Origin of the sequence: Pseudomonas sp. 9.2(2024), assembly GCF_039695385.1 — a bacterium.
Taxonomy (GTDB): domain Bacteria; phylum Pseudomonadota; class Gammaproteobacteria; order Pseudomonadales; family Pseudomonadaceae; genus Aquipseudomonas; species Aquipseudomonas paraglycinae.
Genome location: NZ_CP155585.1, coordinates 2,630,404 through 2,684,894, shown reverse-complemented (window position 1 = coordinate 2,684,894; position 54,491 = coordinate 2,630,404). Strand labels below are relative to the sequence as shown.

The window sequence follows — 54,491 nt, the reverse complement described above, 5'->3', positions numbered from 1 at the left end:
TCTTTGGCTCGGTTCTGGCGGTAATCCTGCTTGCGGTCATCATCCACGGCTTCGTAAAACTCGTCGTGTTGACGGCCGCGCACTTCGGCGGCGGTGGCGCCGGCAGCGGCTCCCACTGCGGCGCCCTTCAACCGACCGCCGGCCTGGGGTGTCGACGTGGTTGAAGTGGACGCGATGGAATGGCAGTCGTTGATGTCGATCTGGGTTTGTTGAGAGGTCTGGCCCTTGAGCGGGACGACAGATTCAGCGCTGGCCTGTGTGGCGCACAGGCACGCTGCGATGAAAAGTGAATGGCGGAACATGATGACCTCCGACGCGGCGGGGTTGCCTGTGGGGCGGGGTAATCTGGGAGTGTAGTTCACGGGGGTTCACAACTCCGGGCGAACGCATCAATGGTTCACACCCCGCTTGTTGGGTACCATCCCGGCACGCCAATATCTTTGTGTCCCCCATCCCGATGAATCTACTCAGCCGAATCATGGCTTTCGTGAAACCCGCGAGCCGAAAGCTTTTTGCCAGTTACAGCGAGCAAGCACTCAAGACCCGATTCGCCTCACCGTTACCAAGCGCCAGCCTGCCGAAACTATCGGCGGTGGTATCTGTAGCAGCGTCCGGGATCAATGCTTATTACATCTCCCTTCTGATGGTCGCCGATGACCTTTGCAAGTTTCAGCGACTGGTGGAATCACATTTCCAAAAGATCGACGAGCGCAGATTCAAAGACCTGACCGTTTTTGAATACGAAGATGTCACGAAACAGGAGCTGTTGATTTACTTCCCCTCCACCACCGAGTTCAACGCGCTGAACATTCGTATCTTGACCAACAGCGTCGAGTTTCTGAGTAGCCTTGGAAATCAGACCTTTTGCGTGCCTCCGCCCTGGATTGCCTTCGACGGTTACCCCGCGTCGTGGTGGGGCGGCAATATGCAGGGCACGCAGGGTTTCTATAACGACAACTACTTTCTTCCGTATTTCATCCGACTCGGTGACGTTGAGAAACAAGCGTACTTTGCAAGATTTCAAGCCCCTACCGAGTGGATTGAACAGTTAGCGCTGATGTATGCCGACGGATGTTGAACCCTGAAGGTGGCTATCGAAGTCCCGGTCAGACGCCCTCCCGCACCCGCCGAACCTGTACCAGCAACGCCGGTGCAAAGTGCAACACCACCATTCGCGCCAGATGGTGAGTGAGGATAAACACCACATTCAGCCCGCCGGCGAACGCGACAATCGCGATGGTTTCGATTGCCCCCGGCATGTAGGCGAGCCACAGCGACAACGCATCGCTGCCCAGCAACCGTGCCGCTGCCAATGCAAAAATCGCCGCGACCAAAATCATCAAACCCACCGACACCAATGCCGTGCGACCATGACGTCCCAGTTCCGCGAGGCCCAATCCCTGGAATCGCGAGCCGATCCGTACTCCGAGAATCAGCGCCGCCAGATTCAAACTCCAGTCCGGCATGTGAAAGCCCTGCAGCCATCCTGATTTCACGAACACAGCGGTGATGATGATTGCTGTCAGCATGAACGGCGCCGGCACGCCAACGGCCAGCAGCAAACGCCCGACCACGACGCTCAAACCGATCACCGACAGCACGGTCAGCGCCATGCCCGTGGACAGGGGATCAACTTCGGTCACGGCAACCGGCGCCATTCCGGGAATCAGCAAACTCACCAGCACCGTGATCAGCAGCAGGCGCATCAAGTGCACGATGATCACCTTGCTCGACGCCTGATGCGATTCCAGCAAATCGAACACCGCCGCCAGCGCCCCCGGATACACCGCCAGCAAGGCATCCGTGCGATTCCACCCCGCACCGCGCGACAGCCACCACGCGGCCAGCGCCACTTGCACTGCCAGGCACAACAGCAACACGCCGAGGCTCGGCAACATCGTCGAGACGGTCGCACTGTCCCACGCTTCAAACATCAACCCGGTAGCGATGCCCAGCGTGACCTGAATGTAGCCCAGGCCATAAGGCGTTGCCGGCACGATGCCGAATCTGGTGACTACAAGCGCGGTGACAAGGATCGAGCCCAACAGCAAACCGTGGGGCACGCCTTCGAATTGCAACAGTGCGCCGAAGCCGGCAGCAATCGCCAAACACAGAATGGATTTCATGGTCGCCTTCCTGGCTATTCAAGGTGCTTTTCAGTTAGGTCAGGCGCGCAGCCGTCCAATCGCCCGCCGATATTTTTCGATCCGCTCCAGATCCTCCCAGCTCGGCGAGGCAATCCGCGACAGGTCGCTGTTTTCTTCCAGATCCGCCAGTTTCACCACCCGCCCGATCGGGTTCTGCGCCGCCCGCTCGACGAAGTCTTCGTAGGATTCGCCGGGCACTTTGGTCACCGATTCGATGGCGGACAAAACGGATTCGCTGAAGCCTTCCTTGCGCAAATCCTCCAGGCTGATGCCGCAGTCCTCGACCACATCGTGCAGCACCGCAACGATGCGCTCTTCCAGGCTGTTCATGCGCAGCATGACTTTAAGCGGATGCAAAATGTACGGCGCGCCGCCCTTGTCCAACTGCCCCGCGTGGGCCGTGGCGGCAATCGCGATGGCGCGTTCCAGTGTCTGAGTCATAGGGTTTCCTCGGGTCAGACGCCGTACCGGCCGCCAATATAGAAGTGGCGCTTGAACCAGCGCCCGATCGCCTGCAATCGCCCGGCTGGCTGCGCCGGCTCGGCGTAGCGCTGGAGAATCAGCGAGACCAGATCAGCCTGACTCTTCCTCGGATGAGCATCCAGCAACTCGACCACCCAGGCGCATCCGGCCTTCTTCAGATGCTCACGCCATTCGCCGGGCCAGCCATCCAGCTCATCCAGCGCCAACCACCGCGCACCACCCTGCTCGACATGCCCGCCGCCAATCGATTGCTCGAAGCAGAACGGGGTTGCCGGGCGGGACAGGTCGATGCTGAAGATGTAGATGTCCTGGGTTTTGTGCTGCGGCGTGGGGGCGTTGTTGCGGCTGCCGATTTGAATCATGTGCACTGTTCCAATCCTTGGGTGCTAGGTGTGTCCGATTGTTTCTCACTCTGTGCGCCCGGCGCAAATCAAAATCCTGATGGAACCTCCCGAGCCCGCCCAATCTCGAAACCATAAGCGCCCCGCTCACGATCAAACACGGGGCCATGGGAGAGTTCCGCGATGAACATCCGACTGTTGCTCCTGATCGCCACCTTCAGCTTCATCCCCTCCTGCGTCATGGCCGAGGGCTGCGACGTCAAGACCCGCTCCTCCAGCCCCTCGGTGCCCGCCGTCGAGACGCACAGCTGCTACGAATACGAAGGCATGCCGGTCAACGCCGTCGACTGGTCATGCAGCAACGAAAGCAAGGACATGCTCAACAGCAGCAAAACCAAGGTCGAACACTGCGCCGACCACTATCAGGCCTCGTGTATCGCCACCCTCACTCAGGAATCACTGGCCAACCCGCACTCCACCAGCAAGGACAAAAACGCCAAGGCCCTGAACATTCCGGACAGCGCGCAAGTGACCACCTATTACTACGACGTGGAGCATCTGGCGCAGGCGCGGATTGATTGCGAGAACGGGGGTGGGCATTGGAAGGCGAAATAACGGCGTTCAAGCGCGCATGAAAAAGGGACACCGATGGGTGTCCCTTTTGGTTCTAGATGGCGGGTGGATTCAGCGTTTCATGGCCTCACACTGACTGCGCAGATCATGATCGCCAATTGACGAACAACTACTGCCCTTCTTCGCTTCACAAAACGCCCGCTGGTCATGATCACCAATGCTTGAACATGAACTGCCCTTCTCCGCTTCACAGGCCGCGCGCAGGTCGTGATCGCCAATGGAGGAACAACTGCTGCCCTTTTTGGCTTCGCAATAAGCGCGTTGGTCATGATCGCCAATGCTTGAGCACGAACTGCCTTTCTCAGCTTCGCAGGCCGAACGCAAATCGTGGTCGCCGATGGAAGAACAGCTGCTGCCTTCCTCCCTGGCCTGGCAATAACTGCGTTTGTCGTGATCACTGATGCTGGAGCAACTGGCGGAAACGTAACCGCTGAACAGCAACAACATCGCAAGAATCAGTTTCATCTCACACTTCCTTGGGCTTGCCGGAAAACAGCCGGCACTGGGTGACGCAATCAAAACCAGATCAGCGCTTCATGGCCTCACACCGCGTACGCAAATCATGATTGTCGATATTCCCGCAACTGCTGCCGCCCGTGGTGGCATTGCAGTAGGCACGCTGGTCGTGGTCATCGATGTTGCCGCAGGAACTGCCACCCTGCTCCGCGTTGCACCGCGCACGCAGGTCATGATCATCGATGTTGCCGCAACTGCTGCCGCTCTTTTTGGCATTGCAATAGGCGCGCTGGTCATGGTCGTCAATGTTGCCGCAGGAACTGCCGCCCTGCTCCGCGTTACACGCCGCCCGCAGGTCGTGATTATCGATGTTGCCGCAACTGCTGCCGCTCTCCCTTGCATTGCAATAGGCACGCTGATCGTGGTCATCAATGTTTCCGCAACTGGCAAAGCTGTAGCCGCTGAACATCAACAACATTGCGAGTAATAGTCTCATCACACACTTCCATGGTTGACCAGGAACCAGCCTGGCACTGCTTGAGCCGATGAATGAGCGTCGCGACACGCCATCAAATTGACATCGGTTTTGAGGAAAGTTCCGGGGCGGGGATGTGTGATGAATTTTTTGATCTGAAAACGCCGTAGGAAATCACTTCGCGTCGTGAGGGAGCTGGTTCTTATGGGGCTGCGAAGTGGGCCGAAACATGGCAAGTCATTTTTCCCTGACACGCTGCAGCCATTGATTTACGCCGATTGCGCCGCCAACCGGGAGCAAAATCGCTGGCCACACGTGGTGATTTCACGTCCTACAGTCTGATTGCGACGGTGGGAATCGGTACCTAGAGTGGGTCTGTCGCTGAAGGAATTTGGCGATAGGGTTTCGCAGCCCTTAAGATTGACACCTGTTCCGTCTGGCACGGCCGACTCCCGGCTGCGCAAATTTTACGGCGGTTGTGCGTGGGAGACTTTCGGGTCTGCCGGGTCTTGGTGTTAATCCTCCGGTCTGCGAACCCGCGCATAGCTGCCACCCATTTTGTTTCGCAGCAGAACGGTGGCAATTCTTCTCAACAAAGGATTAACACCATGACGACACAGAAACTGATGCGCCACTGCGCGAACATGTCCCACCCCGCTACCGATCGACCCGTCCTGCTCATCGACGCTGACGCCCCACTGCGGGACCTCCATGCTTGTGCCAGTGAGCGCCTTAACGCCGTTCTCAAATACCTGGATCTGATGGCCTGCATCCGCCTCCCCGACCATGCAGAACACGACATCTACACTGTGACCACCATTGCCAGGATCATGGTGCAAGACGTGAGTGATATATTTCGAGTTATAGAGCAACGAGGATTCGATGTTCCTGGCTAGAAAATTTGAAGGTGACAGGTTCACATAATTAAATCTGTCATCTTTTCTTTGTCACCTTTTCTTTCGTTTTCCTTGGTTAGAGCACTGGAAGATGGCGGGCTTACACAAGAAAATCTGTCACCTTCTTAATTCCCAAAAAAAAAGCAATTCTAGCTTAAATCTCTATAACTATTACTCCGCTACACCCTGTTGCCGCTTCCATTCTTTCCGGGTACAGAGCAGTTAAAACCAAGAGCTGAAAAAATGGTGTCATTTTATAACTCCAACTGACATTAAGGGAAGAATACTTCATCAACAGCAACTGCATACCCCTCGATGGAGTCATCGGACTCAGCCGAAGATCACGATATTTTTTATATATCACTGGAGCCAAGACAAACATTGCAACAAGTCTACAGACCAGCAAAAAACCTCTAACAAACTTCCCCCCGCTTCGACTACGCCACGAAACAACAAAAGAGTACGTTCCCTTGACTGCCTCTACTCCTATTGGCGGAATAGCATCTTGGGCCAAAAGCCAAGATTCCATGACCAACACGAATCCAGAGTGTTCTTTTATAAGTTTATTAATGGAATTTCGCGCATAAACGTATGCCATTGACACCGGCTCAATCTTGCCATTTAGATGCAGGTGATATTCTCGAGGGGTACTGATGGTCAGCGATGTGAATTTACCAAGCGGAATGTGGAAACGCTGAGCTTTTGTCGCAAAATAAAGCAAAAATCCAAGCATCATTCCAGTGAGGCACATTTTCCACCCATAGAGAAAGTACACTGTTGTACATTCTTCAAAGGGGCCGAATCTCAATGATAAAAGGTAATCCAGTGCCAATATCATCCAACCACAGATAGCCATTCCAACAGATACGCAAACAGCGAACCAAATGCATCGACGAGCGGCCAAATTCACCAGAGACACAAAAAACCCATTACTTACAAGACGATTTAGATCACGTCCCAGCGCCTTCAGAACTACTATAGCGCCTAAATAAATTACGTAAGCCACTGTCGTCAAACCACCTACAACTAGAAAGACGGATTTAACTTCCGTCAATGTTGAGTACTGCTCACAAGAAAACATCTACTGCACCACCGCAATCGATAGAAAATAATAAAAAACTATAGTGTCGCACGGGCCAGGCAGGCGGAGAAGTATTCATTCTGGAAACCGGCAACACGTTGTTTCAGCTCTTCGGCATTCTGCCACATAAATAAATCTGTCACCTTTTCATGGAACATGACATCAACACAGTCACCATCATCGCCAGAACTATAATTCAGGACGTGAGTGACGCGTTTCGAGTTATAGAGCAACGGAAACTTGGTGTTTTTGGCTAGGAAAATTGAAGGTGACGGACTTGCACAAATAAATCTGCCACTTTTAAGCTACTTTTTATTTTACATTTTTGAGAAATCCAAGTGCAGTTATAACACCGGACATCATCGCCAAAATTGTACTACCATAGATCACAAAAATGATGATCACGACTTCAGCAACCAAAAGCCGATGATTACCAGCAGTATATTTAAAGGACGCCCATGCCAACTTACCACCCTTGAGCCCACCCTCTTTCAGCATGCTCTTATGCTCTTCAATGTCAGAGCGACTGGCCAATGCCTTGTCATATAAAAGAGATCCATTGGCAGCGAATGCAAGAATCCACATAATTGCGAACAGCACTAGCACAAAGACCCCAATGCCATACCACGCACAAGACTCAGGAGGTTGCCTCATCATTTTTTCGCCAATAATCATGATGGCGGCGAATAGAAGAATCTGCGGAGTTAAATTCCTCAAAAACTCTAGATATGTAGCACGACCTTCCTTTTTAAAAAACCACATCTGCAACATCCTTATCTGTTGAGACCAAAAAGCTTGGCTCGCTACGATCTATACAATCGAATTACCGAGCGCAATGAATCATCGAAAAAACAAATTTTTTAAATATTTTGCGACTAATTTTGTTCAATCATCAAGAAACTTACGACCAACTTTATAAGCCCCCCAGCCAACCAACCCTAACACCGCAGCTCCGGCAACAGCGCATCCGACAATAGGCAAGACGGCAGCGCCAGCAGCACTTCCCGCAATCGCCGTTACCCCACCAACCATCCCAGTTCCACCCACCGCCAAGCTACCACCACCCGCTGCAGCCAACGTTGCAGTAGTTGCTGCAGCCGATCCAGCAGTCGCAAGAGCAGCCGCTGCGGCCGTTTCAGCTGCGGCTACTCCGATAGCGGTTACACCGTAGGCTGCACCGAGGCCTGCTCCTGTTGCAGCGCTAACGCCTGCGGCAACGGCTCCACCTAAATTATCGTCTTTTTTTTCTGCCATGAGCCACCTCCATTTTTTGGATCCATATGATGGCACATAAACATCACTTTAAGCATTCAAAAACGAGAGAGGGAACAGAATTTCAGTCGTAAAAAAACCGCATCTCTGCGGTTTTCAGTTTGCGGTTCATGCGAGGAAAACGGCGTTTTTCTCAAAAATTCGCCGGCGTATTCGCACTAATAATCTCAGCCTCATCCGCCCCGATATTCCGGAACTTATGCGGCAGCGTCGTCGGAAAATAATACCCATCCCCCGCACTCAACACGCTCACCTGCCCATCCACCGTCAACTCGACCGTGCCACGGGTCACCAACCCGCATTCCTCACCTTCCGCGTGAACAATCGGCTCTTCCCCCGAACTCGCGCCCGGGGCGTATTGCTCGCGCAGCAAGCGCATCTGGCGGCTTGGGACCGAGGCGCCGATCAGCAGCAGGCGCAAGCCGTGGCGGCCGAGGTCGGGTTGTTCGTTGGCGCGGAAGACGTATTGGTGTTCGCGGGGGGGCTGGTCGAAGGTGAAGAAGTCGGCCAGGGACATCGGGATGCCTTCGAGCAGCTTTTTCAGTGAGCTGACGGAAGGACTGACACGATTCTGTTCGATCAGGGAGATGGTGGCATTGGTCACGCCGCTACGCCGGGCCAGCTCGCGCTGGGAGAGTTTGTAGCTTTCGCGTACTAGTTTGAGTCGAGAACCCGTATCCATGACAGCCTTATGTGAGAACGACTTAAGGGTAATGGGGGTGGGTGGCGGGTGCCGCGCAGGTCGCGCGGATCACGTTGCTCCCGTGTCCCGGAACCGTGAAAGGCGGCTATTAAATCACGTTTGCTGGTGTTGCTCAGCAGGTTCGATGGACGGCACATGAAAAAGCCGGCGACGCCCTTTTTGGGGGCGCCGCCGGCGAGGTTAATCAGATGCCGAAACGGTCGCGCAGCGAGTAGTACACGGCGCCGAGGGCGGTCAGGGGCGCGGAGAAGGTGCGGCCGCCGAGCATCGGCATGTGTGGCAGGGAGGCGAAGGCGTCGAAGCGTTCGGCGTCGCCACGGATCATTTCCGAGATCAGTTTGCCGGCCAGGTGCGAGCAGGTGACGCCGTGGCCGCTGTAGCCCTGCATGTAGTAGGCGTTTTTCTCGATGCGGCCGAATTGCGGCATGCGTGACATGGTCAGCAGGAAGTTGCCGGTCCAGCGGTAATCGATTTTCACGTCCTTGAGCTGCGGGAAGGTCTTGAGGATCTTCGGGCGGATCAGGGTTTCGATGTCGTCCGGTTCACGGGCGCCGTAGACCACGCCGCCGCCGTAGAGCAGACGGTTGTCGGCGGTGAGGCGGTAGTAGTCGAGCAGGTAGTTGCAGTCTTCGACGCAGTAGTTGTTGGTGATCAGGCTGCGGGCCTGTTTTTCGGTCAACGGTTCGGTGACGCAGATCTGCGAGCCGCACGGCATGCTCTTGGCGGTCACGCGGTTGTCGAGGCCTTGCGGCAGGTAGGCGTTGCCGGCGATCAGCAGGTACTTGGCGCGGACCTGGCCTTTGGCAGTGCGTACGACGTTGGGCTCGCCGTATTTGATTTCGACGGCAGCGGACTGCTCGTAGATCTTGCCGCCCAGACGCACGATGGCCGCGGCTTCGCCGAGGGCCAGGTTCAGCGGGTGGATGTGACCGCCCTGCATATCCAGCAGACCGCCGACGTAGGCGTCGGAGCCGACTTCGCGGCGGATGTCCGCAGCGTCGAGCATCTTCAGGTTTTTATTGCCGTAACGTTCCCAGCTACGTTTTTGTTCGGCCAGGCCGTTCAGTTGTTTCTTGTTCATCGCTGCGAAAATGCCGCCCGGGCGGTAGTCGCATTTGATGTCGTATTCCTTGATGCGCGAACGGATGATGTCGGCGCCTTCGAAAATCATGCTGCCGAGGATTTCGGCAGTCTTGTCGCCGTAGCGCTCTTCGATCACGTCGACGTCACGGCTGTAGGAGTTGACCAGTTGGCCACCGTTGCGACCGCTGGCGCCGTAGCCGACTTTCGCCGCTTCCAGCACCGTCACCTTGTAGCCGGCTTCGCTCAGGAACAGCGCCGAGGACAGGCCGGTGTAGCCGGCGCCGATGATGCAGACATCGCACTCCACCGACTCTTCGAGGATCGGGAAATCGATCACTTCGTTGCGGGTGGCGGCGTAGTAGCTGTTCACGTGTTGTTGTTTCATTTTTTTATTCTCCGAGGGTCACCGGTTGCAGGCGACCACCGCTGTAAAAGAGTCAGAGCTTGATCCAGGTCGCTTTCAGCTCGGTGTACTTGTCGAACGCGTGCAGCGATTTGTCGCGACCGTTGCCCGACTGTTTGAAGCCACCGAACGGCGCGGTCATGTCGCCGCCGTCGTACTGGTTGACCCACACGCTGCCGGCGCGCAGGCCACGGGCGAAGGTGTGGGCCTTGCTCAGGTTGCTGGTCCAGACCCCGGCGGCCAGGCCGAAGATGCTGTCGTTGGCGATGTGCAGCGCTTCCTCGACGGTGTCGAAGGTGATCAGCGACAGCACCGGGCCGAAGATTTCTTCCTTGGCGATGGTCATGGCGTTGGTCACGCCGTCAAAAATCGTCGGCTCGATGTAGGTGCCGCCGGTTTCTTCGAGGGTGCGCTGACCGCCGGCGATCAGCTCGGCACCCTGCTCCCGGCCGATGCTGATGTAGCGCAGCACGTTGTCCAGTTGACGCTGATCGACCACGGCGCCGACGGTGGTCGCCGGATCGAGGGCGTGGCCCGGTTTCCACGCTTGCAGCGCTTCCACCAGCAGCGGGATGAATTGCTCGCGGATTGAACGCTCCACCAGCAGGCGCGAGCCGGCGGTGCAGACTTCGCCCTGGTTGAACGCAATGGCGCCGGCCGCCGCTTGTGCTGCCGCGCGCAAGTCCGGTGCGTCGGCAAACACCACGTTCGGGCTCTTGCCCCCAGCTTCGAGCCAGACGCGTTTCATGTTGCTTTGGCCGGCATAAATCATCAGTTGCTTGGCAATCGCCGTGGAGCCGGTGAAGGCCAGCACGTCGACGTCCATGTGCAGCGCCAGCGCCTTGCCGACGGTGTGACCGAAGCCTGGCAAGACGTTGAACACGCCTTTCGGAATGCCCGCGTCCAGCGCCAGTTGCGCGATGCGGATCGCGGTCAGCGGCGATTTTTCCGAAGGCTTGAGGATGAACGAGTTACCTGCCGCCAGCGCCGGGGCGAATTTCCAGCTGGCCATGATCAGCGGGAAGTTCCACGGCACGATGGCTGCGACTACGCCCGCTGGCTCGCGAGTGACCAGACCCAGTTGATCGTGTGGGGTGGCGGCGACTTCGTCGTAGATCTTGTCGATCGCCTCGGCGCTCCAGCGGATCGCGTTGGCGGTCGCCGGGATGTCGATGCTCATCGAGTCGCTGATCGGTTTGCCCATGTCGAGGGTTTCGAGCAGCGCCAGTTCTTCCTGGTGTTGCAGGATCAGATCGGCGAAGCGAATCAGGATGCGCTTGCGCTCGGTCGGGGGCTTGTTGGCCCACACGCCGGAGTTGAAGGATTGGCGCGCGGCCTCGACGGCGAGGTTGGCGTCGGCTTCATCGGTGCTGGCGACGGAGGCCAGGAAACGGCCGTCGACGGGGCTCAGGCATTCGAAGGTCTCGCCGCTGATGGCCGGGCGGTATTCGCCGTTGATGAAGGCACGGGATTCGAGGGTCAGGGACTGGAAGCGTTGTTCCCAGTCGTTGCGGGTCGTTGTCATGGTGGTGGCTCGACGCGGGGGAATTTGGGGGTGTCTGGTGTGTGTGTTCGACTTGAGATGGCTGCCCTCACCCTAGCCCTCTCCCGGGGGGAGAGGGGACCGACCGGGGGATGCTGGAGAGCTCCGCCGACCTGAAAAATCTCTACCGAATCCATAATCGACTGGATCGGTCAGGTCGCTGAATATCTCAAGACAACTCGGTCAGTCCCCTCTCCCTCCGGGAGAGGGTTAGGGTGAGGGGCTTTTGAGGACCTCACACCGTATGCAGATACCAGTTGTACTCAAGGTCAGAGATCGAGTTCTCGAACTCGGCCAGCTCGCTTTCCTTGCACGCGACAAATACGTCGATGTACATCGGATCGATGTAGCGGGCCATGACTTCGCTGTCGTCCAGCTCACGCAGGGCGTCGCGCAGGTTGTTCGGCAGGCTCTGTTCGTTCTGCTCGTAGCTGTTGCCTTCGACCGGGGCGCCCGGTTCGATTTCGTTGGTCAGGCCGTGGTGGATACCGGCCAGCACGGAAGCCATCAGCAGGTACGGGTTGGCGTCGGCACCGGCTACGCGATGCTCGATGCGCACGGCATCCGGCGAACCGGTCGGCACACGGACGGCCACGGTGCGGTTGTCGATGCCCCAGCTCGGCGAGTTCGGCACGTAGAACTGTGCGCCGAAGCGGCGGTACGAGTTGACGTTCGGGCACAGGAAAGCCATTTGCGCAGGCAGGGTCTCCAGCACACCGCCGATCGCGTGGCGTAGCGCGGCGTTCTGCTCGGGATCCTCGCTGGCGAAGATGTTGTTGCCTTCTTTGTCCAGGATCGAAATGTGCACGTGCAGACCGTTGCCCGCCTGGCCCGGATATGGCTTGGCCATGAAGGTGGTGTCCATCTCGTGGTCGTAGGCGATGTTCTTCACCAGACGCTTGAGCAGGACGGCGTAGTCGCACGCCTTGATCGGGTCGGAGACGTGGTGCAGGTTGACTTCGAACTGCGCAGGGGCGCTTTCCTTGACGATGGCGTCGGCAGGAATGCCCTGCTCTTTCGCGCCTTCGAGGATGTCTTGCAGGCAGTCGACGTACTCGTCGAGGTCGTCGATCAGATAAACCTGAGTCGACACCGGACGCTTGCCGGAGACTGGCGAGCGCGGCGATTGCGGACGGCCGTTCACGTTGTCCTGGTCGATCAGGTAGAACTCGAGTTCGAACGCGGCGCAGATGGTCAGGCCCAGTGCGTCGAACTTGCGCACCACGTTGGCCAGTACTTCACGCGGGTCGGCGAAGAACGGCTCGCCTTCCAGCTCGTGCATGGTCATCAGCAGTTGCGCCGTCGGACGCTTCTGCCAAGGCTCGATGCTCAGGGTGCCGGGGATCGGGTAGCAGATACGGTCGGCGTCGCCGATGTCCAGGCCCAGACCGGTGCTTTCCACCGTGGAGCCGTTGATGTCGAGGGCAAAGAGCGAGGCCGGCAGGTTGATGCCTTTCTCGTAAACCTTGTGAAGACTGGTGCGCTCGATGCGCTTGCCGCGCACCACACCGTTCATGTCTGCAATCAGAAGGTCGACGTACAAAACCTCAGGATGTTTCTTAAGGAATGCGTTTGCTTCGTTGAGTTGAACGGCACGCAGAGGGACCGACATGATGCACCTATTTAGCTGTTAATTATTATGTTCACTGCTGTTTCGCCGAGCCAGTCAACCCGAACGGCAAAGTGAAGTCAATAGCGAACACAGGGCCGCTCAGCGTTTATTTTTTGGGCTTTTTTTAACACTCTCGTGCCAAAGCAGGCGCCAGAGCCCCGTTCTTGATGAAGATTTGATGAACGGCGTTTAGAATTTTTTACATGGGAGTTGTTAATTAAAATCAACGAGGCTAAGCTCCGGAAAAGCTCGTTCAAGTGTCAAACTTCGAGGTGAATAAAAATGGCATTCAAGCCATTGATCGGCGTTACTGCGTGCGTCAAACAGATTGGCCTGCACCCCTATCACATCAGCGGCGACAAGTACGTTCGCGCTGTCAGCGTTGCGGCGCTGGGGTTGCCCGTCGTCATTCCTTCCCTTGGCAAACTGACTGAAATCGAAGACCTGCTGGGTCAGCTCGACGGTCTGTTGCTGACCGGCTCCCCATCCAACGTGGAACCCTTCCACTATCAGGGCCCGGACAGCGCTCCCGGCACGGATCATGATCCGGCGCGGGATGCCACTACCCTTCCTTTATTGCGTGCAGCCATCGCGGCGGGCGTTCCGGTACTCGGCATCTGCCGGGGTTTCCAGGAAATGAACGTGGCGTTCGGCGGCAGCCTGCACCAGAAGGTGCATGAGCTGCCGGGCATGCTCGATCACCGCGAAGCCGACAGCCCGGATGTCGCCGTGCAATACGCCCCGGCCCATGCCGTGACGGTGCTGCCCGGTGGCGTGTTCGAAGCGCTGGAGCTGCCAGGTGAATTCCAGGTCAACTCGATTCACAGTCAGGGCATCGACCGCCTCGCTCCCGGCCTGCGCGCCGAAGCCGTGGCACCGGATGGCCTGATCGAGGCGGTCTCGGTAGAACACAGCCCGACCTTCGCCCTCGGCGTGCAATGGCACCCGGAATGGCAGGTGCTGGACAACCCGAACTACCTGCGGATTTTCCAGGCATTCGGCGAGGCTTGCCGCCAGCGTGCGGCGCGACGCAACCAGCGCTGACGCCACCCAACGATTGCAAAACCATTTACTGCCCCCGCGGGGTCGGCGGCTGCGCTTTTGCGCATCCGTCATCCGCGATCAGCAACACACCGCGAAAACAAAAAGCACCACCCGGCAGCCAGGACGGCGGCGCCGAACAACCCGCACGGTGCGGGTCTGCAATCCACTCTTAAGCCAGGCCGCGTTGGCCCGGCGACTGAAACCTGTTGGGAGTTTCACATGGCAAACGCCTCCAGCACTTACAGGAAGGCTCTTGAAGGTCATCAGCAACCGAAAAAGGTTCTGGTGAAGGTCGATCGAGTTACCAAGAAGTTCGACGAAACCACTGCGGTGGACGATGTGTCCCTGGAGATCCATCAGGGCGAAATCTTCGCCCTGCTCGGCGGCTCCGGCTCGGGCAAATCGACCTTGCTGCGCATGCTCGCCGGTTTCGAACGGCCGACTGAAGGACGCATTCTGCTCGACGGTGTCGACATCACCGACATGCCGCCGTACGAGCGGCCGATCAACATGATGTTCCAGTCCTACGCCCTGTTCCCGCACATGACCGTGGCGCAGAACATCGCCTTCGGCCTCAAGCAGGACCGTTTGCCGGCCAGCGAAATCGATGCCCGCGTCGAAGAAATGCTGCGCCTCGTCCACATGACCCAATACGCCAAGCGCCGCCCGCATCAACTGTCCGGCGGCCAGCGTCAGCGCGTGGCCCTCGCCCGCTCCCTGGCCAAGCGTCCGAAGCTGTTGCTGCTCGACGAACCGATGGGCGCACTGGATAAAAAACTGCGTTCGCAGATGCAGCTAGAACTGGTTGAGATCATCGAGCGCGTCGGCGTGACCTGCGTGATGGTGACCCACGACCAGGAAGAGGCCATGACCATGGCTGAGCGCATCGCGATCATGCACCTGGGCTGGATCGCCCAGATCGGCAGCCCGGTCGACATCTATGAAGCGCCGGTCAGCCGCATGGTCTGCGAATTCATCGGCAACGTGAACGCCTTCGACGGCACCGTGGTCGAGGACCTTGAAGGTCACGCGATCATTCACAGCCCGGACTTGCAGCAAAAGATCTACGTCGGTCATGGCGTCAGCACTTCGGTGCAGGACAAGTCGATCACCTACGCGATCCGCCCGGAAAAAATGCTCGTCAGCACGATCAAGCCGGAGACCCGCTACAACTGGTCCGAAGGCAAGGTGCATGACATCGCCTACCTCGGCGGCCACTCGGTGTTTTACGTCGAGCTGCCGAGCGGCAAGATCGTCCAGTCGTTCATGGCCAACGCCGAACGTCGTGGCGCGCGTCCGACCTGGGACGACAAGGTCTACGTCTGGTGGGAAGACGACAGCGGCGTGGTACTGCGCTCATGAGAACCTTCAATCAGCAATTCCTGCGCCTGGTGCCCAGCGGGCGAAAGTTCGTCATCGGCATCCCGTTCATCTGGCTGTTCCTGTTCTTCATGCTGCCGTTCTTTCTGGTGATGAAGATCAGCTTCTCGGAAGCCGCGCTGTCGATCCCGCCGTACTCGGAGATCTACACCTACGCCGAACAGAAATTCCAGCTGTTCCTGAACATCGGCAACTACACCCTGCTCGGCGAAGACGAGCTGTACCTGTCGGCTTACCTCGGTTCGCTGAAGGTGGCGCTGCTCAGTACGCTGATGTGTCTGGTGATCGGTTTCCCGATGGCCTACGCGATCACCAAGACCGGCAAGGAAACGCAAAACGTCCTGCTGCTGTTGATCATGATGCCGACCTGGACTGCGATCCTGATCCGCGTCTATGCATGGATGGGCATCCTCAGCAACAACGGTTTGCTCAACGCATTTTTGATGTGGACCGGGCTCACCGATCACCCGATCGAGATCCTCAACACCAACACGGCCGTGTATATCGGCGTGGTTTACGCCTACCTGCCTTTCATGGTGCTGCCGCTCTACGCCAACCTGGTGAAGCACGACGGCAGCCTGCTGGAAGCCGCGCAGGATCTGGGTTCGAGCAACTTCAACAACTTCTGGAAAATCACTGTGCCGCTGGCCAAGAACGGCATCATCGCCGGCTGCATGCTGGTGTTCATTCCGGTGGTGGGCGAGTTCGTGATTCCGGAACTGCTGGGCGGCCCGGAGACCCTGATGATCGGTCGCGTGCTATGGCAAGAGTTCTTCAATAACCGCGACTGGCCGGTGGCGTCCGCGCTGGCGGTGGTGATGCTGTTGATCCTGATTGTGCCGATTCTGCTGTTCAACCGCAGCCAGGCCAAAGAGATGGAGGCACGGGGATGAAACGCTTCGGTTTTGCAAAGTTCATGTTGATCTTCGGCCTGACGTTCATTTATCTGCCGATGCTGATTCTGGTGATCTACTCGTTCAACGCCTCGAAACTGGTGACGGTCTGGGGCGGCTGGTCGGTGAAGTGGTACGTCGGCCTGCTCGACAACACCCAACTGATGGGCTCGGTGGTGCGCTCGCTGGAAATCGCTTGCTACACCGCGATTGCCGCCGTAGCGCTGGGCACCCTCGCCGCCTTCGTGCTGACTCGTATCACCCGCTTCAAGGGTCGCACGCTGTTCGGTGGTCTGGTCACCGCGCCGCTGGTGATGCCTGAGGTGATTACCGGTCTGTCGCTGTTGCTGCTGTTCGTGGCGATGGCGCAACTGATCGGCTGGCCGCAGGAGCGTGGCATCGTCACCATCTGGATCGCCCACACCACGTTTTGTGCCGCTTATGTGGCGGTGGTAGTCTCCGCCCGCTTGCGCGAGCTGGACCTGTCGATCGAAGAAGCGGCGATGGATCTGGGCGCGAAACCGTTCAAGGTGTTTTTCCTGATCACCATCCCGATGATCGCGCCGTCGCTGGCGGCGGGCGGCATGATGTCGTTCGCGCTGTCGCTGGACGATCTGGTGCTGGCGAGCTTCGTGTCGGGCCCGGGTTCGACGACCCTGCCGATGGAAGTGTTCTCGGCCGTGCGTCTGGGTGTGAAGCCCGAGATCAACGCCGTGGCCAGCCTGATTCTGCTGGCGGTGTCGCTGGTGACCTTCCTGGTCTGGTACTTCGGCCGCAAGGCAGAAGCCAACCGCAAGCGTGCGATTCAGGAAGCGATGGATCAGACCGCCAACGAATCGTGGCAGCAACCGCAACCTCAACGAGTGGCAGCGACGGCCTAGGGCCGTCGCGTTTTACGGCTTTGCGCTTTGGCTTAAAAGCTTTTGAATAAAAAGAATGGAGTTTCACCGATGAAAATGTTTGGCAGGACTCTGCTGACACTGTCCTTATTGGGCGCAATCGCCACGGGCGCCCAGGCCAACGACAAGGTGCTGCGCGTTTACAACTGGTCGGATTACATCGCTCCGGACAACGTCAAGAAGTTCGAGGACGAGACCGGCATCCGCGTGACCTACGATGTGTTCGACAGCAATGAAACCCTCGAGGCACGTCTGCTCGCGGGTAAATCCGGCTACGACATCGTGGTGCCGTCCAACAGTTTCCTGGCCAAGCAGATCAAGGCCGGGGTCTATCAGACTCTGGACAAATCGAAGCTGCCAAACTGGAAAAACCTCAACCCGGTGCTGCTGAAAAACGCCTCCGCCAGTGATCCGGAAAACGCCCACGCGTTCCCGTACATGTGGGGCTCGATCGGCATCGGCTTCAACCCGGACAAGGTCAAGGAAGTGCTCGGCAAGAATGCGCCGACCAACTCCTGGGACCTGCTGTTCAAACCGGAAAACGCCGAGAAGCTGAAGGCCTGTGGCATCAGCTTCCTCGATTCGCCGACCGAAATGCTCCCGGCCGCCCTGCACTACCTGGGCTATCCGGTGAACGACAAGGACGTGAAGCACATCGCCGAAGCCGAAGCGCTGTTCATGAAGATCCGGCCGTCGGTGGCGTACTTCCATTCGTCCAAGTACATCTCCGATCTGGCCAACGGCAACATCTGCGTAGCGGTCGGCTATTCGGGTGACGTGTTGCAGGCCAAGGCTCGCGCGGTCGAATCGGGCAACAAGGTCGAGATCGACTACAGCATTCCCAAGGAAGGCGCCGGCAGTTTCTATGACATGGTCGCCATCCCGCGCGATGCCGCCAACGTCGAGAACGCCTACCTGTTCATGAACTTCCTGATGCGCCCGGACATCATCGCCGAAGTCACCAACAGCATCGGCTACAGCAACGCCAACGAAGCCGCGACGCCGCTGGTGGACGAAGCGATCCGCAACGACCCGGGCTCATACCCGCCGCAAGCGGTGATGGCCACGCTGTATGCGGTGCCGGATCAGCCGATTGCCACGCAACGGATCATGACCCGGGGCTGGACACGCGTGAAACTCGGCAAATAAACCCGGAATGCTCGCGGTGATCGTTCCCACGCTCCGCGTGGGAATGCCTCAATGGACGCTCTGCGTCCGATTTGGGACGCGGAGCGTCCCGGGCTGCATTCCCACGCAGAGCATGGGAACGATCAGGCAGTCAGCGATCAGAATCACAAGTTTCCGTTCATGCAGCGCCTTACCACCGCTGCCCCCTGCTCTGAACGGCCTCACCTGGCTTCCTCGGTTCAGGTGAATTCAGGCGCCCTCGGGCGCCTTTTTTTGTGGGCTCAGATCAGTGACCAGTCGGCCAGCGAGCGATAGCGGCCCTTGTGGGATTCGAACAGCGCAAAGCGTTCAGCCCGCAGGAAGAACTCCGGCGGCTTGGCAGATTCCGGTTCCGGCGCCCGATAGTCCCGGGCCAGTGTCAGGTGCGGACGATACTCGCGTGTCGCCTCTTCAAACCCGAACGGCAACATCGCCTGCTCCAGCGCATACACCAGCCGCAGCAATCCCTGCGGTGCCTGCTCCGGCGCCAGCGACAATACCCCGGCACGGCGCCAGACCTGCAACCGATCCAGTGAAATCCTCAGCGCCTCGCCCGGCGTGCGCACTTTTGCCGCCGCCTCGCAGACTTCGCCAATCTGCGCCAACGGCACCGCACCGAGAAACAGCAGCGTCAGATGAAAGTTGTCCGCCGGCACCGGTTTGCCGGTACGCAAACCCAGTTCGCCGCGCCACTGGGCAATCGCCTTGCGCTGCGCCGGCGGGCAGTCCAGGGCGAAGAACAGCCGCTTGAACGGTTGATCCCCGCGCGTTTCGTCCGTCATGGCCACGCTCCTTCGTTCGTCGAGATCCCTGGATTCTACACGCCCGTTTCTGGCGACTCTCGGCGTGGGGTTTATAGTTCAACGATTGCCATCAACCGGAGGACATCATGCGCGAGATCCTCAGCAAAGAACCCTGGTGGGCCCGACCGCCGAATCCCGGACAGGATGAGAGCGAACTGGAATGGGGCTGGCTGGTGCATTACAGCGAAGGTGAGCCGCGTTTCGAATTTGTGCGCGAGCGGCCGACGGACGAGCAGATTCGCAACCGCAAAGGCTGCCGGATCACCCCGTCGGCGGAGTGACCCGGCAACGCGGCATCAAGGCTCGAGAATGTCCTTGAAGCCACCGAAGATCATCCGCTGCCCATCAAACGGCATCGGATTGACGTCCGGCTGCATGCGCGGGTCTTCCATCATTTTTGCCATGCCGGCATCGCGAGTGGCCTTGTCCGGCCAGACCAGCCAGCCCGCCGATACGGTTTCGCCTTCCTTGAGTTTCACCGCCATCGGGAATGAGGTGACCTTGCCGTCCGGCACGTCATCGCCCCAGCCCTGAATCACCTCCAAAGCGCCGTATTCCTTGAACAGTTTCGCGGCGATTTCGCAGTGTTTTTTGTACTGTTCGCGATTGGCATTCGGCACGGGCGCCACGAACACATCGATGTAAGCCATGATCATTCTCCTTGCAGGGTGGGTTCGATCTGCTGAGTAGTCGACTCGGGCGGCCGCCATTCGACACGGTTGACGCCCAACCCGACCGACGGCTCGTCCCGCCCGCCCAGATTGACTTCGACCTGCGCCGCCATGTGCAGCGTGCCGGCCATCACGCCGGTGGTCGGGTTTTGCACCAGTTTCAGCCAAGCCTTGTCGAAGGTGTTGCCCAGGCTGCTGCGAATCAGCGCTTCGCTGTCCGGGCGGTCGTTGGCCTGAATGATTGCGCGCACGCCCGCCACGCCGACCGAAATCAGCGCCCCGGCCAGTTTGCCTGCCGCTGCCGCTACCGCGCTCGCGGCGCCGCGCGGGGCCATTTCTGCCTCCATGCGCTGGCTGGCGCGTTTGGCCACCGGCGCCATGGCCGTATCGGTCGAGGCCACGCCTTTCGAGCCGCCGTCGGTGTGGATCTTGTCGATCAGCGCGGCGTAGGCCGGCAGCGTGTTCAACGGTTCAGTGCTGACGATCTGGTACAGCGAAGCATCCCGGGCGGGCGGCGGGCCGAGGGCGATGGCGGGGATTTTCTGCAACCGCCCGTTGAGCTGGGCGATGGGCACGCCGTGGCGCTGGGCGATGACCGGCATCTGCTGCGCCATCAGCTGCGCATAGAACGCGGTGGACTGGCCGAGGATCGCGTCCGGGTCGATCTCCACCGCCACCGGCGCCAGTACGCGTTCCTGATATTGCTCCAGCAGATAGGCCGCCAGACGTTTGGCCGAAGCATCCTGCTCGCCGCTGGCACTGATGGTGTACCAGCTGACCTTCATCGACAGCCATTCCTGGGTCCAGTAGCTGCTGAACCACGGGATGAAATTTTCTTCAGTTTGCTCATAGACCCGAATGCGCCAATGTTCCATCGAGCCACGGGCGAACAGCTTGACCTGCTCGGTGGCCTGCTTCGAGGCACTGACGATTTCCCGGTCGATCTGCTGCCAGGTGGCCGGCGAGACCACCACCGCCGGCGCGCTCACCGGGGCCCGCGCCGTGGTGGCGCAGCCGGCCAGCAACACCAGTGCGGCGACGAGCAGCGCACGCAGGTTCACGGTGGCGGTCCTTATCTGTTCTTCGGGCGGGAGACCTGAAGAATCCGGGAGAGATGAAATGAGTATAGGTGCGTGGGGTGCGCCGTTTATCCGCTGGTCAGGGCTGCATCAGTCCAACCATCAATGGCGTCGATATTCACCATTGCGACGATTGCCTTCCGCCGACCGCTCGCCAAAGGCACGATTAACCCATCCGAAACACACAGCACGAGGAGTTCACATCATGATCAGTACCGTCACCCTCGCCGTGAGTTTCCCGGTCTTCGGCAGCAACTACTACGATCAGCACGCCGTGTCGCGCAAGACACAGGCGCTGGTGTTCGACGAAGCCTTCGAAGATCTGTTGATGCCCGCCGCCAGCAATCATTTCAGCAATGAAGTGGTCGGCCTCAACGATCAGTTCCGTTTTCTGAGCGACATTCTCGCCACCCATTTGCTGGACATCGAGGCCTCCGTGCCTGCGCGATCCAGCGTCCGGGCGAGCGCTCATTTTTAATGCCAGAGGGCGCTCCCACAGGGGAACGCCCTCTTCGTTTCAGTCAGTCATCATCCCGGTCGCGGTGATAACGACGCCCGTCGCGGCGGTCGTCATCGCGGTCGTCCCAGCGCCGGTCATGATCGTAGTAACGACCATGATCGCGGTCGTAATGCCGACCATGGCGATGGTCATCATCGAAATCCGCCACACAGCCGCCCAGCAGTACGGCGGCAGAAACGGTCAGCAGCAGGCTTGTTGCACGCATCATTCAGAATTTCCCTAAAACCAAGGTCTTGACGACGGAAACGGCAGCGCTGCCCGCACCGAAGAGGCGCGGTGTGCGCTGCCGCAGATACGACCGGGGAAAACGACGATGATTCACAGACCGCCGATGACCGTTGATCGCCTCGCCCGCCTCGCCCGAGCGGCGGCCAAATGCCACCTATACTGCTTGCAACGCGCAAAGGATCTGCCCCTCAAGAACAACAAGCAGAGGTGCGACATGGTCTGGCAACAAGTCTATGACCCGTTCGGCAATCCGGTGATTTCCACGATCATGGCCGCCGTTCCCGTGGTGGTGATGCTGGCGGCGCTGGCCTTCTTTCACGTAAAGGCTCATCTGGCCGCACTGCTGGCGCTGGCCTCAGCGCTGTTGATCTCGATCTTCGCCTTCGGCATGCCCGCCAACATGGCCGGTTCTGCGGCGCTGTTCGGGGCGGCCAACGGGCTGCTGCCGATTGGCTGGATCGTGCTCAACATCATTTTTCTGCATCGTCTGACCACCGAGAACGGCTCGTTCAAGGTGTTGCAGGATTCGCTCGCCCGCATCACCGACGACCGGCGCCTGCAATTGCTGCTGATCGCCTTTTGTTTCGGTGCTTTCTTCGAAGGGGCCGCCGGGTTCGGTACCCCGGTGGCGGTGACCGGGGCCATTCTGATCGGTCTTGGTTTTTCGCCACTGGCAGCGTCCGGTCTGGCGCTGATCGCCAACACTGCGCCCGTGGCCTTTGGCGCCCTGGGCACGCCGATCATTACGCTGGCCAAGGTCACCGGGCTGGATGAAATGGAGTTATCGATGATGGTGGGACGGCAATTGCCGTTCTTCTCGGTGCTGGTGCCGTTCTGGCTGATCTGGGCATTCGCCGGTTGGCGCAAGATGCTGGAAGTATGGCCGGCGATTCTGGTGGCTGGCGTGAGTTTCGCCATCCCGCAGTTTCTGGTTTCGAACTTCCACGGGCCGATGCTGGTGGATGTGATCGCCGCGCTGATTTCCATGGCCTGCCTGACGTTGTTCCTCAAGGTCTGGAGGCCGGCGACTGTTCATACCTCGGCCGCGCTGACGGGACGGCATGACGACTCGAAGGTCGAAGAAGAAAAAATCACGGCCAGCGGTGCATTCAGCGATCAGGCGCGCCCGGCAGTGATGCGCGCGTGGATGCCGTGGATCATCCTCACGGTGTTCGTGTTTGCCTGGGGCACCCAGGGTTTCAAGAACATGTTCGACACCCGTCCGGCGATTGATCCCGTCAGCCAATCGGCCAGGCTCGATCCGCAGGGCAAACCGCTGCGCGAGGCCAATCCGGTGTTCGCCCCGGCCGTGACTTTCAGCTCCCTGCATCTGCAGATCGAAAAAGTCCCTCCGGTGGTCGCCGCGCCGAAAGCTGAAGAGGCGGTGTACAAGTTCACCTGGTTCACTGCCACCGGCAGCGGCATCCTGCTCGCGGCGATTGTCGGTGGATTGCTGATGGGCTACTCGATCCCGCAACTGATCAAACAGTACCTTCGCACACTGTGGGTCGTGCGCTTTTCGCTGATCACGATTGCCGCGATGCTCGCGCTGGGATTTCTGACCCGCTACTCGGGGCTGGACGCGACCATGGGCCTGGCATTCGCTGCCACGGGGATTTTCTACCCGATGTTCGGCACCTTGCTCGGCTGGCTTGGCGTAGCACTGACTGGGTCGGATACCGCGTCCAACGTGCTGTTTGGCGGCCTGCAACGGGTGACGTCGGAGCAGCTGGGCATCAGCCCGGTCCTGATGGCGGCGGCCAACAGCTCCGGCGGAGTGATGGGCAAAATGGTCGACGCGCAGTCGATCGTGGTCGCCTCGACGGCGACTCGCTGGTACGGCCATGAAGGGGAAATCCTGCGTTACGTGTTTTTCCATTCCATCGTGCTGGCAATCCTGGTCGGCGGCCTGGTGACGTTGCAGGCGTATGTGGCGCCGTTTACGTCCATGGTGGTCGGCGCGCATTGAGATCGCGGGTGCCTCGGTTGTGAGAGCGATCTGACTCACAGCCAAGGCACCCACCTTCATTCCGTCGATTCATGAAGCGTGCGCATGAGGCCATGCGCAAATCAAAGAAAACCTTTTCCTCTCCAGCGTGGTCACTCCTAGAACAGAGCGAGACTGGCAACCACGCCAGCGTACCCGTGCGGGTCTTTCACACCCTGCCGACCTGATAGAGGAAGCCAAGCCAATGAACGACCATCCGCCAATGGCGATCTCCCGACGCCGTTTCCTGATTCTCGGTGCCGTGACCGCAACTGCGTTCGCGATGCCCCCTTTCATCAGCCTCAAGGCCTATGCGGCCAGCCTGGAGCAACCGGCCATGGCCAAAGTAACCATCGAAGTCAACGGCAAGCCACAGGCGCTGGAGGTTGATACTCGCACCACCCTGCTCGACGCCCTGCGCGAACACCTGCAGCTGACCGGCAGCAAAAAGGGCTGCGACCACGGCCAGTGCGGCGCCTGCACGGTGATCGTCGATGGCCGGCGAATCAATTCGTGCCTGACCCTGGCGGTGATGCAGGACGGCGCCAAAGTCACCACCATCGAAGGTCTCGGCATGCCGGATCATCTGCATCCGATGCAGGCGGCGTTCATCAAGCATGATGGTTACCAGTGCGGCTACTGCACGCCGGGGCAGATCTGCTCGGCGGTGGCGGTGCTTCAGGAAATCCGTGACGGCATCCCCAGCCACGCCAGCGCCAGCCTCACCGAACCGCCGCAACTGATCGCCAGCGAATTGCAGGAACGCATGAGCGGCAACATCTGCCGCTGCGGCGCCTATTCGAACATCATCGAAGCCATCAGCGAAGTCGCGGAGGTGCCAGCATGAGAGCGTTCAACTACAGCCGCGCCGACTCTCCTGCCGCAGCCGCTGCCCAAGCTGCGCAAATCGAGGGCGCCCGCTTTATCGCCGGCGGCACCAATCTGCTGGACTTGATGAAACTCGACATCGAAACACCGCAGCAGCTGATTGACGTCAATCACCTGGGCCTCGACCGGATCGAAGCCACCGACGACGGCGGCTTGCGCATCGGCGCACTGGTGCGCAACACCGATCTGGCCGCCGACAGTCGGGTCCGGAAAGACTACGCGCTGCTGTCCCGCGCCTTGCTCGCCGGCGCATCGGGCCAGTTGCGCAATATGGCGACCACCGCCGGCAATCTGCTCCAGCGCACGCGCTGCCCGTATTTCTACGACACCAATCAAGCCTGCAATAAACGCAATCCCGGCAGTGGCTGCGCGGCGATTGGCGGGGTCAGTCGACAACTCGGCATTATCGGCGTCAGCGATGCTTGCATCGCGACCCATCCGAGTGACATGGCGATCGCGATGCGGGCGCTGGATGCCCAGGTGGAAACGCTCAAAGCCGACGGCAGCACGCGGCGCATCGCCATGGCGGATTTCCATCAATTACCCGGCACCACGCCGAATGTCGAAACCAGCCTGACACCGGGCGAGCTGATTACTGCCGTCACCCTGCCCGCGCCGGTGGGCGGCACCCATGTCTATCACAAGGTGCGCGACCGCTCGTCGTACGCCTTCGCGCTGGTCTCCGTCGGCCTGATCCTGCAGAAGGATGGCAGCGGGCGCATCGCCGTCGGTGGCATCGCGCCGAAACCCTGGCGAGTCGAAGCGGCGGAAGCGCTGCTGCCGCAAGGCGCGAAAGCCGTCAGCGCGCGCCTGCTCGACGGCGCCACGCCTACTTCTGACAACCAGTTCAAAGTGACATTGGTCGAGCGCACGATTGCCTCGGTGCTGGCCCAAGCGAGGGACGAAGCATGAAATTCGACACGCCCGCCACGACCAACCCGATTGATCAGTTGAACGTCATCGGCAAACCCACCGACCGCATTGAAGGCCCGCTGAAGACCAGCGGCCAGGCGCCTTACGCCTACGAGCAACATGAGGCGGTCGAGAATCAGGCCTATGGCGTCATGGTCGGTTCGGCCATTGCCAAAGGTCGCATCACCCGCATCGATCTGGAGGCCGCCCGCGCCGCGCCGGGGGTGCTGACCATCGTCACCGCCGCCAATGCCGGCAAGCTCGGCAAAGGCCAATACAACGCCGCGCACCTGCTGGCCGGGCCGCAAGTGCAGCACTATCACCAGGCCGTGGCGCTGGTGGTCGCCGAAACCTTCGAACAGGCGCGGGCTGCCGCGCAGTTGGTCAACGTCGAATACGCGCAAGACAAGGGCCAATTTGATCTGGCCAGCGTGCGCGACCAGGGCGTGGAGCCGAAAGACGATCTGCCGGACGTCAAGCACGGCGATTTCGCCACCGCCTTCGCCGCCGCGCCCGTGCAGTTCGACCAGACCTACACCACGCCGGATCAATCCCACGCGATGATGGAGCCTCACGCGACCCTCGCCGCCTGGAAAGGCGATCACGTGACGCTCTGGACCTCCAACCAGATGATCGCCTGGAGCGTCGGCGACATCGCCGCCACCCTCGGCCTGCCCAAGGAAAACGTGCGGCTGATCTCGCCATACATTGGTGGCGGTTTCGGCGGCAAGCTGTTCATTCGTGCCGACGCGATCCTCGCCGCCCTTGGCGCACGTCTGGCGAACCGTCCCGTGAAGGTCGCCCTCGCCCGCCCGCAGATCGCCAACAACACTACCCACCGTCCGGCTACCATTCAGCGGATTCGCATGGGCGCCACGGCTGACGGCAAACTCACCGCCATCGCCCATGAAGGCTGGTCGGGCAACCTCGCCGACGGCAAGGTCGAAGTCGCGGCGCAGCCGAGTCAATTGCTTTATGCCGCAGAAAATCGCTTGGTGACCATGCGCCTGGCCCCGCTGGATCTGCCGGAAGGCAACGCCATGCGCGCGCCGGGTGAAACGCCGGGGCTGATGGCACTGGAGATCGCCATGGACGAGATGGCCGAACAGCTCAAACTCGATCCGATCCAGTTCCGCATCCTCAACGACACCCAGGTCGATCCGGTGAAAACCGAGCGGCCGTTCTCCCAGCGGCGTCTGATTGAATGCCTGCAAACCGGCGCCGAACGTTTTGGCTGGAATAAGCGCAATGCGACGCCCGGCAGCCGTCGTGAAGGTCGCTGGCTGATCGGCATGGGCGTTGCGGCGGCGATTCGCAACAACCTGCTGGTGAAGTCCGGCGCACGCGTACGGCTGGAGCGCGACGGCAAGATCACCGTTGAAACCGACATGACGGACATCGGCACTGGCAGCTATACGATCATTGCCCAGACCGCCGCCGAAGTGATGGGCGTCGGTCTCGACGATGTGGTTGTGCATTTGGGCGATTCGAACTTTCCGGTGTCATCCGGCTCCGGCGGCCAGTTCGGCGCCAACTGCTCGACCGCCGGGGTTTACGCGGCGTGCATGAAGCTGCGCGAAGCGGTCGCGACCAAACTGGGCATGAACGCGGGTGAAGCGCAGTTTGTCGATAGCCACGTGCGACTGGGCAGCCAGAACGTGCCGTTACGCGAGGCCGCGCAACATGCCCCGATCGAAGTCGAGGACAGCATCGAATTCGCCGACCTCGCCAAGCAATATCAGCAATCGACCTTCGGCGCGCACTTCGTCGAAGTCGCCGTCGATGCCGCCACCGGCGAAGTCCGCGTGCGGCGCATGCTCGCAGTCTGCGCCGCCGGGCGGATTCTCAATCCGAAATCAGCCCGCAGCCAGGTGATCGGCGCCATGACCATGGGCGTCGGCGCAGCATTAATGGAAGAACTCGCGGTGGACAAGCGCCAGGGCTTTTTCGTCAACCATGACCTGGCAGGCTACGAGGTGCCGGTGCATGCCGACATCCCGCATCAGGAGGTGATCTTCCTCGATGAAACCGACCCGATTTCCTCGCCGATGAAAGCCAAGGGGGTCGGGGAACTGGGGATCTGCGGCGTGAGTGCGGCGGTGGCGAATGCGATCTACAACGCCACGGGCGCGCGGGTGCGGGAGTATCCGATTACCTTGGACAAGATTCTCGCGTCACTGCCAGAGATGATTTGATTTGTGGAATGGCCCCACGGTGAGGACGTTCGGTCTCACCGTGGGCGACTTGTTGATTAGCGGACGTCGGGATACTCCGCCTCTCCCACCTGCTCCATCCAGTCCACCACTTTGCCATCCAGCATTTCAGCAATGGCGATATGCGTCATGGCCGTGGTCGGCGCCGCACCGTGCCAATGCTTCACGTTGGGCGCGATCCACACGGTGTCGCCTGGCCGAATCACCCGCACTGGCTGCCCCCATTCCTGCACGAAGCCTGACCCAGCGGTAACGATCAGCGTTTGCCCCAACGGATGGGTGTGCCACGCCGTACGCGCTCCCGGCTCAAAGGTCACGGTGGCGCCGCTGATCCGCGCCGCATCGCTGCCCTTGAACGGCGCATCGACCCGTACCGTCCCGGTAAACCAGTCGCTCGAGCCTTTGGCCGACGGTTGTGAGCCGTTGGGAGTAACGGTCACGCGAGATGTCTCGCTGGCCTGGACTTCGCCCGCCAGCAGGGAAAGGGTCAGCGCCGAAGCGGCGATCGGATTCATGTTGAGGCTCTCCAGAAAAGGGACAGCCTCCACTTTAACCAGCCCGACTCTTCAGATAATCGACTAGAATTCAAAAAAACTTATGCAGGGCACTCATTAATGCTTCGGGAAAATGCCAGTGATCTGCTCGCTTTCCTCGCCGTGGCGCGTGAGCGCAGTTTCACCAAAGCAGCTGCCAAACTTGGCGTTTCGCAGTCGGCGCTCAGTCATACGATCCGCAGCCTTGAAGCCCGGCTGGGCCTGCGCCTGCTGATCCGCACCACCCGCAGTGTCTCTCCCACCGAGGCTGGTGATCACTTGCTGCAAACCATCGGCCCGCGCTTCGAAGAGATCGAATCGGAACTGGCCGCCCTCAGCAACCTGCGGGAAACTCCCGCCGGCAAGATCCGTCTCAGCGCCACCGATCACTCGCTGAACTGGCTGTTGCGACCGGTCCTCAAAGAATTTCTTCTGCAATACCCGGACATCTCCGTCGAAGTCAGCTGCGACTACAGTTTCGTCGACATCGCAGGTCAGGGTTTCGATGCCGGCGTGCGGCTGGGCGAGGATGTCGCACAAGGCATGATCGCCACTCGTATCGGCCCGGACATGCGTATGGCGGTGGTCGGCTCGCCCGCCTATTTCGCCAGACGTATCGTACCGAAGACCCCGCGTGATCTGACCGACCACGCTTGCAATAACTTGCGCCTGCCTACCAACGGCGGTCTATACGCCTGGGAGTTCGAGAAGGATGGCGAACGCCTGAAGGTGCGAGTCTGCGGACAGGTAACCCTCAACGGCGTCTATCCATTACTGGACGCCGCACTCGACGGTTTCGGCCTGAGCTACATCCCGGAGAACATCGTCGCCCCCTATCTGGCTGAAGGTCGCCTGATACAAGTACTGGAGGATTGGTGCCCGGTGTTTTCCGGATATCACCTCTACTACCCGAGCCGGCGCCAGACAGCGCCGGCCTTTGCATTGTTGCTGGCGGCGCTGCGCTATCAAGGCTGAAACCGTCTAGTCCACCAACGCAATCAACTGCTGACGCTGCGCATCGGTCAGCATCAACCCGAACCCGGCGCCGGCATTGTCGGCCATGTACAACGGATTGCTGGTGCCGGGAATCACGCAGGTTACCGCCGGATGCGCCAGCAGGAATTTCAGCGCCAGTTGCGGCCAGCTCTTCGCCCCCACCTGAGCCGCCCAGCCTGGCAGCGGCTTGCCCTTGAGCCGCGCGAGCAGGTCGCCGCCGCCGAACGGCCGGTTGCAGATCACCGCCACCCCGCGTTCGCGGCACAGCGGCAGGATGCGTTTCTCGACCCCGCGATCATCCAGGGCGTAGTTGATTTGCAGGAAATCCAGCGGCTCGGCCTTGAGCACCGCTTCGACCTCCTCATAGGCCGACGGCGTGTAGTGAGTGATGCCGATGTAGCGGATGCGCCCCTGCTCTTTCCAGTCGCGCAGGGTCGGCAGGTGGGTTTGCCAGTCGAGCAGGTTGTGGATCTCCATCAGGTCGATGCGCTCGGTGCGCAGCAGGCTGAACGACTGCTCCATCTGCGCAATGCCCTCCTCGCGACCACGGGTCCAGACCTTGGTCGCCAGAAACGCCGGAGAGCGCGGTTCGTGAATCGACAGCAATTCACCGGTGGTTTCCTCGGCGCGGCCGTACATGGGGGAGCTGTCGATCAGCGTCCCGCCCTTTTTGAACAGCTCGCCGAGCACCGCCGGCAATTGTTTGTAGACCGGATCGCCGGGAGCGACGTCGAAACCGCGATAAGTGCCCAACCCCACCAGCGGCAGTGGCTCGGAGCTCGAAGGGATGGCGCGGGTCTGCATGGTCTGGGCTCCTGTGGCGTTCGGCAACGAAATGGCGGCCAGCGCCCGGTCAAAGGTGAAAACCGCTGACACGCCGGCTGCCAGTGTCAGCAACCGGCGGCGGGAATATCCCTCAGTGTGGTTCATGCTGGCGCCCTTGCCCTGTGGATCTGTTGCACCTTGTGTTTTGACGCAGCCCGCAAAACCGTTGGACTACACTGCGACAGCCAACCTGCGCGCCCGGTTAACGTTAGTCGAATGTCCAGAACCCTGTTGTCACTCGTCGCATTGATCGTCGCCGTGTACCTGATCCTGTGCGCGGCGCTGTTCGTTTTTCAGCGGGCGCTGATTTATTTTCCGCAGCCCGCCACCCTCGATTCGCCGGAGTCACGGTTGACGCTGGCCATGCCCGACGCCGAGATCCGCGTGACGGTGCGCGAGCGCGCCGGGCCCAGAGCGCTGATCTATTTCGGCGGCAATGCCGAGGACGTTTCGCACAATCTGCCGGAGTTTTCCGAGGCGTTTCCTGACTATTCGTTGTATTTGCTGCATTACCGGGGTTTTGGTGGCAGCGGCGGTTCGCCCTCCGAAGAAGCGATCGCCGAGGATGCGCTGGCGCTGTTCGATCAGGTCTATGCCAGTCATCCGCAGGTCGCGCTGCTGGGACGCAGCCTCGGTTCCGGGGTCGCGGTGCGTCTGGCCAGCCAACGGCCGGTGGCGCGGCTGATTCTGGTCACGCCCTACAACAGCCTCGAAGAAATCGCCGCCCGTCAGTACCCGTGGGTGCCGGTGCAGTGGTTGCTCAAGGATCGTTTCCGGTCAGGTCAGTACGCGGCGCATATCCGCGTGCCGACGCTGTTGCTGGCGGCGAGCGATGACGAGGTGATTCCAAGGGCCAGCACCGAGCGCTTGCTGCACAGTTTTCCCGACGGTGTGGCCACGCTCAAAGTGGTGAACGACTCGGCACACAATTCGATTTCCGAACGGCCGCAATATCTGCAATGGATGCAGGATGTGTTGAATCGCTGAGCACTTCGTCGGCAGCCGATGAAACCCGGCGCTGCTTCGTGAACCAAGTGCAAAAAGGCCAGTCCTACCCGCGCCGCGTTCTGCGGTTCACTTTCCTTCAGCCTTGTCTTTGTTCAGAGCTTTGCGTCCCATGCGCCACGCCGTTCGTTCGTCTCGCTTCGTTTCGCTGTGCCTGTTGATCCTTTCTACCCTGCTTTCTCCCTCTGCCCACGCCGGCGCCGAGCGGCAACTGGTGGCCGCCATCAACGACTACCGCGCCCATCCGCAACGTTGTGACCGTCGCCCGGCCCAACGGCTGGCGCCGCTGACGTTGAAGTCGAATCTGGCGTTGCCGGTCGGCTATGGCTACGGCGGTGGATTGCGCGAACGATTGAAAGACTCCGGCTATGCCGCCGTGGCGGTGCGCAGCATCCGGATCGTCGGCGCACAGGACGCCGAAGAGGCGTTCGAAATGCTGCAAGACGATTACTGCGGCGCGTTGCTCGACGGTCAATACGCCGACATCGGCATCAGCCGCGCCCGCAGCGAATGGCAAGTGGTGCTGGCCCGGCCGGTGCTCGACAGTCGCGTCGGCGACAACCGCAGCGTCGGCAAGGCCTTGCTGGCCGAAGTCAACGCCGCCCGCGCCCGACCCCGTATGTGCGGTCGCCAGCGCTTCGCCGCCGCCCGCCCCTTGAGCTGGAACCCGGCACTCGGCGCCGCCGCTCAGGGCCACAGCAAGGCCATGGCCTACGGCAATTATTTCGCCCACCGCGACCCGGACGGCGACGGCCCGGCAGATCGCGCCCGGGCGGCCGGCTACCGTGGCCGACAGATCGGCGAAAACATCGCCGCCGGACAAAGCTCACCGGGCAAAGCCATGGCCGGCTGGCTGGCCAGCCCCGGACACTGCGCCAACCTGATGAACCCGATGTTCACCCAGGTCGGCGCCGGGTTCGCCAGTGAGGCGCGCAGTGATGAAGGGGTTTACTGGACGATGCTGTTCGGGGCGCCTTGATCCGGTTCCATCCGAAACCGTCGAAGAGCGCTGCAAGTCGCAACTCGACGGCTGATCGTCAGACCGGAGAAATCGTGGCAAGCACGCCAATCATGATGGTCAACACAAGAAAGCCGCCGAGGAAAATCGCCATCTTAGCCATGAAGGCCTCCTGAGTACTCAATGTCCGGCGCACCGGGCGCTCCGGAATGAAGCGCGTCGCGTATGACCGAACGGCAGGGCCATTTTGGGCCCGTGGCTGAGATGGTTACAGATGCAGATTCGACAGGAAAAAGCGGATCAGATGGATCGGGGTGGCGCATGGGTCGACATTCAGATCGGTACAAATGGTTTCCATTGCGCCGCTTTGATCTAGAGTCATGGGCGCCGCGCCAAGAACAACAAAAAATACAGGAGTGAAACCGTGTCCGACCTGAACCTGCACCCCAACGCCGCCGAATCCCTGAACCGCTGGCACGAAATGATCCGCACCGGCAATCTCAAGGCCCTGCCCGAACTGCTCGATTCCAAAGCGGTTTTCCGCTCGCCGATGGCGCATACCCCCTACCCCGGTGCCCCGGTGGTGTCGATGATCCTCAACACCGTGTTCGAGGTGTTCGAAGACTTCAAATACCACCGTGAACTGGCGACAGCCGATGGCTTGAATGTGGTGCTGGAGTTCAGCGCCAAAGTCGCCGCAAAAGAGCTCAAAGGCATCGACATGATCCGTTTCGATGAACAAGGCAAGATCGTCGAGTTCGAGGTGATGGTGCGGCCGCTCAGCGGGTTGCAGGCGCTGGGTGAAGAGATGGGACGGCGGCTTGGCGCCTATCTGGCGGCCGCCAAGGCCTGAAATCCGCACACAAAAAAGCCCACTGACCGTCGCCGGTTCAGTGGGCTTCGTGTGTCAGGCGTCTGGATTACAGAGCCATGTCACGTGCAGCGCTTTCTTTCGGAGCCGGAGCTTTTTCAGCCGAGGCGTCCGCCGCTGGAGCTGCAACCTGACCAATCACCGGAGGGGTTGGCAGTTGCAGGATCTTGGCGGTGTAAGCCCACTCTTCAGCCACTTTGGCTGGATCGTTGTTCAGCTGGGTGCCGTAGCTTGGAACGATCTGGTGCAGCTTGGCTTGCCACTCTGGGCTGGCGACTTTGTCTTTGAAGACTTTCTGCAGCACGCTCAGCATGATCGGTGCAGCGGTCGATGCGCCTGGGGATGCGCCCAGCAGACCGGCGATGGAGCCGTCTTTGGAAGCAACGATTTCGGTGCCCAGTTTCAGCACGCCGCCAGCGGCTTCATCACGCTTGATGATTTGCACGCGCTGGCCGGCTTGCCACAGGCGCCAGTCTTCGGCCTTGGCGTTCGGGAAGTATTCCTTCAGCGCGTTCAGACGGTCTTCATCCGACAGCATCAGTTGACCGGCCAGGTACTCGACCAGCGGGTATTCCTTGATGCCGACCTTGGTCATAGGCCAGATGTTGTGAGTGGTGGTGCTGGTCAGCAGGTCCAGGTACGAACCTTCTTTCAGGAACTTGGTGCTGAAAGTCGCGAACGGGCCAAACAAGATGACGCGCTTGCCGTCCAGGACACGGGTGTCCAGGTGCGGAACGGACATCGGAGGCGCGCCAACCGAAGCTTTACCGTAGGCCTTGGCCAGGTGCTGTTCGGCGATGGCCGGGTTATCAGTCACCAGGAACGAGCCGCCTACCGGGAAGCCAGCGTATTCCTTGGCTTCTTCGATACCGGATTTCTGCAGCAGGTGCAGTGCACCGCCGCCGGCGCCGATGAACACGAACTTGGCGTCGGTTTCAGTCTTGGTGCCGTCTTTCAGGTTCTTGTAGCTGACGCGCCAGGTGCCATCGGCATTCTTGGTGATGTCCTGTACTTCGCTGGACAGCTTCAAGTTGAAGTTAGGCTTGGTCTGCAGGTAACCGGCGAACTGGCGGGTGATTTCGCCGAAGTTCATGTCGGTACCCAGCGGGCTCCAGGTGGCCGCGATTTTCTGGTTCGGGTCACGCCCTTCCATCATCAGCGGAACCCACTTCTTGATCACAGCCGGGTCTTCGGAGTACTGCATGCCGGCGAACAGCGGGCTCGCTTGCAGGGCTTCGTAGCGCTTTTTCAGGAACTTGATGTTGTCATCGCCCCACACGAAGCTCATGTGCGGAGTGGTGTTGATGAACGAACGAGGGTCCTTCAGGACGCCTTGACGAACCTGCCAGGCCCAGAACTGACGGGAGACCTGGAACGCTTCGTTGATCTCGACGGCTTTCGGGATGGTGACATTGCCCTTGTCGTCTTCCGGGGTGTAATTCAGCTCGGCAAGTGCCGAGTGACCGGTACCGGCGTTGTTCCAGCCGTTGGAGCTTTCCAGGGCGACGCCGTCGAGGCGCTCGACCATTTCCATCGACCAGGTAGGTTCCAGCTCATTGATCCACACACCGAGGGTGGTGCTCATGATGCCGCCGCCGATCAGCAGGACGTCGACTTTCTTTGCTTCTTCGGCATTGGCGGAAGACATCCCCATCGCCAAAGCCAGCCCCAGCAAGGCTGTGTTCACTTTCTTAAACATCTGTTGCACCTATGATAAAACGCCTTCCGCCCGCCGCTGTTGTACGTATGAGGTCCCCTCTTTCGCGACACTCAGGCCAGCGTCGCGGGTTCCGGCACACTTCAATTTTGACGGGTGGGCACACAAGGCCGACAGGCTGCGTCGACCTCAGTTATATGTCCCTTCTGAACTGACTTCTTATCATTATTGGCTTCAGCTACTTGAGCGACAGGGGTTCTGTCTGGCCCGCCGAAAAGCGCGCCAGACTGAATTAGGTCAAACCAAGTGGGGCGAAGAATATCACGTCATGGCAAACCCGCGCGTCTGTTCGCGACCGGATAGTTTTCGATTGGTTCCTGAAGCTCTTTCTACCTCATTCATATTCCTGCTAAGTTGTACGACGACTGACAAATAAACCAGTCGTTCCGAAACCTACAAAAACAAGGAATTCTCATGAACAAAAGCAAAGTGCTGCTCGGTCTTTTCTGTGTTTTCAGCGGCTACGTCGCCGCCGCCCCGGCGGAACAGGACGTCGCCCAGGCCGTCGATCACCTGACCCAGGCGATGCTGCACAAGGACATCGCCGAACTGAACGCCCTGACCGCCGACAATCTCACCTACGGCCACTCCAGCGGCAAGATCCAGGACAAGAAAGCCTTCATTGCCGATATCGAAACCGGCAAGAGCGCGTTCAAGACCCTGGAAATGCAAAACCAGACCATCACCCTGTCCGGAGACACCGCGCTGGTGCGCCATCATTTTTCAGCACAGGCCCTCAAAGGCACCGAAGTCGTGCCGACGGAAATCGAGAACTTCCAGATCTGGCAGAAGCAGGCTGGCAAGTGGTTGCTGGTGGGGCGTCAGGCGTACAAGTTCTGAAGCATGAGCTCTGCCGCTGACAAGGCGGCAGAGCCTGCTCTCACAACCGAAACCGATCCACCGACTGCGCCAGCCGCCCCGCCAGACTCGACAGCTCATCCGTGGTATTGGCCGTCTGACCGATCACCTTGCTGTTGCCCTCCGACATGCCCGCGATCATCTCCACCTGATGGGCGATCTCGTTGCTCGCCTGGCTCTGTTCGCCGATGGTGCGGGTGATGTCGTTGACCAGTTGCGTGGTGCTGAGGGTGGCGTCGAGGATTTCGCGGATGGCGCGCTCGACGTCGGCGGTGACCGCCATGCCTTTGTCGACCTGGGCGACGCCGGCCTCCATGCTGCTGACGGCCTCGCGGGTGCTGTTCTGGATGCGCGCGACCATCGCGGCGATTTCCTGGGTCGAGGCGCTGGTGCGCGCCGCCAGACTGCGCACCTCATCGGCCACCACCGCAAAGCCCCTGCCCTGCTCGCCCGCCCGGGCTGCCTCGATGGCCGCGTTGAGCGCCAGCAGGTTGGTCTGGTCGGCGATGCTCTTGATCACCTGAATGATGTTGAAGATGCCCTCGGACTCCTGATCGAGGGTGCGGATCACCTGCGCCGATTGCTGGGCGGAACGGGCGATGTCGTCCATGTCGCTGACCACCTGATGGATCACCTGCCCGCCGTTTTTCGCCAGTGACTCGGCCTGGCTGGCCATGTTCAAAGCACGCTCGGCGTGACGGGTGATTTCCTCGATGCTGGCGGTCATCTGGCTCGCGGCGGCAGCCATGGTGCCGGCGGCGGTGCTTTGCTGCTGGCTGCTGTCGGCCACCTGATGGCAGCCGTGGCTCAGTTGTTCGCTCATGCCGCTGACGCCATGGGCGTTGCGTCGCACCACGTCGATCATGTCTCGCAGGTCGCGCTGCATGGTGGCCAACGTGCGGATCAGCGCACTGGCTTCGTCCTTGCCTGACGGTTCGGCGATCGGTTCGCTGAGGTTGCCGTGGGCGATGCTTTCGGCGATGCGGCTGGCGGATTTCAGCGGACCCATGATGCTCAGCATCACCCAGCGACCCTGGGCCAACAGCAGCAACAGACTGGCGATCAGAACGATGCCGAGCGCGACATTGGCGTTGCGGATCGCCGCCTCGGTGCCTTCGCTGGTCTGCCGGGTATTGGTTTCGATCAGCTCGCTGAGAGCGGCCATCTGTTCTTCGAGCTGGCTGAACGCGGTATTGAAGGTCCCCAGTTGTTGCTGGGCGCTGTCCGGATTTTCCAGCGCAAGACCGACGATCTGCTCGCCGGCGCTGATGTAGGTGTCGAGGCTTGGCTTGATCTGCTCGAGCGCGGACTTGATCGTCGGGTTCACCGGAAGCTTGAGGTTTTCACCCAGCACTTCGCGAAAATGCGCCGCATGCTCTTCGACCGAACTGCGCACCTCGTCCGCCGAACTGGTGCTTTTGCCCAGCCCCACCAGCATCGCCGAATACACGTCCGCGCGCAGGGCGTCGTGCATCATGTCGGCTTCCATGTGGTTGCGCAGCGCGCTCATGCTGACCGCGTTGTCACTGACCGCCGAAGCCATCCGCTGATTGCCGACATAACTGACCAGGCTCACGATCAGCGCCGTCAGCAGGCTGGTCGCAATCAGCAACACCAAACGCAGTTTGATCGACACCGTGATTTCCTCCCAGGTCGCGCCACGCGGCGCCGTTCAACGCTTCAGTTAAGCCTATTTCCATGAACACGCTGCGTTAGAGCGTCTCAGCGTGTTTCGTTACATCCAGTAAAAATGCCGCACTGTGCAACGGTTCTCATGCCGCCCCCAACCGGCTGAGCCGACTTACGGAACTCCCGTGCCCGCCGACACCTCTCACATTATGTGGTACTTCCTTTTCGCTTTACGCTGCTGGAGGAACACCGTCATGCGTCGTTTACTACTGGTTTCGTCTCTTATGCTGTGCCTGCCTTTCGGTTCGGCTTTCGCCCGCGTGGATGCGGGGGATGTCGCCACTTCGGCCGGCGTTTCCGCCTCGCTGTATTCCACGTTCAAGGATCACAAAATGGTGATTCCGGCCCGTGACGACTTGTCGGCATTCGTCGCCAGCGGCGGAACGATCCGTGGCGTGTACCTGGAATCGGTACTGCAGCAGGTGCGTCAGGACAATCCCGGCCTGAACGCCAGCGATGAAGAGCTGGCCAACGCCATCCTGGTTCACTACGAAGGTCTGTCGCAGTAACCACGGCACGTTCGATGATGATGGTGGCTGACGGACTCGCCACCGTTACGCCCTGCCGATGGACGGCTGGCGAACGACCATGGGCAAAACCGTCGAACGGCCTCTATGATGGAGGCCATGACGATTTCCGCCTCACTCCGCTCCCCTTGCCCGCCGGGTCTGTGCATCTGCGGGCGTGATCCGCTGCTGGATACGCCCGGCGCGGATGTGCGCATCCTGTTGCTGACTCGCGAGGAAGAAAAGCGTCTGCTCGAGCGTCTGGAAAACCTCAAAGATCTCGCCGACCTCCAGCGGCTGCAAGGCAAGATGTTCGATCAGCTCGGGATTCGCGTGCTGATCGCACCGAAGTTCGGTGAAGTGCGGACTGTGCGAGGCGGCATCGAAATCGAGGTCGAAGAGCTTCCTGGACTCTGCCGCAAAACCCGCAAAACCATCCCCGCCGCCATCCGCCGTGGCCTGGAAAACAATCCGCAAGTCGCCTTCGATCTGCTCAACGCCCACGACTTGCTGCGCGGCACCTGATCATTTTTTCATGCCCACCCGCTTACGCATCTCGGCCGTAATGCTCTGCCGGGTTTTCTTCATGTCAGCCCAAGGTTCATTGCCCACTTCCGCCAGTCGTTCGTGAACGTTGCGTACGTTCCATTGATCGGCACCCTTGATCTCCCCGACCTCTTCCCGAAACAGCGGCACAGACACCGGCAACCCTTCGCGGGTACGCGCTGCGTAGGCGCAAATGGTGGTGGCGCCCAGGCCGTTGCGCAGGTAATCGATGAAGATCCGCCCTACGCGATTTTTCGGCCCGGACACCGCAGAAAAGCGCTCCGGCAACAATTTCGCCATGTGCGTGACGATGGCGTGGCTGAAATCCTTGATCTCGTCCCAGCCATGCTTGCGGGTCAGCGGCACCACCAGATGAATGCCCTTGCCGCCGCTGGTCTTGAGAAACGCCTTGAGGCCCAACTCGTCCAGCACGGTCAGGGTCAGCGCCGTGGCTTCGACCATGCTTTTCCAGGGCAGCGCCGGATCCGGGTCGAGGTCGAGGACAAAGCGGTCGGGCTTGTCCAGATCCGTGGTGGTGGCGTTCCAGGTGTGCAGTTCGACCGTGCTCATCTGCACCGCGCCGATCAAGGCTTCGGCGTTGTTGATCAGCATCACCGGCTGGCCGGTCAGCTCCTTGTCGAGCGTGCGGATGCCGGGGATCGCCAGGTTCTCGGCGTTCTTCTGGAAGAACAGCTCACCGGCGATGCCGTCCGGCGCACGTACCAGCGCCACGGGGCGGTCCTTGAGCTGCGGCAGAATCCATTCGGCGACGCTGGCGTAATACTCGGCCAGCTGCATTTTGGTGGTGCCACTGCTGGCGTCGATCACCCGGTCGGGGTGAGTGATCCGCACCTTGCCGTCGGCCAGATCGGTTTGGGACGGCGCGGTAGATTGAGCCTTTGAAGTCTTCATCGGTTTGGCGCGCTCCTCGGTGATGTCCTTGGCCGGTTTGTCCTCGCGCAGGCCATGGAACACGGCGTGGCGCACCGAGCCGTCCTGGGTCATTTCGGCAAACGCCACTTCCGCCAGCAGACTAGGCTTGAGCCAGTGCACACCCTTGGCCTCGAACCCCGTGGGCGGGTTGGCCACCGCCGGTTTCTTCACCCGCAACGGTTTGAGCTGCGCGAGGATGCTCTTGAGGGTGGTTTCATTGAATCCCGTGCCGACCTTGCCGGCGTACCGCAACTCGCCGCTGTCACGATCATGCAGACCCAGCAGCAACGCGCCGAACGAACTGCGCGCGCCTTTCGGATCGGTGTAGCCGACGATCACGAATTCCTGGCGATGCTTGCACTTGAGCTTGATCCAGTCGCTGCTGCGGCGCGACACGTAAGGCGAGCCGAGGCGTTTACCGATCAAGCCTTCCATGCGCATCTGGCAGGCGCTGTTGAGCAACGCCTGCGGGGTTTCGTCGAACGCTTCGGAGAAACGCAGCAGCGGGTCTTGATGGGTTTTCAGAACAGTGGCCAGCGCTGCGCGCCGTTCCTCCACCGGCACCTCGCGCAGGTCGACACCGTTCAGATACGGCAGATCAAACAAGTAATAGACGATGTTTTCGCTGCGTCCCGAATCGAACGCGTTTTGCAGGGCTTGAAAGTCCGGCACTCCGTCTGCGTCGGCGACGACCATCTCACCATCCAGCCACGCCGACTCCAGGCCCAGCGTCGCCAGGGCTTGCGCCTGTTTCGGCAATTTGTGCGTCCAGTCATGGCCATTGCGGGTGAACAACTGCACCTCGTCCTGATCGATACGCGCCATGATCCGATAGCCGTCGAACTTGATCTCGTATTGCCAATCCCCTTCCGGCGCACTCTCCACCAGGGTGGCCAGTTGCGGTTTGAGTTGCGCGGGAATCCTGGCCTTGTGCGCCCCGGCAAGTTTGCCCGAAGCCGGCTTGCGCGGCGCTTTCGACGAAGCCTTCAGCGGCTTGACCTGCTTCGCACTGAGGCTGGGTTTGTCGACGATCGTGCGTTCACTGAGCACGCTGTCGGGCTCGGCGACCAGCACGTCGTAATCGCTTTGCGGGCGCGCGGCGCTGTCCTGATGCTTGATCAGAAACCACTGCTCTTTTTTGCCTGGCATGTGGGTGCGCACCAGATTCCACACCCCGGCGAGCTTCTCGCCTTGCAGTTCGAATTTGAGCTTGCCCTTGGCGTAGGCTTTCTCCGGGTCTTCCAGCGGAATCCACACGCCGCGATCCCAGACGATCACATCGCCGGCACCGTAATGCCCTTCGGGAATGCTGCCCTCGAACGTCGCGTAATCCAGCGGGTGATCCTCGACGTGCACCGCCAGGCGCTTGACCTTGGGATCCAGCGACGGGCCCTTGGGCACCGCCCAGCTCTTGAGCGCGCCGTCGAGTTCCAGGCGAAAGTCATAGTGCAGGTGCGAGGCGTCGTGCTTTTGAATGCAGAATTGCAGGGCGTGGTCGCCGGCGGATTTCTTGCCCCGACGGCGTTCTGCCGCCGGTTCAGAGGTGGCCGAAAAGTCGCGCATCCGGTTGTAGTCGTCGAGATTCCTGCTCATCCTGCACCTGCCTTGTTTCAGCCTGTTCGAGTCACCGTCAGCGCGACCACGGCGATCCGGTCGACGCGCTGATAGCCGGGGTTCAACAACTCTTCGCCGAACACATCGGGATCGAGTTCGCGGTAGGTCCAGCCGAAGCGCTTTTCATCCAGCCGTGGCACTACGGTATCGAGGAAGGGATCGCGGCCATCGACCATCGCCACACCGGTATAAAGCACCAGCGAGCCGCCGAGAGTCAGGCGATTGAGCGCCTGTTCGACGATCCGCAACGACAGGCCCGCCCCCAGCGTCCCGCCACCGTGGCGGTAAGCTCGCCCGACCGGATCGGCCATGTAGGGCGGGTTGGCGACGATCAGGTCGAATTCGCCGTCGACGCCCTGCAATACATCACTGGCGCGCACTTCGACATTGGCTACTTCGGCCAACGCCGCGTTGATCGTGGTCAGGCGCAATGCGGCGGGGTTGATATCCACCGCCAGCACTTGCGCTTCTCGCCGGGCACGGCCGATCAGGATTGCGCCGACTCCGGCGCCACAACCGATGTCCACCGCCCGGTGGATCGGCGCAAAGTTCTGCTGCAAATGGCTGTGGATCAGTTGAGCAAAGCGATAGGTGTCCGGGCCGAAGAACACCGAGTCGGCGGCATCGGTGGGAAATCCGGAATGCACGAAAAGCAGGTCGTCCAGGCTCGACCAGCGCACCCGGCTCTTCAAGCGCCCCTCGAACTCATCGATCACCTGAGCGTCCTGCAATTGCCGTTGTTCATCGGCGGACAGAAGGCCCGGTTCGAAAGGACGCGACCATCCGAACACATCCCGCAGGCAATCGGCGGCCTGCCCTTCGTCGCGCTGGTTGACCCGTTGGTGGGTCAGCGGCGTCGGGGTGATGAAACGATAGCCGTCGGCCTGCAAGCGCCGCCCCAGCTGCAGCAGCACCAGGTCGTTGGCGGACAGTTGTTCTTCCTGATTCATTGAATGATTTCCTTAACGTGGGCCGGATTTGAGTTGGATGAATCGGCGAGTGGCGAGCAGCCCGGCCGGATGCGCATGGCGTGCCGGCGCGAGCCAAGGGATCAACGTTGCGATTTGGCTGTGAGCGTCCTGCCCTTGCAGCGCCGCACTGAGGCCCTGCACATCGGGGTCCTGTTCGGGCACCTCGATCGGCGCAGGGCCTGAGGGGCGGCGGCGGAACGCGACAGGTTTGTCCGCAGAAATCCAGTCTCCGGCAATCCAGTCGTGCACCAGTTGTTTTTCATAGGCGCTGAACACGCCGAACATCGCCGCACCATCGCCATCGATCAATTGCCAGAAGCGGCTGCCCTGCGGATCTTCGTGGCGCTTGATCCAGCCCTTGTCCTGCATGGCCTGCAGGAACCCGGACAGCTGCTGCGGATCGGCCAGCCACTGATTGACGGTCTTGCCTTCGAAGCGGCAATAGTCGGAGTGCATGTGTTGGGCGAACGGACACTTGCGTTCAAGCATCGCCAACAGTTCGCGCTCCAGATCGAACTCCTCGATGATTGCGCGACTGCCCTGTCCCAGGTCATTAAGCCGATAGCCCAGCGAGACCCGGCGCAGGAAATCGCTGCGATCGGCTTCCAGAGGCAACAGATCAAGAACGGCCTGAACGGCTTTTTGCGCATGGCCGGTGCTGGCGTTGTCGATGGTCACGTGCAGGGTGAAATAGTAGGGATCGATCCCCAACTCACTGAGCTCGTAACTGCTGATCAACAGGTGCAAGGGCAGCTGTTCGTAACCAAGGTTGTAACCGATCACCTCCGGGAGAAAATCCATGCCGCCGGCACCCAGGGCCAATTGCAGCGCGCCTTGCAGGTAGCGTTCGTCGGGCAGAGGACTGCTGGGCTCGAGGCCTTGTTCGGCGAGCAGTTGACGGTAGATCACGACGTGATTCTGCGCCGGATTGCCATCGCCCAGCTCTTCCAGATAGGTGCTGAGCAGGCTGCTGAAGCGCGGATCGCGCCACTGTCCCAGCAGACCATAGAGCCAGGCGCCATCAACCAGCTTGGTCGGTGCTACCGCTTGCAGGAAATACAGCGCATGCGCCTTGCAACTGAAGAACTGCCGTGCGCCCCCAGCCCTGCGTTGTTGCAGGTAGTCGGCATATTGCCGGGCGACATCGGCACAGTGCTCTGCCACCCAGGCATACCACTGCGCTGGGTCCGATGGCAGCTCATCCTTCAACTGCGCGGCCTGCAGCAGTTGATCTTCCAGAAAGGCGCGCGCGAGCGGCTGCGGATGTTCGTCGGATAAAAGCGCTTCATGGATACGCCGCAACTCACCCGAAGAGTCGAGCGGTCGCGATTGGGCGGGGGCAGCTTGCAGGTGAGTCAGGACAGTCATGGCAATATTCTCGATCAATTGGCAGGACGCTCAGTCACTCGCCTCTAATGCAGCAGAGAGGCGGCGCCTGCCGAAAATTCAATCGACGTTAAATTTGCCCGGACGGACGGAGCCCCCGACACGTTCCTGGTTTGAACAGACGCGGTCGAAGGCTGCGAGGTTTTGCTGTCAGGCCGTACCCTTGGCCTGCTGCTCCAGGTGAACCTGCAACTCGGGGTCGATCTGCAACGCCGCCGCCAGTTCATCCAGATAATTGCGCTCGGCGTCCTGCTGATCGTCCACCAGCATCACGCTGGCCAGATACATTTCGGCGGCCATGGCCGGATCGTTCTGCGCCGCCTGAGCCACTTCGGTGGGGTCCAGCGGCTTGGCGACTTCATCGTCGAGCCATTGCTGCAGGTTCGGGTCATCGGTGTGCTTGCCGATTTCGCTGCTGATCAGGTGTTTTTCCGACTCATCGATCCGCCCGTCAGCCTTGGCCGCCGCGATCAATGCACGCAGAACGGCGTGGCTGTGTTCTTCGACTTGCGGGCCGGACAACAGGTCCGCAGTTTGCGGGGTTTGCTGCGGCGCGGCGGACGCCTGGCTGCGTTGCCAGGCCTGATACGCCTGGAAAGCCATCATGCCCAGCGAGGCCAGCGCCGCGTAGTTGGTGCCGCCGGACCGACGCTGCGTACCGCCACCCAGCGCCCCGCCACCGCCGAGCAATCCGCCAAGCAGCCCGCCCAGGCCACCCAGCCCTCCGGCAGGAGAACCGCCGCCACTGCCGCTGCCCAGCAGACCGCCGAGCAACCCGCCAAGCCCACCCGCTCCCCCGCCGGCCGACGCGCCAGCTTGTTGTCCCGCCGAGGCCTGGCCTCGCAGCAGTTGTTCGAGCAGATCACTGGTGTTCATGACGTTGTCCTCAGGCAAAGGGGTATGACTGCGTCAGGCAACGATAGTCCTCTTGATGCGATGTGCCAGCACCGTTGGGCTGACGCCGGGCATCAACCCGGACTCTTTTCCCGGCGCATCTGTGTCACCAGTGTGAAGCGGTCTTCGGGGTGCGTGGTTTCCGATACCACCATCAGCGCGCCGTCCTCGTCACGGTACTGGCGAATGATGTTCAGCCCCGGCGACCCGGCTTCGGCGTTGAGGCTTTTGGCGATCTCCGGACTCAGCAACACCGCGCGCACCTGTTGGTCGACCACGTCGATGTGCCGGCCGAAATGGCGCTCGATCAGCGCGGCGATCAGTTCGTCCGGATGCTGTTCGGCCAGCTCGATGACTTCGGCGTAGGTTTCCTGCGCGTAGACATCGGTCCAGCACAGCGGCGCCCGCCGGTTCTGTTCGTCGACGCGAATGCTCGACACGCAAAAATAATGCTCCCCCGGCTCCATGCCCAGGCGTCGGGCCTGGGCGATGTCGGCGACAAAACGGGAGACGTTCTGAATGCTGCGCATCTGGGTTTCCGCCAGGTGCACCAGGTCGGACACCGAGGCCAGCGACTGCGAGTACCCGCCCTTCGGCGAGACAGACTCGACGCGGGTTCCGACCCGCTTGCGCCGCGAGACCAGCCCCTGATTCTGCAACTGCGTAATGGCCGCCCGCACGGTGTGCCGGCTCACGTCGTACAGCTCGCACAGTTCGAACTCGGTCGGCAGCAGCGATCCGAGCGGATAGCGACCGCTGGAGATGCCCTCCATCAAGTCTTTTGCAACGACCGCATAGCGCGTGTTCATACCTTTCATCAGTCCCGATGGTTAAGCGAGTTGACAGTGTATCAGCGAGGGCGCAAGAATTATGTACGGACATAATAAATATGTCCGATCAATAACAAACATATTCAGGATTCCCTCATGTCCAGCACTGTCTTCGACTCCGCCCTGTTCCGCGACATGTTCGGCACCGCCGAGATGCGCAGCGTGTTTTCCGACCAAGCCCTGATCGAACGCTACATTGAAGTGGAAGTCGCCCTGGCCCGGGCCGAAGCGCGCTGCGGCGTGATCCCGGCGGCTGCCGCCGAACAGATTGCCGAGCTGGCAACCTATGCCTCGCTCGATCTGGCGCTGATGCAGCACGAGACCGAAATCGTCGGTTACCCGATCCTGCCGCTGGTGGAGCAGCTGTCGAAAACCTGCGGTGAAGCCGGCCGTTACGTGCACTGGGGCGCGACCACCCAGGACATCATGGACACTGCCGTCGTCCTGCAAGTCCGCGCTGCGCTGGCCATCGTCGAGCGCGACATTCAAGCGGTGCGCGGTTTGCTCGCCGACCTTGCCAAGCACTATCGCGACACGCCAATGGCCGGCCGCACGCATTTGCAGCACGCGCTGCCAATCACTTTCGGCTATAAGTGCGCGGTGTGGCTGAGCATGTTCGACCGCCACGCCGAACGTCTGGTGGAGCTGCGTCCACGGGTGGAAATCGGTCAGTTTGCCGGCGCGGCGGGCACCCTCGCCTCCCTTGGCGACAAAGGTCTGGAAGTGCAGGAAGCGCTGATGGCTGAACTGGGTCTGGGCGTGCCGCAAGCCACCTGGCACGTCGCCCGCGATGGTCTGGCGGAAGCTCTGAACTTCCTCGGTCTGGTCACCGGCTCGCTGGGCAAGATTGCCCTCGACGTCATGATGATGATGACCAGCGAACTGGGTGAAGTTTACGAACCGTTCGTCAAGGGCCGTGGCGCTAGCAGCACCATGCCGCAAAAGCGCAATCCGATTTCCTGCGAGCTGATGTATGCCGCTGCCAAAGGCGTGCGCCAGCAGGCGGGTCTGATGCTTGACGCAATGATTCAGGACTTCGAGCGCTCCACCGGTCCATGGCAAGCCGAATGGATCGCCATCCCGGAAGCCTTTGCCCTCAGCGCTGCCTCGCTGGGTCAGGCGAAGTTCATGCTCGCCGGCCTTGAAGTGCGCACCGAGCGCATGCGCAAAAACCTCGACATGACCCAGGGCCTGATCGTCGCCGAAGCCGTAATGATGGGGCTGGCGCCAGCACTCGGTCGTCAGGTTGCGCATGACGTGGTCTATGCCGCCTGCCGCATGGCCAACGATCAGGGCACCAGCCTGCTCGACGCGCTGCTGGCCCAGGGTGAGGCCACCGCGCAACTGGATGTCGAGGAACTCAAGCGCCTGACCGATCCGGCCAACTACCTGGGCCTTGCGCCGCAGATGGTCGACATCGCCCTGGCACGTGAGGGTTCGGTCAAACGCTGATCCTCACCGGGCTCGCCGCGCGCGAGCCCTCTGCCCATCGCTCGCCAATAACAACAACGAGACCGCAGACATGACCACCCCCGACAAAAAACCGCTGTACAAGGACCTGACCTTTCAGGTAATCGCCGCCATGCTGCTGGGGATTGCCTTCGGCTTCCTCGCGCCGGAACTGGCGGCCAGCTTCAAGATTCTCGGCGACATCTTCCTCAAGCTGATCAAGACCGCCGTCGCCCCGCTGGTGTTTTTCACCGTGGTCCACGGCATCGCCTCGGCGGGCGACATCAAACGCGTGGGCAAAGTCGGCCTACGTGCGTTGATCTACTTTGAAGTGGTATCGACCATCGCCCTGGCCATCGGCCTGCTCTGGGGCAACCTGCTGAACATCGGCTCCGGCATGCACGACGCTCACCCGAGCAGCGCCACTGCCGCAGCCGCCAGTGCCGCCGTCGCCAAGGGCCATGCCCCGGCGTCGACCCTGGACTTCATCTACGGGATTTTCCCGGACAACTTCGTCGGCGCCTTCGCCGGCGGCCAATTGCTGCAAGTGCTGGTGATTTCGGTGCTGTTCGGCTTCGCCCTGCTGGCGTTGAAACCGGAACGCCGCAGCGTGATCGAGGATAGTCTGAGTCGGGTCTCGGAGTGCTTCTTCGAGTTCATCAACCTGATCATGAAGTTCGCTCCGCTCGGCGCGTTCGGTTCGGTGGCGTACGCGGTTGGCAGCAACGGCTCGGCGGTGCTGATGTCGCTGGCCAATCTGGTGCTGATGTTCTACGTCGGCGTGGCGTTTTTCATCTTTGTCGTACTGGGTGCGGTCTGCCGTATTTCCGGATTCAGCCTGTGGCGGTTCCTCAAGTACATCAAGGATGAGATTTTCATCGTGCTCGGCACCGCTTCATCGGAAAGCGCCCTGCCGCGCCTGCTGCAAAAACTCGAGAAGTTCGGTTGCTCGAAACAGAGCGTCGGTCTGGTGCTGCCCACCGGTTATGCCTTCAATCTCGACGGCACGTCCATTTACATGTCGCTGTGCGTGCTGTTCATCGCCAATGCCTACGGTGTGCCGATGAGCTGGGAGCAACAACTGGGCACCATCGCGATCATGCTGGTCACCTCCAAAGGCGCGGCGGCGGTGTCCGGTGGCAGCTTCGTGGTGTTCGCAGCAACCGTCACGGCGATTGGCGTCCTGCCGGTGGAAGGTCTGGCGCTGCTGTTCGGCGTCTACCGCTTCATGTCGATGGCCATTGCCACCTGCAACACCATCGGCAATAGCGTGGCAACCGTGGTGGTGTCGAAGTGGTCGGGGGAGTTCACCGAGCAGACCGCCAAGGCTGAATACAGCCGGGTGTTCGGCCGCAGTCCGGAAGCCGCGCTCTGACGGTTACCGATGTCACATAAAAATGCCCCGGCCCTGCCGGGGTATTTTTTTCAGGGCCAGCTAATCTTCAAGAATGGGTGAACCTTGACCCGGCCCGACCGGTCGATAACTGCAACCCCGACCCGGTTGGTCGCCGCCCTTGCTGCCCGAGGGTTTACGCGGCTTGCTGCACTTTCTGGAGAACGCCTTCGTGATATCGACCGTCCACATCGCCAGGCTCAAGGCCTGGGGCGCCCATGGTTTCACCGCGACCGGCGTGGTCACCGCCTTCCTGGCCACCCTTGCCCTGCTGGAAAACCAGCCGATCCACTGCCTGATGTGGCTGGGCGTGGCGCTGATCGTCGACGGCCTCGACGGGGCGCTGGCGCGCAAGGTCAACGTGCAGTCGGTGCTGCCGAGCTTCGACGGATCGATCCTCGATCTGGTGATCGACTACCTGACCTACGTGTTCATCCCGGCGCTGTTCATCTATCGCTACATTCCCCTGCCTGACTACACCCTGCTGCTGACCGTGTCGCTGATTCTGGTGTCGTCGCTGTTCTGCTTCTGCAACGTCAACATGAAGAGCAAGGACAACTACTTCGTCGGGTTCCCCGCTGCGTGGAATGTGGTTGCCTTGTGCCTGTACATCATCGATCCGGGGCCGTGGCTCACCTTCCTGACGGTGATTGGCCTGGCGCTGCTGACCGTGACCCGGATGAAATTCCTGCACCCGTTCCGGGTCCGCCGGTTCATGCCGATCAACATTGCGGTGACGGCGATCTGGTTGCTGTGCAGTCTGTCGCTGGTGCTGAACCACCCGGTGATCAACCCGCTGGTGATGGGCCTGTGGCTGCTGGCGTCGGCGTACTTCCTCGGCATCTGCATCTGGCGCACAGCGCTGGAGTGGTTCGACAGTGCGCATCTGAAATAGAAGCCCGTCGGGATCCCTGTGGGAGCGAGCCTGCTCGCTCCCACAATGGCTTCAGCGTTTGGTGATGACTACCTCCAGATACTCACTCGGCACCACCATCGATTCCGACCCCGCCCGATTCAGCCCATCGATCAGTAGCGTCAGATCCGTCTCCAGCGCCTGCCCGCTCTCGGGCGGCAACGCCGCGAAAGCCTTGTGTACCGGGCCGTACCAGTGGCGAAACACATCAATGAAATGCGCCGCCGAGCGATAGCGGAAGTTGAAGTGGCGGCGAGTCACCTGCAACTGAAACTGGCGGTCGTCGAAATGTGAATGCAGCCAGGCTTCCGCGCCCCAGTTCGAGGGCGGTTGCGCAACGGGTGGCGGTGGCAGGTAGCGACCGAGGGTCTTGAACATCTGGCCGACGAAGCCTTCCGGGGTCCAGTTAGCCAGGCCGATCCGTCCGCCACGGCGACAGACCCGACCCAGTTCCTTGGCCGCTTTCGCCTGATCCGGGGCGAACATCACGCCGAAGGTCGACAGCACCGCGTCGAAACTGGAATCGGCAAACGGCAGCGCTTCGGCATCGGCGACCTGAAAGGTCACCTCCAGATGCTCGGCGCGCGCCCGGTCCTGGCCGCGCTCCAGCAACGCCGCAACGTAGTCGGTGGACGTCACCAGACAACCACGGCGTGCCGCCGCCAGCGTGGCATTGCCGTTGCCGGCGGCAACGTCCAGTACTTCTTCATCGCAGCGCAGGTCGCAGGCCTCGGCGAGGGTTTCGCCGACGATCTGCAAGGTGGTGCCGATCACGGCGTAGTCGCCACTGGCCCAGGCGACTTTCTGGCGTTCCTTCAGGGCAGTGAGATCAATGGGGGTACTCATGAATGGGGGCTCCACGGCAGAGGGGTCAATCGGCGGTCGTCGGATCGATGATGCTCGTCACCCGGGACACGCTGTTGGCCGGAAATCCCCCACGCTTGGCGTGTTCGCGCACCAGCTCTTCGTTGGGTGCGATGTACACGCAATAGATCTTGTCGGCAGTCACATAACTCTGCAGCCACTGCACCTCTGGCCCGAGTTCACGCAGCACGTTGCAGGACGTTTGCGATACGGCCTTGAGTTCTTGCTCCGATAGCTTTCCGGCTCCTGGAATCTCGCGTTCAATCACGAACTTCGGCATGGCAACCTCGCTTTCTTTTTATGGATGTCAGAGCCGTTGGCGGCCCTGCTCGCCCACTATCGCGCGGGCGCTGTCCGGCGTCCCTGCCAATCGTCCGGAGAGCCCGTAAAACCGGGCGTTGGCCGATGAGTGGCGGGATTTTGTAAAGGCCCCGAAACACTGTCGGGGGGTTGCCAACGCGCCGGCTGATCGGCTCTCATGCAGCCCCTCCCCCGAAACGGAATTCGATCATGTCCTTGCGCTTCGAATGGCTCGCCGATCACATGCAACACAGCGACACTTACGCGGCATGGATCCACCGCCAGTTTCACTACGAATATGCCGAGCAGCCCCTGGCCGAATGGCAGCGCGAATTTGCCGAGGGCCAGACCAATGGCGACTGGCGTTGCCTGATTGCGCTGGACGGGGATCGACTGCTGGGCGGCGCGGCACTGGCCCGGGCGGACCTGGCCCTTCGACCGGATCTGGGGCCGTGGCTGGCCTGTGTGCTGGTGAGCCCCGAATCACGCGGCCAGGGGCTGGCTGAAAGACTGATCGAGGGAATCGCGGAAGAAGCGAAACGCCGGGGTCTGCCGCGTTTCTACCTGCACACCCAGAGCAAGCAGGGCTACTACGCCAAACGCGGCTGGAGGGTGCTGGAGCGTTTTCACGCCTGGGGCAACGAACAATGGCTCATGGTGCGCGACCTGTGAGCCATTGAGTTTCGCGGTTTACGCAGCAGGTGCCTTGGCCTCTTTGAGCAGCTGTTGAATCATCTGCTCCTGCGCCTGGTAACTGCCTTCGCCAAAGTGGGTGTAACGCACCTGCCCCTTGGCGTCGACCAGGTAATGCGCCGGCCAGTACTGGTTATCGAAGTTGCGCCAGATCGCGTAGTTGTTGTCGATGGCCACCGGGTAGGTGATGCCGAGCTTGTGCACCTGATCCTTGACGTTGTCGATGATCCGCTCGTAGCCGTATTCCGGAGTGTGCACGCCGATCACCACCAGACCGTCCTTGCCGTACTTCTTCTCCCACTCTTTGACGTACGGCAGGGTGTGCTGGCAGTTGATGCAGTCATACGTCCAGAAGTCCACCAGCACCACTTTGCCGCGCAGGGACTCAGCGGTCAGTTCCGGCGAGTTCAGCCATTGCACCGCGCCGGACAGCGACGGCATCGCACCTTTGCCGGCCTCGTCTTCGGTCGAGTCCGCACGGACTTTGCTGACGAAGTAGTCCACCACCTTCGGCACGTTTTCCAGCACGCTTTTCTCGACCGACGCCACGCCTTGGGACGAAGTGTTGGCCAGCAGCACGTTGTCGGCACCGGTGGCGATCACCGCCGCCGTCGCCAGCACCGCAACACCCGCGCCGCGGCGGAACCAGCCAGTGAAAGGAATCGACGGTTTCAGTCGGTTGACCAGGCCGCGACCGGCGAAGATCAGCGTCCCCAGCGACAGCGCACTGCCCACACCGTAGGCCAGCAGCAACAGGCTGGTCTGGGCGTTGGCGCCTTGCAGCATGGCACCCGTGAGGATCACGCCGAGGATCGGACCGGCGCACGGCGCCCACAGCAGACCGGTGGCGACACCGATCATGATCGACGCCATCGGGCCGGTCTTTTTCCGGCTGTCCGGGTCGAGGCGATTGCCCAGCAGCACGAAGGGCCGGGCCAGCCAGTCACCGATACGGGCGGAAATCAGCGACAGCGCAAACAGCACCATCACCGCCAGCGCAATGTGGCGACCGGTGTTGCTGGCCTCAATCACCCACTCACTGCTGACCACCGCCAGGCTGGAGATCAGGGCGAAGGTCAGGGCCATGCCGCCGAGGGTCAGCAGGATCGAAGAACGGGTGCGGTCGGCTCCGGCGAACAGAAACGGCACCACCGGCAAAATGCACGGGCTGAGGACAGTCAACAGACCGCCCAGGAAAGCGATGAGAAACATGAGGTTCACCTTTTGAATGAGGGGTGGTCTGTTGACTGGATCGGGGGCCGCCCGTTACGGGCAGCCCCCTTCAATCCTCAAGCCGTCTGGTTGTCCAGCCATTGGCTTTGCGGCGTGCGGCTGGCACCGTTCTCGGCCAGTGTCTGGCCCTGTGGCGTGCGGCTGGAACCGTCGGCAGCCAGTGTTTGGCCTTGTGGTGTGCGGCTGGTGCCGTCGGCGGCGATCAGGCCGTCGCTGCCCGGTTTGGCCACCGGAGCCAGTTGGAAGCAGGTGCTGCTGCCACAGCTGTTCTGTTCGACGGCAGCGTTGGCATGGGCCGCGACGCCGGCGAGGGAGAAGGCAACAGCGGTCAGATAGCGCGATACGTTGTTCATGGCGATGTTCCTTTTATAGAGGTGGGTAATCAGTTGTCTTCGTTGCAGCCGTCGGCGAATTTGCGGTAGTCGAGCACCTGGGTCTTGCCGGCCGAGTCCAGGTAGGTCAGGCGGGCGTCGACGATGCCGCAGGTCATCGAGTTGTCCTGTTTCAGCGACACGACTTTCTGGATGTCCAGGTGGCTGCCGTAGGAGTAGGTTTGCGGGGTGACATCGGCTTCGGCGCGGGCCGACAGGGTGCAGATGTTCAAAGCGGCAAACAGGCAAGCGGCAGCGATCGATTTGGTCTTGGTGTTCATGGCGTTTTCCTCGGGCTTCAATGGTTGAATCGTTGAGTGGGCCGAGGCGTTCTGTGTGTGCCTCGATGGAGCTCATTTAAAGCTCGCGAGGTATCGCGCATGTGTCGGCAAATGCCGTGTATAAATCGCTACGTATCCGCACGCGCCCGGGATACACAGCGATACAAAACCCTGTAAAAATCCGCTTTTTGCGTCGGCGTGTATCCGTCACAGCGCTGGATACACTGCAATACAAAGGCAGGCAGGCGGCCTCGCGCAGGCTCGATAGACTGCCCGGCAATCCCCTTTGATTGAGGTTTGGCCCCATGGAACATGTCGATCACATCCTGATCGTCGACGACGACCGCGAGATTCGCGAACTGGTCGGCAATTACCTGAAGAAGAACGGCCTGCGCACCACGGTGGTTGCCGATGGCCGGCAGATGCGCAGTTTTCTGGAGGCCAACACCGTCGACCTGATCGTGCTCGACATCATGATGCCCGGCGACGATGGCCTGCTGCTGTGCCGCGAATTGCGCTCGGGCAAACACAAGGCCACACCGATCCTGATGCTGACCGCGCGCAATGATGAAACCGACCGCATCCTCGGCCTGGAAATGGGCGCCGACGACTACCTGACCAAACCCTTCGCCGCCCGCGAACTGTTGGCGCGGATCAATGCCGTGCTGCGCCGCACCCGGATGCTGCCGCCGAATCTGGTGGTCACCGAAAGCGGCCGGCTGCTGGCGTTCGGTCGCTGGCAGCTCGACACATCGGCTCGGCATCTGCTGGACAAGGACGGCACCATGGTCGCGCTCAGTGGCGCGGAATACCGATTGCTGCGAGTGTTCCTCGACCATCCGCAACGGGTGCTGAGCCGTGATCAATTGCTCAACCTGACACAGGGCCGCGACGCCGATCTGTTCGACCGATCCATCGATCTGCTGGTCAGCCGCCTGCGCCAGCGCCTGCTGGATGACGCCCGCGAACCGGCCTACATCAAGACCGTGCGCAGCGAAGGCTATGTGTTTTCGCTGCCGGTCGAAGTCCTCGGAGCCCCCGCATGAATCTCGCCCTGCACTGGCCGCGTACCCTCGCCTCCCGCTTGTCGCTGATTTTCCTGATCGGCCTGATCCTCGCTCAGGCGCTGTCGTTCGGCGCGCAATATTACGAGCGCTACGAAAGCGCGAAAAACACCATGCTCGGCAACCTCGAAACCGACGTTTCGACCTCGATTGCCATCCTCGACCGACTGCCCGCCGAAGAACGCCCAATGTGGCTCAAACGCCTGGCTCGCAAGAATTACGGCTATCTGCTGAGCGAAGGCGAACCGGGTACACCGCTGGATCCGCAGGACGTGCCGATTGCCGTCACCTCGATCACCGACGCAATTGGCGAGGCCTATCCGCTGACGTTCACCGATATTCCCGGCCCGAAAAAACACTTTCAGGGCCACCTGCGCCTGAGCGACGGCAGCCCGGTGACCATCGATGTGCGCCCGTCGATGGTGCCGCTGTCGCCATGGCTGCCGGTGGTATTGCTCGGGCAACTGGCGCTGATGCTCGCCTGCACCTGGCTGGCGGTGCGCATCGCCATCCGCCCCCTTACCCGCCTCGCCAACGCCGTGGAAACCCTCGACCCGAACGCCCACCCGATCAACCTCGACGAAAAAGGCCCGAACGAAGTGGCCTACGCCGCCCGCGCCTTCAACTCGATGCAGGCGCGCATCGCCGCGTACCTGAAAGAACGCATGCAACTGCTGGCGGCGATCTCCCACGACCTGCAAACCCCGATCACCCGCATGAAACTGCGGGCGGAGTTCATGGACGATTCGGCCGAGAAAGACAAACTGTGGAACGACCTCGGCGAGATGGAACATCTGGTGCGCGAAGGTGTGGCCTACGCCCGCAGCATCCACGGTTCGACCGAGGAAAGCCGGCGCACCAATCTGGATTCGTTCCTCGACAGCCTGGTGTTCGACTATCAGGACATGGGCAAGGAAGTGCAGTTGAGCGGCAAGAGTGAGGCGGTCATCGACACCCGCCCCCACGCGTTGCGCCGGGTGCTGGTC

The 54,491-nt window shown here is 60.6% G+C and carries 57 protein-coding genes and 1 pseudogene (2 of these 58 only partly in view); 28 read left to right on the top strand and 30 right to left on the bottom strand.

Annotated features, from left to right (window positions below; genetic code table 11):
* Positions 1-302 carry the 5' portion of a YMGG-like glycine zipper-containing protein gene (locus ABFB52_RS12125; protein ID WP_007957067.1) on the bottom strand. It extends 139 nt beyond the left edge of the window, so 302 of the gene's 441 nt are visible here — the first part of the coding sequence; its start codon is at positions 300-302; its stop codon lies beyond the left edge, outside the window.
* A gap of 176 nt (positions 303-478) precedes the next feature.
* Between ABFB52_RS12125 and ABFB52_RS12120 the strand changes: the two genes are divergently transcribed.
* Entirely contained in the window at positions 479-1,078 is a 600-nt protein-coding gene (locus ABFB52_RS12120; protein ID WP_256656685.1) for a hypothetical protein, read from the top strand.
* Positions 1,079-1,106: 28 nt separating this feature from the next.
* On the opposite strand, the gene ABFB52_RS12115 is transcribed toward ABFB52_RS12120, so the two are convergent.
* Genes ABFB52_RS12115 through ABFB52_RS12105 form a run of 3 tightly spaced genes read right to left on the bottom strand, consistent with a single transcriptional unit; the run spans position 1,107 to position 2,992 of the window.
* Positions 1,107-2,126, bottom strand: a complete 1,020-nt coding sequence (locus ABFB52_RS12115; RefSeq protein WP_129973882.1) for an AbrB family transcriptional regulator — start codon at positions 2,124-2,126, stop codon at positions 1,107-1,109.
* A 39-nt stretch (positions 2,127-2,165) separates the two neighbouring features.
* Complete coding sequence (locus tag ABFB52_RS12110) at positions 2,166-2,588, bottom strand: HD domain-containing protein (RefSeq protein ID WP_129973883.1); 423 nt, start codon at positions 2,586-2,588, stop codon at positions 2,166-2,168.
* A gap of 14 nt (positions 2,589-2,602) precedes the next feature.
* Positions 2,603-2,992, bottom strand: a complete 390-nt coding sequence (locus ABFB52_RS12105) for a hypothetical protein (protein WP_129973892.1) — start codon at positions 2,990-2,992, stop codon at positions 2,603-2,605.
* A 162-nt stretch (positions 2,993-3,154) separates the two neighbouring features.
* On the opposite strand from ABFB52_RS12105, the gene ABFB52_RS12100 reads away from it, so the two are divergent.
* Positions 3,155-3,586: a hypothetical protein gene (locus tag ABFB52_RS12100; protein WP_129973884.1), complete on the top strand. Its 432-nt coding sequence runs from the start codon at positions 3,155-3,157 to the stop codon at positions 3,584-3,586.
* 69 nt (positions 3,587-3,655) lie between these two features.
* Here ABFB52_RS12100 and ABFB52_RS12095 read toward each other — a convergent pair whose 3' ends face one another.
* Together ABFB52_RS12095 and ABFB52_RS12090 are read right to left on the bottom strand one after the other, a co-directional pair.
* Positions 3,656-4,069 (bottom strand): hypothetical protein, encoded by a 414-nt coding sequence (locus ABFB52_RS12095; protein WP_064595408.1) that lies wholly within the window; start codon positions 4,067-4,069, stop codon positions 3,656-3,658.
* Between the two features lie 61 nt (positions 4,070-4,130).
* Positions 4,131-4,556: a hypothetical protein gene (locus ABFB52_RS12090; protein ID WP_039770908.1), complete on the bottom strand. Its 426-nt coding sequence runs from the start codon at positions 4,554-4,556 to the stop codon at positions 4,131-4,133.
* A 587-nt stretch (positions 4,557-5,143) separates the two neighbouring features.
* On the opposite strand from ABFB52_RS12090, the gene ABFB52_RS12085 reads away from it, so the two are divergent.
* Positions 5,144-5,431, top strand: a complete 288-nt coding sequence (locus ABFB52_RS12085) for a fructose-bisphosphate aldolase (RefSeq protein ID WP_102687371.1) — start codon at positions 5,144-5,146, stop codon at positions 5,429-5,431.
* A gap of 154 nt (positions 5,432-5,585) precedes the next feature.
* Here the strand turns inward: ABFB52_RS12085 and ABFB52_RS12080 are convergent, their stop codons facing one another.
* Positions 5,586-6,512 carry a hypothetical protein gene (locus ABFB52_RS12080; protein ID WP_129973885.1) on the bottom strand — a complete coding sequence of 309 codons (927 nt, stop codon included), beginning with the start codon at positions 6,510-6,512 and terminating at the stop codon, positions 5,586-5,588.
* Positions 6,513-6,658: 146 nt separating this feature from the next.
* Here ABFB52_RS12080 and ABFB52_RS12075 point away from each other — a divergent pair.
* Positions 6,659-6,769 (top strand): annotated as a pseudogene (locus ABFB52_RS12075) (fructose-bisphosphate aldolase); the annotation flags it as partial.
* A 55-nt stretch (positions 6,770-6,824) separates the two neighbouring features.
* Here ABFB52_RS12075 and ABFB52_RS12070 read toward each other — a convergent pair.
* The 5 genes from ABFB52_RS12070 to ABFB52_RS12050 form a co-directional block, all read right to left on the bottom strand.
* Positions 6,825-7,274 (bottom strand): hypothetical protein, encoded by a 450-nt coding sequence (locus ABFB52_RS12070; RefSeq protein WP_041073447.1) that lies wholly within the window; start codon positions 7,272-7,274, stop codon positions 6,825-6,827.
* 643 nt (positions 7,275-7,917) lie between these two features.
* Positions 7,918-8,466 carry a cupin domain-containing protein gene (locus tag ABFB52_RS12065; RefSeq protein ID WP_011333561.1) on the bottom strand — a complete coding sequence of 183 codons (549 nt, stop codon included), beginning with the start codon at positions 8,464-8,466 and terminating at the stop codon, positions 7,918-7,920.
* A 205-nt stretch (positions 8,467-8,671) separates the two neighbouring features.
* Positions 8,672-9,955, bottom strand: a complete 1,284-nt coding sequence (locus ABFB52_RS12060; protein WP_129973886.1) for an FAD-binding oxidoreductase — start codon at positions 9,953-9,955, stop codon at positions 8,672-8,674.
* Positions 9,956-10,007: 52 nt separating this feature from the next.
* Positions 10,008-11,498 carry an aldehyde dehydrogenase gene (locus ABFB52_RS12055; protein WP_129973887.1) on the bottom strand — a complete coding sequence of 497 codons (1,491 nt, stop codon included), beginning with the start codon at positions 11,496-11,498 and terminating at the stop codon, positions 10,008-10,010.
* Between the two features lie 253 nt (positions 11,499-11,751).
* Positions 11,752-13,128 (bottom strand): glutamine synthetase family protein, encoded by a 1,377-nt coding sequence (locus ABFB52_RS12050; RefSeq protein WP_011333558.1) that lies wholly within the window; start codon positions 13,126-13,128, stop codon positions 11,752-11,754.
* A 282-nt stretch (positions 13,129-13,410) separates the two neighbouring features.
* Here ABFB52_RS12050 and ABFB52_RS12045 point away from each other — a divergent pair, with 282 nt between their 5' ends.
* The 5 genes from ABFB52_RS12045 to ABFB52_RS12025 all read left to right on the top strand — a co-directional run bounded on the left by ABFB52_RS12045 (position 13,411) and on the right by ABFB52_RS12025 (position 18,493).
* A complete protein-coding gene (locus ABFB52_RS12045; RefSeq protein ID WP_102687367.1) occupies positions 13,411-14,172 on the top strand; it encodes a gamma-glutamyl-gamma-aminobutyrate hydrolase family protein in 762 nt (253 codons plus the stop codon).
* A 219-nt stretch (positions 14,173-14,391) separates the two neighbouring features.
* Positions 14,392-15,534 carry a polyamine ABC transporter ATP-binding protein gene (gene potA, locus ABFB52_RS12040; RefSeq protein ID WP_007957110.1) on the top strand — a complete coding sequence of 381 codons (1,143 nt, stop codon included), beginning with the start codon at positions 14,392-14,394 and terminating at the stop codon, positions 15,532-15,534.
* Entirely contained in the window at positions 15,531-16,445 is a 915-nt protein-coding gene (locus ABFB52_RS12035) for an ABC transporter permease subunit (protein WP_039770920.1), read from the top strand. The genes potA and ABFB52_RS12035 overlap by 4 nt, the downstream gene beginning before the upstream one ends.
* Positions 16,442-17,326 carry an ABC transporter permease subunit gene (locus ABFB52_RS12030; RefSeq protein WP_102717775.1) on the top strand — a complete coding sequence of 295 codons (885 nt, stop codon included), beginning with the start codon at positions 16,442-16,444 and terminating at the stop codon, positions 17,324-17,326. The genes ABFB52_RS12035 and ABFB52_RS12030 overlap by 4 nt, the downstream gene beginning before the upstream one ends.
* Before the next feature lie 69 nt (positions 17,327-17,395).
* Positions 17,396-18,493, top strand: coding sequence for a polyamine ABC transporter substrate-binding protein (locus tag ABFB52_RS12025; protein WP_129973888.1), 1,098 nt, complete (start codon positions 17,396-17,398; stop codon positions 18,491-18,493).
* Positions 18,494-18,753: 260 nt separating this feature from the next.
* Here ABFB52_RS12025 and thpR read toward each other — a convergent pair whose 3' ends face one another.
* The gene (gene thpR, locus ABFB52_RS12020) at positions 18,754-19,293 is read right to left on the bottom strand and encodes an RNA 2',3'-cyclic phosphodiesterase (protein ID WP_129973890.1); all 540 of its coding nucleotides are present in this window, start codon (positions 19,291-19,293) and stop codon (positions 18,754-18,756) included.
* A 107-nt stretch (positions 19,294-19,400) separates the two neighbouring features.
* Here thpR and ABFB52_RS12015 point away from each other — a divergent pair, with 107 nt between their 5' ends.
* On the top strand, positions 19,401-19,595 hold the full coding sequence (locus ABFB52_RS12015; protein WP_007957125.1) for a hypothetical protein: 195 nt from the start codon (positions 19,401-19,403) through the stop codon (positions 19,593-19,595).
* A 15-nt stretch (positions 19,596-19,610) separates the two neighbouring features.
* Here the strand turns inward: ABFB52_RS12015 and ABFB52_RS12010 are convergent, their stop codons facing one another.
* The gene (locus tag ABFB52_RS12010) at positions 19,611-19,964 is read right to left on the bottom strand and encodes a DUF1428 domain-containing protein (RefSeq protein WP_085748278.1); all 354 of its coding nucleotides are present in this window, start codon (positions 19,962-19,964) and stop codon (positions 19,611-19,613) included.
* 2 nt (positions 19,965-19,966) lie between these two features.
* Complete coding sequence (locus ABFB52_RS12005) at positions 19,967-21,046, bottom strand: hypothetical protein (protein WP_346836130.1); 1,080 nt, start codon at positions 21,044-21,046, stop codon at positions 19,967-19,969.
* Between the two features lie 223 nt (positions 21,047-21,269).
* Between ABFB52_RS12005 and ABFB52_RS12000 the strand changes: the two genes are divergently transcribed.
* Entirely contained in the window at positions 21,270-21,542 is a 273-nt protein-coding gene (locus tag ABFB52_RS12000) for a hypothetical protein (RefSeq protein WP_085607515.1), read from the top strand.
* Positions 21,543-21,585: 43 nt separating this feature from the next.
* Here the strand turns inward: ABFB52_RS12000 and ABFB52_RS11995 are convergent, their stop codons facing one another.
* A complete protein-coding gene (locus tag ABFB52_RS11995; RefSeq protein ID WP_064382340.1) occupies positions 21,586-21,792 on the bottom strand; it encodes a hypothetical protein in 207 nt (68 codons plus the stop codon).
* Positions 21,793-22,026: 234 nt separating this feature from the next.
* Here ABFB52_RS11995 and ABFB52_RS11990 point away from each other — a divergent pair, with 234 nt between their 5' ends.
* From ABFB52_RS11990 to paoC, 4 genes are all read left to right on the top strand, one after another.
* A complete protein-coding gene (locus tag ABFB52_RS11990; protein ID WP_129974161.1) occupies positions 22,027-23,781 on the top strand; it encodes an L-lactate permease in 1,755 nt (584 codons plus the stop codon).
* A gap of 223 nt (positions 23,782-24,004) precedes the next feature.
* Positions 24,005-24,646, top strand: coding sequence for an aldehyde dehydrogenase iron-sulfur subunit PaoA (paoA, locus tag ABFB52_RS11985; protein WP_085748274.1), 642 nt, complete (start codon positions 24,005-24,007; stop codon positions 24,644-24,646).
* The gene (locus ABFB52_RS11980; protein ID WP_102717777.1) at positions 24,643-25,599 is read left to right on the top strand and encodes a xanthine dehydrogenase family protein subunit M; all 957 of its coding nucleotides are present in this window, start codon (positions 24,643-24,645) and stop codon (positions 25,597-25,599) included. Before paoA ends, ABFB52_RS11980 begins: the two co-directional genes overlap by 4 nt.
* Positions 25,596-27,794, top strand: a complete 2,199-nt coding sequence (gene paoC / locus ABFB52_RS11975) for an aldehyde oxidoreductase molybdenum-binding subunit PaoC (protein ID WP_129974160.1) — start codon at positions 25,596-25,598, stop codon at positions 27,792-27,794. The genes ABFB52_RS11980 and paoC overlap by 4 nt, the downstream gene beginning before the upstream one ends.
* A gap of 56 nt (positions 27,795-27,850) precedes the next feature.
* Here the strand turns inward: paoC and ABFB52_RS11970 are convergent, their stop codons facing one another.
* Positions 27,851-28,327, bottom strand: coding sequence for a cupin domain-containing protein (locus ABFB52_RS11970; RefSeq protein WP_085748271.1), 477 nt, complete (start codon positions 28,325-28,327; stop codon positions 27,851-27,853).
* Positions 28,328-28,426: 99 nt separating this feature from the next.
* Between ABFB52_RS11970 and ABFB52_RS11965 the strand changes: the two genes are divergently transcribed.
* Entirely contained in the window at positions 28,427-29,320 is an 894-nt protein-coding gene (locus ABFB52_RS11965; RefSeq protein WP_085748270.1) for a LysR family transcriptional regulator, read from the top strand.
* Between the two features lie 6 nt (positions 29,321-29,326).
* Here ABFB52_RS11965 and ABFB52_RS11960 read toward each other — a convergent pair whose 3' ends face one another.
* Entirely contained in the window at positions 29,327-30,271 is a 945-nt protein-coding gene (locus ABFB52_RS11960; RefSeq protein ID WP_178082641.1) for an aldo/keto reductase, read from the bottom strand.
* A 111-nt stretch (positions 30,272-30,382) separates the two neighbouring features.
* On the opposite strand from ABFB52_RS11960, the gene ABFB52_RS11955 reads away from it, so the two are divergent.
* The 3 genes from ABFB52_RS11955 (at position 30,383) to ABFB52_RS11945 (ending at position 32,982) form a co-directional block, all read left to right on the top strand.
* Positions 30,383-31,153 carry an alpha/beta fold hydrolase gene (locus ABFB52_RS11955; RefSeq protein WP_129974159.1) on the top strand — a complete coding sequence of 257 codons (771 nt, stop codon included), beginning with the start codon at positions 30,383-30,385 and terminating at the stop codon, positions 31,151-31,153.
* A 130-nt stretch (positions 31,154-31,283) separates the two neighbouring features.
* On the top strand, positions 31,284-32,150 hold the full coding sequence (locus ABFB52_RS11950) for a CAP domain-containing protein (protein ID WP_085748267.1): 867 nt from the start codon (positions 31,284-31,286) through the stop codon (positions 32,148-32,150).
* A 403-nt stretch (positions 32,151-32,553) separates the two neighbouring features.
* Positions 32,554-32,982 carry a nuclear transport factor 2 family protein gene (locus ABFB52_RS11945; protein ID WP_085748266.1) on the top strand — a complete coding sequence of 143 codons (429 nt, stop codon included), beginning with the start codon at positions 32,554-32,556 and terminating at the stop codon, positions 32,980-32,982.
* A gap of 67 nt (positions 32,983-33,049) precedes the next feature.
* Here ABFB52_RS11945 and mqo read toward each other — a convergent pair whose 3' ends face one another.
* A complete protein-coding gene (gene mqo, locus ABFB52_RS11940) occupies positions 33,050-34,699 on the bottom strand; it encodes a malate dehydrogenase (quinone) (protein WP_039770951.1) in 1,650 nt (549 codons plus the stop codon).
* Between the two features lie 432 nt (positions 34,700-35,131).
* On the opposite strand from mqo, the gene ABFB52_RS11935 reads away from it, so the two are divergent.
* Positions 35,132-35,557 carry a nuclear transport factor 2 family protein gene (locus tag ABFB52_RS11935; protein ID WP_085613009.1) on the top strand — a complete coding sequence of 142 codons (426 nt, stop codon included), beginning with the start codon at positions 35,132-35,134 and terminating at the stop codon, positions 35,555-35,557.
* A gap of 40 nt (positions 35,558-35,597) precedes the next feature.
* Here the strand turns inward: ABFB52_RS11935 and ABFB52_RS11930 are convergent, their stop codons facing one another.
* Positions 35,598-37,211, bottom strand: a complete 1,614-nt coding sequence (locus tag ABFB52_RS11930; protein ID WP_129974158.1) for a methyl-accepting chemotaxis protein — start codon at positions 37,209-37,211, stop codon at positions 35,598-35,600.
* A gap of 247 nt (positions 37,212-37,458) precedes the next feature.
* Between ABFB52_RS11930 and ABFB52_RS11925 the strand changes: the two genes are divergently transcribed.
* Both ABFB52_RS11925 and ABFB52_RS11920 read left to right on the top strand, forming a co-directional pair.
* Entirely contained in the window at positions 37,459-37,773 is a 315-nt protein-coding gene (locus ABFB52_RS11925) for a DUF2388 domain-containing protein (protein ID WP_039770957.1), read from the top strand.
* Between the two features lie 117 nt (positions 37,774-37,890).
* The gene (locus ABFB52_RS11920; protein ID WP_178082640.1) at positions 37,891-38,295 is read left to right on the top strand and encodes a hypothetical protein; all 405 of its coding nucleotides are present in this window, start codon (positions 37,891-37,893) and stop codon (positions 38,293-38,295) included.
* On the opposite strand, the gene ligD is transcribed toward ABFB52_RS11920, so the two are convergent.
* From ligD to ABFB52_RS11895, 5 genes are all read right to left on the bottom strand, one after another.
* Entirely contained in the window at positions 38,296-40,842 is a 2,547-nt protein-coding gene (gene ligD, locus ABFB52_RS11915; protein WP_129974156.1) for a DNA ligase D, read from the bottom strand.
* 17 nt (positions 40,843-40,859) lie between these two features.
* A complete protein-coding gene (locus ABFB52_RS11910) occupies positions 40,860-41,813 on the bottom strand; it encodes a methyltransferase (RefSeq protein WP_129974155.1) in 954 nt (317 codons plus the stop codon).
* Positions 41,814-41,825: 12 nt separating this feature from the next.
* Positions 41,826-43,202, bottom strand: a complete 1,377-nt coding sequence (locus ABFB52_RS11905; protein WP_129974154.1) for an iron-containing redox enzyme family protein — start codon at positions 43,200-43,202, stop codon at positions 41,826-41,828.
* A gap of 168 nt (positions 43,203-43,370) precedes the next feature.
* Positions 43,371-44,096, bottom strand: coding sequence for a tellurite resistance TerB family protein (locus ABFB52_RS11900; protein WP_085748259.1), 726 nt, complete (start codon positions 44,094-44,096; stop codon positions 43,371-43,373).
* 92 nt (positions 44,097-44,188) lie between these two features.
* Positions 44,189-44,923: a GntR family transcriptional regulator gene (locus ABFB52_RS11895; RefSeq protein WP_007957169.1), complete on the bottom strand. Its 735-nt coding sequence runs from the start codon at positions 44,921-44,923 to the stop codon at positions 44,189-44,191.
* A gap of 117 nt (positions 44,924-45,040) precedes the next feature.
* Between ABFB52_RS11895 and ABFB52_RS11890 the strand changes: the two genes are divergently transcribed.
* The 3 genes from ABFB52_RS11890 to pcsA all read left to right on the top strand — a co-directional run bounded on the left by ABFB52_RS11890 (position 45,041) and on the right by pcsA (position 48,681).
* The gene (locus ABFB52_RS11890) at positions 45,041-46,396 is read left to right on the top strand and encodes an adenylosuccinate lyase family protein (RefSeq protein WP_129974009.1); all 1,356 of its coding nucleotides are present in this window, start codon (positions 45,041-45,043) and stop codon (positions 46,394-46,396) included.
* 70 nt (positions 46,397-46,466) lie between these two features.
* Positions 46,467-47,768 (top strand): cation:dicarboxylase symporter family transporter, encoded by a 1,302-nt coding sequence (locus ABFB52_RS11885; RefSeq protein ID WP_102688473.1) that lies wholly within the window; start codon positions 46,467-46,469, stop codon positions 47,766-47,768.
* A 190-nt stretch (positions 47,769-47,958) separates the two neighbouring features.
* The gene (gene pcsA / locus ABFB52_RS11880; RefSeq protein WP_039767868.1) at positions 47,959-48,681 is read left to right on the top strand and encodes a phosphatidylcholine synthase; all 723 of its coding nucleotides are present in this window, start codon (positions 47,959-47,961) and stop codon (positions 48,679-48,681) included.
* A 51-nt stretch (positions 48,682-48,732) separates the two neighbouring features.
* On the opposite strand, the gene ABFB52_RS11875 is transcribed toward pcsA, so the two are convergent.
* Together ABFB52_RS11875 and ABFB52_RS11870 are read right to left on the bottom strand one after the other, a co-directional pair.
* Positions 48,733-49,545, bottom strand: coding sequence for a class I SAM-dependent methyltransferase (locus ABFB52_RS11875; protein WP_085748256.1), 813 nt, complete (start codon positions 49,543-49,545; stop codon positions 48,733-48,735).
* A 25-nt stretch (positions 49,546-49,570) separates the two neighbouring features.
* Positions 49,571-49,843 carry a DUF4242 domain-containing protein gene (locus ABFB52_RS11870; RefSeq protein WP_007957179.1) on the bottom strand — a complete coding sequence of 91 codons (273 nt, stop codon included), beginning with the start codon at positions 49,841-49,843 and terminating at the stop codon, positions 49,571-49,573.
* Positions 49,844-50,073: 230 nt separating this feature from the next.
* Between ABFB52_RS11870 and ABFB52_RS11865 the strand changes: the two genes are divergently transcribed.
* Positions 50,074-50,535: a GNAT family N-acetyltransferase gene (locus ABFB52_RS11865; protein ID WP_129974010.1), complete on the top strand. Its 462-nt coding sequence runs from the start codon at positions 50,074-50,076 to the stop codon at positions 50,533-50,535.
* Between the two features lie 18 nt (positions 50,536-50,553).
* On the opposite strand, the gene ABFB52_RS11860 is transcribed toward ABFB52_RS11865, so the two are convergent.
* The 3 genes from ABFB52_RS11860 to ABFB52_RS11850 all read right to left on the bottom strand — a co-directional run bounded on the left by ABFB52_RS11860 (position 50,554) and on the right by ABFB52_RS11850 (position 52,441).
* Entirely contained in the window at positions 50,554-51,768 is a 1,215-nt protein-coding gene (locus ABFB52_RS11860) for a cytochrome c biogenesis protein DipZ (RefSeq protein ID WP_129974011.1), read from the bottom strand.
* 77 nt (positions 51,769-51,845) lie between these two features.
* The gene (locus ABFB52_RS11855; RefSeq protein WP_129974012.1) at positions 51,846-52,142 is read right to left on the bottom strand and encodes a hypothetical protein; all 297 of its coding nucleotides are present in this window, start codon (positions 52,140-52,142) and stop codon (positions 51,846-51,848) included.
* A 29-nt stretch (positions 52,143-52,171) separates the two neighbouring features.
* A complete protein-coding gene (locus tag ABFB52_RS11850) occupies positions 52,172-52,441 on the bottom strand; it encodes a DUF2790 domain-containing protein (RefSeq protein WP_007956290.1) in 270 nt (89 codons plus the stop codon).
* A gap of 305 nt (positions 52,442-52,746) precedes the next feature.
* On the opposite strand from ABFB52_RS11850, the gene ABFB52_RS11845 reads away from it, so the two are divergent.
* Both ABFB52_RS11845 and ABFB52_RS11840 read left to right on the top strand, forming a co-directional pair.
* Positions 52,747-53,487, top strand: a complete 741-nt coding sequence (locus ABFB52_RS11845; RefSeq protein ID WP_011333526.1) for a response regulator — start codon at positions 52,747-52,749, stop codon at positions 53,485-53,487.
* Positions 53,484-54,491: the 5' portion of a HAMP domain-containing sensor histidine kinase gene (locus ABFB52_RS11840; RefSeq protein ID WP_129974013.1), read on the top strand. The gene runs 300 nt beyond the window's last position; the window shows 1,008 of its 1,308 coding nt (coding positions 1-1,008); the start codon lies at positions 53,484-53,486; its stop codon lies beyond the right edge, outside the window. The genes ABFB52_RS11845 and ABFB52_RS11840 overlap by 4 nt, the downstream gene beginning before the upstream one ends.

Excerpts from the sequence above, each read along its gene's own strand:
- ligD (WP_129974156.1), bottom strand. The coding sequence starts at position 40,842 with ATGAGCAGGAATCTCGACGACTACAACCGGATGCGCGACTTTTCGGCC.
- mqo (WP_039770951.1), bottom strand. The coding sequence starts at position 34,699 with ATGTTTAAGAAAGTGAACACAGCCTTGCTGGGGCTGGCTTTGGCGATG.
- ABFB52_RS11995 (WP_064382340.1), bottom strand. The coding sequence starts at position 21,792 with ATGATGCGTGCAACAAGCCTGCTGCTGACCGTTTCTGCCGCCGTACTG.
- ABFB52_RS11955 (WP_129974159.1), top strand. The coding sequence starts at position 30,383 with ATGTCCAGAACCCTGTTGTCACTCGTCGCATTGATCGTCGCCGTGTAC.
- ABFB52_RS11875 (WP_085748256.1), bottom strand. The coding sequence starts at position 49,545 with ATGAGTACCCCCATTGATCTCACTGCCCTGAAGGAACGCCAGAAAGTC.
- ABFB52_RS12025 (WP_129973888.1), top strand. The coding sequence starts at position 17,396 with ATGAAAATGTTTGGCAGGACTCTGCTGACACTGTCCTTATTGGGCGCA.
- ABFB52_RS11970 (WP_085748271.1), bottom strand. The coding sequence starts at position 28,327 with ATGAATCCGATCGCCGCTTCGGCGCTGACCCTTTCCCTGCTGGCGGGC.
- paoC (WP_129974160.1), top strand. The coding sequence starts at position 25,596 with ATGAAATTCGACACGCCCGCCACGACCAACCCGATTGATCAGTTGAAC.
- ABFB52_RS12060 (WP_129973886.1), bottom strand. The coding sequence starts at position 9,955 with ATGAAACAACAACACGTGAACAGCTACTACGCCGCCACCCGCAACGAA.
- ABFB52_RS12080 (WP_129973885.1), bottom strand. The coding sequence starts at position 6,512 with ATGTTTTCTTGTGAGCAGTACTCAACATTGACGGAAGTTAAATCCGTC.
- ABFB52_RS12090 (WP_039770908.1), bottom strand. The coding sequence starts at position 4,556 with ATGAGACTATTACTCGCAATGTTGTTGATGTTCAGCGGCTACAGCTTT.
- ABFB52_RS11990 (WP_129974161.1), top strand. The coding sequence starts at position 22,027 with ATGGTCTGGCAACAAGTCTATGACCCGTTCGGCAATCCGGTGATTTCC.
- ABFB52_RS12045 (WP_102687367.1), top strand. The coding sequence starts at position 13,411 with ATGGCATTCAAGCCATTGATCGGCGTTACTGCGTGCGTCAAACAGATT.
- ABFB52_RS11920 (WP_178082640.1), top strand. The coding sequence starts at position 37,891 with ATGACGATTTCCGCCTCACTCCGCTCCCCTTGCCCGCCGGGTCTGTGC.
- ABFB52_RS11865 (WP_129974010.1), top strand. The coding sequence starts at position 50,074 with ATGTCCTTGCGCTTCGAATGGCTCGCCGATCACATGCAACACAGCGAC.
- ABFB52_RS11960 (WP_178082641.1), bottom strand. The coding sequence starts at position 30,271 with ATGAACCACACTGAGGGATATTCCCGCCGCCGGTTGCTGACACTGGCA.
- potA (WP_007957110.1), top strand. The coding sequence starts at position 14,392 with ATGGCAAACGCCTCCAGCACTTACAGGAAGGCTCTTGAAGGTCATCAG.
- ABFB52_RS11905 (WP_129974154.1), bottom strand. The coding sequence starts at position 43,202 with ATGACTGTCCTGACTCACCTGCAAGCTGCCCCCGCCCAATCGCGACCG.
- ABFB52_RS12110 (WP_129973883.1), bottom strand. The coding sequence starts at position 2,588 with ATGACTCAGACACTGGAACGCGCCATCGCGATTGCCGCCACGGCCCAC.
- ABFB52_RS12015 (WP_007957125.1), top strand. The coding sequence starts at position 19,401 with ATGCGCGAGATCCTCAGCAAAGAACCCTGGTGGGCCCGACCGCCGAAT.
- ABFB52_RS12030 (WP_102717775.1), top strand. The coding sequence starts at position 16,442 with ATGAAACGCTTCGGTTTTGCAAAGTTCATGTTGATCTTCGGCCTGACG.
- ABFB52_RS12120 (WP_256656685.1), top strand. The coding sequence starts at position 479 with ATGGCTTTCGTGAAACCCGCGAGCCGAAAGCTTTTTGCCAGTTACAGC.
- ABFB52_RS11850 (WP_007956290.1), bottom strand. The coding sequence starts at position 52,441 with ATGAACACCAAGACCAAATCGATCGCTGCCGCTTGCCTGTTTGCCGCT.
- ABFB52_RS11950 (WP_085748267.1), top strand. The coding sequence starts at position 31,284 with ATGCGCCACGCCGTTCGTTCGTCTCGCTTCGTTTCGCTGTGCCTGTTG.
- ABFB52_RS11895 (WP_007957169.1), bottom strand. The coding sequence starts at position 44,923 with ATGAACACGCGCTATGCGGTCGTTGCAAAAGACTTGATGGAGGGCATC.
- ABFB52_RS11935 (WP_085613009.1), top strand. The coding sequence starts at position 35,132 with ATGAACAAAAGCAAAGTGCTGCTCGGTCTTTTCTGTGTTTTCAGCGGC.
- ABFB52_RS12070 (WP_041073447.1), bottom strand. The coding sequence starts at position 7,274 with ATGTGGTTTTTTAAAAAGGAAGGTCGTGCTACATATCTAGAGTTTTTG.
- thpR (WP_129973890.1), bottom strand. The coding sequence starts at position 19,293 with ATGACGGACGAAACGCGCGGGGATCAACCGTTCAAGCGGCTGTTCTTC.
- ABFB52_RS12100 (WP_129973884.1), top strand. The coding sequence starts at position 3,155 with ATGAACATCCGACTGTTGCTCCTGATCGCCACCTTCAGCTTCATCCCC.
- ABFB52_RS12050 (WP_011333558.1), bottom strand. The coding sequence starts at position 13,128 with ATGTCGGTCCCTCTGCGTGCCGTTCAACTCAACGAAGCAAACGCATTC.
- ABFB52_RS11870 (WP_007957179.1), bottom strand. The coding sequence starts at position 49,843 with ATGCCGAAGTTCGTGATTGAACGCGAGATTCCAGGAGCCGGAAAGCTA.
- ABFB52_RS12105 (WP_129973892.1), bottom strand. The coding sequence starts at position 2,992 with ATGATTCAAATCGGCAGCCGCAACAACGCCCCCACGCCGCAGCACAAA.
- ABFB52_RS11925 (WP_039770957.1), top strand. The coding sequence starts at position 37,459 with ATGCGTCGTTTACTACTGGTTTCGTCTCTTATGCTGTGCCTGCCTTTC.
- ABFB52_RS12000 (WP_085607515.1), top strand. The coding sequence starts at position 21,270 with ATGATCAGTACCGTCACCCTCGCCGTGAGTTTCCCGGTCTTCGGCAGC.
- ABFB52_RS11855 (WP_129974012.1), bottom strand. The coding sequence starts at position 52,142 with ATGAACAACGTATCGCGCTATCTGACCGCTGTTGCCTTCTCCCTCGCC.
- ABFB52_RS12115 (WP_129973882.1), bottom strand. The coding sequence starts at position 2,126 with ATGAAATCCATTCTGTGTTTGGCGATTGCTGCCGGCTTCGGCGCACTG.
- ABFB52_RS12035 (WP_039770920.1), top strand. The coding sequence starts at position 15,531 with ATGAGAACCTTCAATCAGCAATTCCTGCGCCTGGTGCCCAGCGGGCGA.
- ABFB52_RS11890 (WP_129974009.1), top strand. The coding sequence starts at position 45,041 with ATGTCCAGCACTGTCTTCGACTCCGCCCTGTTCCGCGACATGTTCGGC.
- ABFB52_RS12095 (WP_064595408.1), bottom strand. The coding sequence starts at position 4,069 with ATGAAACTGATTCTTGCGATGTTGTTGCTGTTCAGCGGTTACGTTTCC.
- ABFB52_RS11860 (WP_129974011.1), bottom strand. The coding sequence starts at position 51,768 with ATGTTTCTCATCGCTTTCCTGGGCGGTCTGTTGACTGTCCTCAGCCCG.
- ABFB52_RS12065 (WP_011333561.1), bottom strand. The coding sequence starts at position 8,466 with ATGGATACGGGTTCTCGACTCAAACTAGTACGCGAAAGCTACAAACTC.
- ABFB52_RS12055 (WP_129973887.1), bottom strand. The coding sequence starts at position 11,498 with ATGACAACGACCCGCAACGACTGGGAACAACGCTTCCAGTCCCTGACC.
- ABFB52_RS11910 (WP_129974155.1), bottom strand. The coding sequence starts at position 41,813 with ATGAATCAGGAAGAACAACTGTCCGCCAACGACCTGGTGCTGCTGCAG.
- paoA (WP_085748274.1), top strand. The coding sequence starts at position 24,005 with ATGAACGACCATCCGCCAATGGCGATCTCCCGACGCCGTTTCCTGATT.
- ABFB52_RS12010 (WP_085748278.1), bottom strand. The coding sequence starts at position 19,964 with ATGGCTTACATCGATGTGTTCGTGGCGCCCGTGCCGAATGCCAATCGC.
- ABFB52_RS11885 (WP_102688473.1), top strand. The coding sequence starts at position 46,467 with ATGACCACCCCCGACAAAAAACCGCTGTACAAGGACCTGACCTTTCAG.
- ABFB52_RS11980 (WP_102717777.1), top strand. The coding sequence starts at position 24,643 with ATGAGAGCGTTCAACTACAGCCGCGCCGACTCTCCTGCCGCAGCCGCT.
- ABFB52_RS11845 (WP_011333526.1), top strand. The coding sequence starts at position 52,747 with ATGGAACATGTCGATCACATCCTGATCGTCGACGACGACCGCGAGATT.
- ABFB52_RS12085 (WP_102687371.1), top strand. The coding sequence starts at position 5,144 with ATGACGACACAGAAACTGATGCGCCACTGCGCGAACATGTCCCACCCC.
- ABFB52_RS11965 (WP_085748270.1), top strand. The coding sequence starts at position 28,427 with ATGCTTCGGGAAAATGCCAGTGATCTGCTCGCTTTCCTCGCCGTGGCG.
- ABFB52_RS11900 (WP_085748259.1), bottom strand. The coding sequence starts at position 44,096 with ATGAACACCAGTGATCTGCTCGAACAACTGCTGCGAGGCCAGGCCTCG.